Genomic DNA, 57,671 nt, shown 5'->3' on the forward strand with positions numbered 1-57,671 from the left:
GGTATTCCTTGCAGGTCCGGCAGGACGTGTTTTCTCCGTTGCGTCAGCAGGACTTCGAGCAACCGGATGCGATCACTCCAGGAAGAGCATTCCTGCAGGCGTTCACCTATTTCATCCGTCCTGAAAAAATCATTCGCGCCGACACGTAAATCAACGGTTTCAGTGCCCGGAATACCTGTAAGTCCGTACAGGCCCCACGGCTGGAAAACGACAATCAATAAACCGAGATTTCCGACGGCAGCCAGGTCGCTGTGGCGGGACGTCTGTCCGTATACAAACGAAGAGGCAGGTAAGGCGGCGCCCGTCAGCGGCTCAGCAAAGGAGAAGACAATACCCGGACTGCCATCCGGAAAAAACCGATACGTCCCCGGCCCGGTCAGCGAAGCATATTCGATGACCAGGTAATGCCGGATCAGGTCGGCCAGCGCCGGAGACGGAGGAAGTTGCATGAACGAAAATAGGTAAATCGCCGGCGGTTTGCCGCTCGCCGGCTTTGGTTTTCTGTCAACGCAGGAAGGAACATGCCAAATCGGGCCGGATTTGCTAATTTGAGCGACTATTTCTTCCGTACTATGAAGGTAAAAGTTATTTGGGGGGCGGCGGTGCTGCTGTTTCTCGGGCTGCTCGTTTTTTTCGTAACCCGTTTTACATCTCTTTTAAAACCCCGTACTGACACGATTAATCTGCTTGATACGGCCTTTCAGGAACGACTGGAGGGCTATTTCAATAGACGGGATACCTCGCTGACTCCGCCGCGTCTTCAATATCTGTCTGTCAGGTTGTACACCGGGACGTCTGAAAAGCAACTTGCCGCTGTTTTCAAGGGACTGAATCCCCGTGAAGGATTGCTGCTAACCCTGTTGACCGAAGAAGAAGGCACATTAAAAAATATGATTGAGGGTTCATTCGATAATGCATTGACAGAGCTTTGCCGCGCGCTGCCTTCCGGCATACCGGTGTATCTCCGCTGGAACCCTGACATGGAAGTGCCGGTGAAACGTTTTCCCTGGCAGTATCAGGCGCCGGCCGACTACATTGCAGCCTTCCGGCATATGGCCACGCGATGCCGGAAAGAACGCCCTTCTCTGAAAATCATCTGGTCTCCGGCGGGGTACCCGGGAACGGAGGAGTACTGGCCGGGCGGGGATGTTGTGGATGTGGTTAGTATCTCCATGAATGGGCAAAGCGAACGGGAATCCACTGCCTATCCGCCTGAACCGGACCGGCGCGGGGCACTCCGGCGGAAAATACTGCGTACCAGGTTCATGGATAAGCCGGTGTTTCTGCTGACTCCATCCGCCGACAGCACGTACAACTGGCGGAAAGACCTTGCTGCGGTCGCCCGGCAACTTCGAACAGATTCAGCACTGATTTTTCAATCGACTGCCCGAAACAAGGCCGCCTCGCGTACCGCAGGCACCCTGCCGGTATTGGGAGTGTATGACCCGAACCTCGGACTCACCGGCTCCGAAGCTGTCAAAACCGAACATTTGTTTATAGACCTGGGTACTATTCAGAGCGGCAAATTTGCCCGGGAGTTCGAGGCGGTGGTACGAAGAGGACATCAGGCTATTGTGACGGTTGAACCCTGGCGGGACAGCAAAATCCGGAAGGATTCTTCTGTTTTACAGAATACAGAAGACGGGGTATATGACGAAGAATTCCGGGAATTTTTCCGGATCGTCGCGGCCGCGCGCCAGCCCGTTTATGTCCGCTTTGCGCACGAGATGGAGATTCCGATCCACCGCTATTCCTGGCAGAGCAAAGACCCTGTGCTCTATATCAAAGCCTTCCGTCACTTTATGCAACTGGGAAAGGATGTTAAACAGGTACGAAAGATATGGGGCCCTGCGGGCGACCGGGGTTCGATGGAATGGTACCCCGGCGACGATGTTGTCGATTTTGTCAGTATTGCCATTTACGGTCTGCCGGACAAAAACATCACCGATCCTGCCAAACAGGAATCCTTAGAAACCATATTCAACCGGAAAGCCTGGCGCATGAAGCTGGCGGCCAAACCGATTTTTATTACCGAATTCGGTGTCAAGGGGCCCGATGATTTTCAGGCAACCTGGATGGAAAACGCCGCCCGCGTCATAGCCAGGCATCCGGAGGTAGTGGGCGCCTGCTATTTCAACCTGGCGGATAACCCCGGAGTATGGGGCAATATGCCGGCGCCCGACTGGGCGATCAGCCGGCAAACATTTGACCGTTTCGTTCAGGTACTCCGGGAAAACTAGAAAGAAGAAGCTGCTTCCGGTGTGAGCGGCGTATGAAGCGGCGATTCGACAATCTGCTCCACCCGCTGACCGCGAAGCACATACAGGTACAGCCGGTAAAGAGTGGGATGTCTGGGGATCGTCAGCGACAGCCGGGGACCTGTGCCGACGTCCGTCATTTCCACCGGATTTTCAAAACCGTCTGTGCGGACGAGCTTCCATTCGTAGCGGCTTCCGCGCTCCTGCGCCGTGGGAAACTTCCACGCATTATTCTCCCACCGGATCACGTAGTAGTCCAGCGTAATGCCTTCATAAGTAGCCAGCGCCGGCCGGAGTATCTTGCAGGGGACAACCGGACCGGGTACCGGCTGCCTGCCCCACATCGATCCGAGCAGGTCGAAAGCGTATTTGGAACGGCCTTCGTAGTCGCGAAGTCCGTCAAAACTCAGGTGTCCGAATATCTTCTCATCCTGCCAGTTGGAAGCAAACACACCGGCCATTTTGTTTCGTGTTTTGGAATAAGCTTCCGGGCCTATGTAGCTGAAAAAGAAGGGAGTGTGTATTTTCCGGAGGGCCTGATCCGCAGGTTGCCCGGTTTGATCACGCAGGACCAGCCCGATCGCGTCGATTGCCGGAGCCGTCCGTTTGATCAGGTGAGCAAGTGCGGGAGCGTCGTTTGTAAGCTCGATGTCTGCCGTGATCGGCCGCGCCGGGTCCGTTTTCCGAATGGATTCCGACACCTTCCGCAACCACAGGAGATAGGCCCGCTGTTCGGCCGTATTTTCTGACCGACGGCCTTCCTGAAGCGCCGGATTGCTGAAATTCCAGGAGACGATAGCCTGTTCGCTTTTGAATTGCTGAACGGTCCTGGTGATTTCGTCGGCGAGCTCGTCCGCTGCATCGGTATCTTTCCGGAAATCAAGGTTTTCCGGAATCCAGAAAGCATAGTGAACCTTCATTTGCTGCCGGCGCGTCGCTTGCAAGGTATTGTAGTCGTATATCCCCGGGCCGAAATGCCGGATGGCGGTGATGCCCGCGCGACGCATGAGGAGCAGGTCGTCCTCCAGTTCCTGTTTGGTGAATGCCGGCTTGCGGCGCGACCAGTTGTGCCCTTTCGTATAGTTGACGCCGTGAACGCCTCCGAAAAAGGATACAGACGTTTTCGGAAAGAAAGCGGTATCTGACAGCGGAATGCCCATGGCGCGGTACAGCGCTGGAACATCCGGCTGCTTCCGGGGCTTCCGTTTCGCCAGACTTTGGGCGTACAGCTGGTTTTCCCGGGCGGTCGCGAGCGTCTGCTCCAACCGCGGGCTGAAGCCCTTGAAATAAGTGATGACACTCACCAATAGTATGGTAATCAGAAAGGCAGAGGAGCGTACGCCGCTGTAAATACGTCGTCTCAACAACCAGAACCGCCCCTTCAGCTCCCGTATGGTTGCAAAGGCGGTTTTTAGTATGGGGAAGCGGATCGCAAGCTCACGGATCTGCTGCTGCCTGCTTGCCGCGATCGTAAAGCACATGAAAAAACAGTTAACGCCCGCGAAACCGGCCATGATCAGGTTGTAAGGATTCCAGTCCTGGTACAGGCCATATGCGATGGCCGCCAGCGATACCACCAGTACTACCAGGTTGGGGACATTCAGCGGCCAGTTGTTGGCTTCATTGCCGTCTTTGGGCGTCGGTACATAGGGTATTTTTTTGCCGGTAAACGTATACAGCACGCCCAGTATATAGACCCACCAGGTACCAATCATGAGCAGGCCGCCTACCACGTGAAAACCCCTTTCCTCGTCCTCCATCACCCAGGATTGTACAAAATGGCGTATCAGGATTATGCAGGAAGTCATTGGTAAGACGACGAGCGCAAAATCTTCAAGATCAAACCGCATCGGGCTGACGCCCAGTACCAGGGCGAGAACCGGTATCAGAAAATTGATCAGAAAGATAAAACCCGACAGGTAGTGCAGCGGAATGGTCCCGTACTGAATCCGCTGCCGCCAGGTAAACCCGCCGAATAGTTTGGGGTATACGTGGACGAAGAGATCAAATACTCCCCGCGACCACTTCAATTGTTGTTTGTAGTAGGCCGAAAGCGTCGAAGGAACAAGTCCGCGGGCCAGAACCGCCGGTACATACAGGGATTTCCATCCTTTGGCATGCAGTTGCATCGACGTGTGCATGTCTTCGGCCAGCCCGGCCGCGTGCCCGCCGATGGATTCCAGTGCCGTGCGCCGGAAGGTACAATTGGCCCCGATGGCCAGCACCGTCCCGTAGCGGTTCATGGTCATCATCATCGGGCCATAAAACTGGTAGGTCTGCTGGGCGGCGCCTTTGGCAATGAGGCCTTCGTCGTGGTTTTTATAGGCCTGAACGATCTGCACATAACCGATTCCGGGGTCGTCGAAATGCGGGACAATCGGATCGAGAAAATCAGGAAACGGTACGTGATCGGGATCGAGTACCACGCATAGCTCTCCGGACGAACTCCGCAGCGCATTGTTGATATTGCCTGCCTTCGCGTTCTTTTTGTCCGTCCGGGTGATGTGGTGTACGCCGAGGCGCGCGCATACGTCCCGGAGGTACGGGTCGTCGGCTTCGTCGCACAAATAAGTTTCATGCGGATACGTAATAGCCTGAATAGCCGTGAGCGTTTCGACGATCATCTCGTACGGCTCGCCGGCGCAGAACGTCGTAAAAATATCGACGGAGTAGTGACGAGTCAGGGGCGGTGTCGGCGGCACGCTGATGCAAAGGTAGTGGTACCATTCGTGCAGTACTTTCAGGCAGGCGAATACAAAACCGGTGACCAGCATCCAGTACAACGGCGCATATCCCCGTACCGGTTCAGACAATACCCGGGATAGGAAAAACCCCATAGCCAGAACGCCCAGGATGATCATCAGCCGGAGCATCACCAGCTGTCTGCCGGTCGGGGGTTTTACGGACAACGCTTGCTTCACGGCTGACGGATGACATAAAAAGGTGTATTACAGGAGGAAAAATGCCCTCCCTGATCATACACCGTAGCAAAGATACGGTAAGGACCCTCCTCGCGGGGAGCGGAAAAAGTCAGACGGAGGTTGTCGCCCGCGCCCGTGACAGTCATCAGCGGCGTCAGCTTTCGGGTACTGTTCCGGTGGTTTTCACGGTACCAGTCTTCCCGGAAAACCTGCCAGCGGATCGACCGGATCTGGTTATGCCGGTTGGAAAGCAGTACCTCGGCACCTGTTTCCGCGCCGGGAGTAAGCAGGACATTATCGCGCGCACCCCGCTGACTCAGAAGCATATACCGGATCTGTGGATAGGTGACGGGCGACGGCCTTCCGGTCCATAGCTCCCGCATGATGCCAACGGCCTCAGATGAGCGCCCGTCTTCGTCAAACATACTGAACCACGTCGGCGTCGTTTCCTGCTTGTTTCCCCAGAAAAATACGCAGGCGCCCAGGAAACGCGGATCTTCCACCGGCATATCCCGCCGGTAGCGCTGCCGGTACACTTCCGCCTTTTTCTGACTTGTATCTTCAATAAAAGCGCTCCAGGCTGTCTGTTCGGTTCCCTGCCAGGGGCCGCTGACTCCCCATTCAAGCAGCATATAAGGCCCCTTCCAGAACCAGGCCTGGTCTGCCAGATCCTGACGCAGGGTGGAAAGTCTGCCGAAAATATTGAACGAGATAATATCAATATCGCAGCGCAGCCGGAGATTGAAAATGTACTTGGAATTAAAGTTCAGGATTGTTGTCGTGACAGGATGATCCGGGTCTTCGGTGTGGATCATGTCCGTCAGATCGCTAAAGGCTTTATAGAAATCGGCATACTTCCATTTGTACGGAAAATCCAGTTCGTTTCCCAGGCACCACATGAGTACGGACGGGTGGCTTTTGTAACGTTTTACGAGAGACGTAAACGCCTGCAAGCGCTTTTGGTTACTCTCCGGCGACTCATAAAGTGCCAAATCGCTGCTATTCGGGAGCGGAAGGCCTACGATGACCGCGAGGTGATGCCGGCCGGCGCTGTCCAGTATGGCGGCGAGGCCGGTCGTATCCCAGGTTCGGAGTGTGTTCCCACCCGCTTCCTCCAATTCCTGAAAGTGAGAAAAACCACCGGCTCCCTTTACCGCGAAAGGCTTCCCATCCCGCATCAGAGTATACCTGCCTTCCTGCTGGTCGACGTACACGCGGGCTGCCTTGTTTGTGCGCCTCTCTCCGCGACATGCCATGAGCGCCGACAGGAGCGACAGAGTCACCAGAAAGAAAAGCAAATGCGTTCGGGTCAACAAGGGAGGAGCAGGTTTCCGACCGGGAGAGTCATGGCTGTTGAAACCCGAAGATAACGCAAAAACAGTTTTCGGTTTATAGTTTTCGGTTTACAGTTGCGAAGCGGCTGTAAACGGTAAAATGTAAACCTAAAACTGTTTCTGCTATTCCATAAGGCCGGAGGGAAGATCCTCCGCGTACCCGCCGACACGGCCCGTGTGCGTGGCACGTGCGAGCAGCGTACGCACTTTGCCGGGCGGGACCGAACGGATGCGTTCGGCCCGAAACCAGGTACGGCGCTCGTCGTCGGTCAGTCCGGCCGGCGGCTCCACGATATAAGGAAGCACGTATACCGGCATACCCGCCTCCATGCGCCAGCTGTCTGCCAGGGAGCCATTGTCGACGGCGTCGAACCCGATCCTGTCCAGAAAACTGAAAACACGGGCTTTGGCATAGGCGTCGTTGCTGCTGACGGGCAGCGCCCAGCGGTCTGCTGCACCCGCAGGCCGCGGACCATTGCCGAGGTGATGATGATCGAGGTTATTGAGAGCCTTGACCACCAGCGAGCCTTTCAGGAATCGCTGGATCAGCTCGCTGGACGTCGCCGACCGGTCCTCCAGTGCCGGGATGATACCGTTTGTGCACGGGAAGTAATTTGTCGTGTCGACGATCACCTTTCCAATAAAATCAGCCGGTGAAAGCCGGGTAAAATCGGGAAACGGAATGGATAGGACAATGAGATCGCTCTCGCGGGCGATTTTTTCCGGCGTCGCATCCGTCCCGGAATGCAGTTCGGCCGTCGCTGACGTACAGGGAAACGTACTGATCAGGACATGGTAGCCTGCTGAAACGGATAGCCGCGCCAATGTGCAATGGACCGGCCCCATACCGATAAATCCAATGGTTTGCGTCATAGGTTCTGATTGCGTTGGGGTATGTTTCCGGAAAACAGTGTCCGAACAGGCCGCGCTCCGCAAGGGCGGAGAAGCATGTGAAAAACGGTAAGTGCTATACGGTACCTGTTGGAAAGAAGCGTGCCGGTGACGGACGTTTGTTTATTCGGAAGACAAGACAAAGATACTTCCCCGCGTACCGGAGGAGGTAAATGATATCAAACAGAAAATTAATGATATCAAACAATCAGGCGCGGAATGACTTCGGGGGGAGGCCCGTCGCCCGTTTGAAGTAATTGTTGAAATGCGACGGATACTCAAACCCGAGGCTGTAGGCAACCTCCGCCACGCTCCAGTCGGTATGTTGCAGCAGGGCTTTCGCCTCGCCGACAATCCGCTCGGTGACGTGCGCGGAGGTGGTGCGGCCGGTTACCTCCCGGACGGCCCGGTTGAGGTGATTGACGTGAATCGACAGGTGGTCGGCGTATTCCTGGGCGGTCCGGAGCGCGAGCGGGCGACCGGGACTTTCCACCGGAAACTGCCGCTCCAGCAATTCGAGAAACAGGGAGGCTATACGTGTAGCGGCGCGTTGCTGACCCGGCAGGCTCTCCGCCGGGCGGATTTTATGCGCCTCGTGAATGACCAGCTGAAGGCAGGTACGGATCAGTTCGTCCTTAAAGGCATAGGTACTGTTTTGCTCGTCCAGCATCTTGATAAAAAGAGGCTGCAAAGCGGCTTCCTGAGCGGCATCAAGCAGCATAACCGGCACGCTGCCTATCCGGAACAGGGGTGATTCCTGGATGCTCTCGGAACGGCCGGCAGCCTTCAGAAATTCCTCGGTAAAGAGGCACGAATAACCTGACTGACGCTCTGACAGCAATTCGACGGAATAGGGCTTGCGCGGGTTCGAGAAAAACAAAAAGCAGCCGTTGATCTCGTACTTCCGGTCGGCATAGTGAATCCGGACGTGCCCGGTGGACAAGGCGATTTTATAATAATCCCGTCGACTGTAGGCAGGCGCCCCGCTCGCCGACTGCTCGATTTGAAAGACGTTGAATCCCCGTAGTTTGAGGTCACTTGCATTCAGGTGTACTGACTGGTCGCTCATCTGGCAAAGTTAAAGAAATCAAGCAGGAAACTGCGTTCGTTTTTGTTTTCGGGAGGGGGGGTGAGAGGAGAAAGTCCGTACCGTTTCATACCCCCTTGCAAACGTCTGCGCGCCAGCAGGTCAGCCCCTCGCGTTCGGGCGCATGTTTTTGCGGTCTTCCTGGTTTTGCCGGCGCGCGTACAGGGATCCGTTCGGTTTGCGGGGAAGTTGAACCTGCGGCGCTATTCAAATACGGTTGGGAATAGCTTCGGAGCTGCCGGTGTGCCCGCCGGGCAAAAACAGCCGCTCAGCCTCCTGCCATTCCGCTTATCGCGCAAATCCTGACAAAAGGATAATATTTATTGTTTATCAATAAAAATATATTCTATTTTGGCAAAATATTTAACCAGACACAATCATGAAAATTACGACAAAGCAGGTATTGACGTTGCTGCTGATCCTCACCTGGGTCATCTTTATCGGGGTCTGTATCGAAGCAGGGGGAGTCCTTTTCAGTGCCTTTTATACGCTGTTCATTAACTCGGTCAATGCGGAAAATTTCTGGGTTGGCAACAACCTGACAGAACTATATGCGCTTGACAGAGGCTACTTCGCGGTAGAGGCGCTGCTGATTGGTATTGCGTCCACCCTGAAAGCCGTGATGTTTTACCTTATTCTCAGTATGTTATATAGTAAGAAGCTACGGATCTCTCAGCCGTTCAGTCGGGAAATGCGTCGGTTTATTCTCCGGCTTTCGGGTCTGACGCTGGGTATCGGAGTATTCACCGGATGGGGCGTGCGATACACCGCCTGGCTGGCGGGAAAGGGAATTTCGATGCCTGATACCCAGCAATTGCACCTTGGAGGAGCCGATGTATGGGTGTTTATGGCGGTTATCCTCCTTATCATTGCGGAGATTTTCAAGCGCGGAATCGAAATGCAGGCCGAGAACGAATTAACCATTTAAGCCATGCCCATAATCGTAAACCTGGATGTCATGATGGCCAGGCGGAAAATATCCCTGAATACGTTGTCGGAGAAAGTGGGCCTGACGCTGTCCAACCTGTCGATCCTCAAAACCGGTAAAGCCAAAGCAATCCGGTTCAGTACCCTGGAAGCGATTTGTGAAGTATTGGAATGCCAGCCGGGGGATATATTGGAGTATAGAGAGGGGGAATAGAAAAAGGGGTTCGCGTTGAAGCGCGAACCCCTTTTTGGTAAGGTGATTCAGAAAAATCAATACCCCGGGTTCTGCACCAGATACCCCGGCAAATTCGAAGACCCGTCAATTGTCGTTTGCGGGATCGGGAAAATCCGCTTCTTCGGGTCGCTGTTGGTCTTTTCCGTCCAGGTACCTTCGTACTTGCCGAAACGAACCATGTCCGTCCGGCGGAGCATCTCCCAATAGAACTCAAATCCGCGTTCGCGGAAGAGCAGATCGAGCGTCATGGACGTCAGAGCCGGCGGCGGCGTAGTCTTGGTACGGGCTGCCCGCACGGCGTTGACATCGGCCAGCGCTGCGGCAGCGTCGTTGTTCTTGCGCAATTTGGCCTCCGCACGCATCAGGTAAATATCTGCAAGGCGAACGATGGAAATATCAGCCTCCCCGTTGTTCCGGCCCGTATTGGATGACGAACTGAATTCATATTTCTCTACCCGGTAGCCGGTGCTGTAGTTACTGCCGGCAGTGGTAAAGTCAATCGTCTCGGTGAAGTTTACCGGCAGGTCGGCGCGGTTGCGGGTAGCGTTGGTGAGCTTGCCTACTTTCAGGCGGCCGTCCGGGCAGCGCAGAAATACCCCGTTGACGCGGATCGCGCCATATTGCTGCCCCCGCAGAATACCCCGGTTGATTTTATAATCCTTGTCGGCCACGCAGGTATCGCCGGCATTGGAGTACACCGACATATTTTCCTGGTAGAAGCGGGGGTCCTTTTTCGGATCATCGGTACCATACGCCTGCGTCCAGGTTTTATAGAAATCAGATGTAATCGCCGGACCATCCGTACCATTGGCCGCCGGATATGCCGCCAGCGGGAACTGGTCCCCGGAAAGCGAAAAGTAAGCCAGGCGGTTATGACCGTTCAAGTTCGGGCGCTGATCCACTGCGAAAATAAGCTCGCTGTTGTCGTGGTTGTTATTCCCGAAAATCGAGAAATAGTCGGCTGACAACTGATACTGTCCCGAGGAAATGATCTTGTCACAGTACGAAATAACCTTGTCCATATCCTCTGCCGGGAAATTGACCGTCGTCGCATACCGGTCGCGGTATACCTGCGCATTCAGGTACAACCGCGCCAGCAATCCGTAGATCGCGCCTTTCGTTAACCGGCCAGAGCCGACTGCCGAGCGGACCTGCAGGTTGGGCTCTACCGCCAGAAATTCGCTTTCGATATACTTAACAGCGTCATTTCCACGCAGAATCGTCGACGTTTTACCGATATCGTCTTTCACAAATGCGACGCCAAACAGATCCAGTAGCAGCATGTTGTAAAAAGCGCGCATACCCCGGGCTTCCGCCAGGTAAGTCGGAACGTTTTCGCTTTTCAGCGTCGGCAGGGTATTGATCGCGGTAATCGAGCGCGACACCGACTGCACCAGGTTATCCCAGGTACTTTTCAGGTTGGGATCGGTGCTGGTATGCGTATGCTGGTGCATGGCGATGTAGATCCCGTTGTCACCCCAGTCCGTACCGCCGCGATAGGGCAGAATCGCTTCGTCTGTCGAAATTTCCTGAATCGCGAAGTAGTTGGTGTGCTTGTAGATTTCAGGAAGAAGGGCATATACCGGCGCAATGGTGCCGTCGGCCGCTTCCTGATCGCTTTGCTTCGTTTTGTGACTTTCGTCCAGGATCTCCTCGTTCAGCGTTGTACAGGCAGATCCGATAAATAGAAGGCTGGTAATGGCAGCCAGTAGTGTCTTGTTCATGATCGTTAGATTATAAGCCGATGGTCACGCCGAATACGAAGGTTCTCGCCTTGGGATAGCTCAGGTAGTCGATCCCGTAGGAGGATATTCCGGAGACAGACCGGTCGTTGTTCACTTCCGGATCATACCCGTTGTACTTCGTGATGACGAAGAGGTTCTGACCCGTTACCGATACGCGGAGTGTCGGTACCCACTTGGCGATGCCCATTGCCGTTGTGTTGAAGTTGTACCCCAGCACGGCGTTGTTCAGGCGGAGGAAGGAACCGTCTTTCAGGTAGCGGGTCGAAACCGGAGCGGCGTTGTTGACCGACTCCTGCGTCGAGGCAATCGCTTCCTGGGTGACGTTCACGCCCTTGGACAGTTTCAGCTTATAAAAATTGGAATTGGCGGTGTTGTCGTACAGCTTGTTGCCCGATACGCCGTTGAAGTTGACGGAGAGGTCAAAGCCTTTGTAGCCGACGCTTCCGTTGATGTTGAACATCTGCTTCGGAAGAGCGGTACCCGCCGCGACACGGTCTTTGTCCGTAATGATGCCATCGCCGTCTACATCCCGGAACTTGCTGTTTCCTTTGTCGTCAAAGCCGATGAAGTCTTTCAGGAAGAATGTTCCGATGGGTTGCCCGTTGACATACCCGTTGATCGTCGCCGACGTCAGACCTGATCCCTGCGCCGAGCCGGAAGTAATCACCGTGTAGGGCGAGTTCATCACTTTGTTTTTGATAAACGTGATGTTTCCGCCGAGGGAGAAGCGGAAGCCGCTCTTGAACGTTTTCCGGTAGGCGAGGTCGAGTTCGGCGCCGCGGTTGGTGATCGTCATGTTGTGGACGTTGGTCCAGAACGTACCGGCAGGCTGTACCGGGTCCGACGGAATGACTTCCAGGAGAATTTCGCTCGAAACCTTGCGGAACCAGTCGAATGAACCGCTCAGTGATCCGTCGAAGAAGGCGAAATCTACCCCGAGGTCGGTCTGGCTTGATACTTCCCACTGAATATTCGGGTTCGCCAGACGGGTGTAGATGGTGCCTGACGGATAGTTGCCGGTTGCGGTCAGCGGATAACTCGTCGTACCGGTGACGCTGTTGGTAAAGAGTGCCTGGGTGATTTTGGAAGGAATTTCCTGATTACCCGTCTGCCCCCAACCCGCGCGCAGTTTCAGTTCGGAAATCTGCTTGATGGATTTCAGGAAGGGTTCTTCTGATACCCGCCAGCCGACAGACGCCGAAGGGAATACGCCGTACTTGTTGTTCGAGCCGAATTTCGAGGAGCCGTCTACCCGTACCGTGGCTGTTACCAGGTACTTGTCTGCAAACTGGTAGTTCACGCGGGAGAAGAACGACTGGAGTTCGTTGACGGTCGCGTAGCCCGTTGGGCGGTTATTCACCAGCGTCAGGTCCTGGCCAAGGCCGGGATTGTAGATCGGCTCTACGTCTGTTACGTTAAACTTGTTGATGCTGTAGGAACGTCCCTGGAGGAAAATCCGCTGGTACGAATGCCCGGCCAGTGCGGAGAATACGTGTTTCCCGCGGTCAAACGAGTAGGTGACGTAGTTTTCGATCAGCCGGTTGGTGTTGTACGTATTGATCGTGGCGAGGCGCCCTTCCTGGAAAGGTACCGCATTCGGCAGCGATTGGAGGTCCTGCTGCGAAGTTGACTGGTCAATCCCGAAGTTCAACCGGTATACCAGGCCCTTGATGATCGTCACCGAGGGAGAGATATTCCCGATGATCCGGGTGGTACTCGTCAGGTCTTTCTCCAATGCGAGCGGAATGAGCGGGTTCGTTCCGTCGGTATACTGATACGGATCTCCTTTGTCATCATACGCCGGATAGGTCGGATTGGCCGTAATTGCACCGCCGATCAGGCTCTGAATCGGAGGACGCAGGTTGCGGGTATTACTGGCGTTGAGGTTGACATCCACGCTGACGCGGTCGTTGAGCAACTTCTGGTTGACGTTGATCCGGCCGGTATACCGCTTCAGGTCGTTCTTTTTCAGGATACCTTCCTGGCTTTGAATCCCGAATGATCCATAGTAGGTCAGCTTGTCCGACCCGCCGCTTAGCGCAATGTTATGTGTTTGTGTATAAGCCGTGCGGGAAATGACCTTCTGCCAGTCGGTATTGCCGCCTTTGTCGACCAGCGTACCACCGAGCTTCGGTACTTCCTGACGGAACTGATCGGCCGTCAGTACCTCAAGCGGACGGGCCATGGTCGAAATGCCGATCGAGCCGTTGTAGGTAACCGAGGAGTGTCCGGACTTGCCTTTCTTCGTCGTAATCAAGACGACACCGTTCGCACCGCGGGCACCGTAAATGGCTGTCGCTGAGGCGTCTTTGAGTACATCGATCGACTCGATATCCGAAGGGTTCAGAAACGTCAGCGGGTTCATATTGCCGCCGGTAGAGCTGTTGTCGAGCGGCAGCCCGTCGACCACAAACAGCGGCGTACTACCCGTCCGGATACCTCCCGGACCGCGTACTGTGATGTTCTGCTGGCCACCCGGCTCACCTGTAGCAGATACGACGTTCACCCCGGATACCTTCCCCTGAAGCAACTGCTCGGGAGAGTTGATAATACCCTGGTTGAATTCTCCGGCTTTGATCGACGATACCGAGCCGGTCATGTCCTTTTTGGTGGTACTGCCGTAGCCGATGACGACTACCTGCGAGAGCTGAGCGACGTCGCTTTTGAGTTCAACGTCTATTTCGGAACGGTTGCCCACGGGAAATTCCTGGGCGGTAAATCCCACAAACTGAAAAACCAGCACGGCATTGTTGTCCGGAACCCGGATGGAGTACTTACCGGCAGGTCCGGTCGTCGCACCGACCGTCGTTCCTTTGACAATGACGGTGCAACCGACAAGGGGCTCATGCGTTTCGGCATCCCGCACGGTCCCCGTGACGGTTCGCTCGGTTGGTGCGGCCAGGCCGAGAAAAGGCAGGAAAAACAAGAGGAGCAGCCACCGGACGGCGACTGAAGAGCAGTTAAAGTGCTTCATGATAGGAAGTAATTAGATTTAGGTATGGGACTGGGGTAGTTCCCACACGAAAGTCTATGGTATTCAACAAATAAAAAATAGAAGTTAACAAATAATTTACAGACGGAACCTTGAAAGACCAGCAAAGCTAGTCAGCCGGAGAGGCCGGGGTATTTATCAAATCGTTACGAAACAGTTAATAAACCGCCATCAGGTGCGGCAAGTGATCTTTTTCAAGGATATGAAATGCAACAGCCCCGTGTCTTCCGGAGAAAACACGGGGCTGTTGCCAGGGCCGAATGGGTTAATCTATTGTAAAACCATACTTGCGGTAGAGCTTCTTCGCCTCTGCGCCGGTGAGGAAATTCATAAAGTCCCGGGCGGCTTCCGGGTGCGGGGCGTTTTTCAACTGCCCGGCGATGTAGACGGCCTCGATGTTCTCCTTATCGGTAATTTCAACGAGCTCAATCGGATGATCGATCATTTGCTGGTAAAACGCCTCGGAATACCACACAGGTCCGGCTTCCGACTCTCCATAAAGGATACGCATCGGGGTTTGCCGGTGGTGAATCTGCGTCAGAAACGTAGTGCCGTCGGCTACCTTCTCCGACATGATTTTCTGTTTCAGCGCTTCTCCGCCTGCTTTTACATAGGCCTCTTCGATCCGTTTGCCGATGCCTTCCCATTCCGGATTGGGCATGGCGACGCGCAATCCCTTCCGTCCAAGGTCCGCCAGACCCCTGATATTTCCGGGATTCCCCTTCGGTACCATGAGGGCCAGTTTGTTCCTGGCGTACGTTTCGGTCCGGCTGAAGCGGTCAGAAAAAGCGGCTATCCGGGATTTTCCCGCAGTGTACACATCGGGCTGATGGCTGATCCGCATATTACCGATTGTGATGGACCCGGATTCAATCTGTTTTGCCAGAATACCGGGCGGTAGCGTTTCCGCAAAAACACGGGTGTATTGCGGATAGGCTTTCCGGAATGCCGCCAGTAGTTCGTCGATCACCATAAACTGGTTTCCGGCGAAGAAGACAACCAGCTGGGGATCGGTAATGTCTCCATACAGATCCGGGACGTTGTCGATGCCTTTGATGGTGAAGTTCAGGCCGTCGTTCATGGGCTTGTTCCAGGGAGGATCAAAGCGGTGCTGCTGAGCTGCTGCCATGTGCGCAAAAAAATAAAGGATACAAAAAGCGAGTCGTTTCATAAGCAGGGTCAGGGATGGATGATGCCCCATCCCTGTTGTTGTCGGATGATGATTTCCCCGTTACCGGACGGTACGTAGGAGATAAAATCGAACAACTCTTCTTTCCCGATTTTGCGCTCCCGCATGGTGTTTTCGCATTCGGCGAGGATGACGCCGCTGTCCTGCAGCTCCCGGAGCTGCGTTTCGTACGGATTGGTTTTCCGGAACAGCTCCACGCCGCCGCCGTGCGCCACGAGTTCCACTTCCAGTTTGTTTTTCAGCCGCGGGTCAGCCAGGGCATTTTTGATATTCCGGAGTGTGGCCGTGATGACCTTATCGTCGCTGCTGTTGAGCTGATAGACCACTTTATAAACTTTGGCATCGGCCAGCGCGCCGTGAAAAGCCGCGGGGTCCTGCTTTTTAACTTGTGCGAAGACGGGAGACGAGAGGAGAAAGACGAATGCGAGAACAGGAAGCGCTTTCATAAGCAGGAAATTAAGGTTGTTTGAGAGATTCGAGAATCGGCCGGTAAGGGCCGTATTTGTGTTGTTTTTCCGGGAATGAATCCGCGTAGGGTCCGAACGGGAAGTCAATCGGTTTTTGACGAAGGTCTTTCCAGTCGCCCGACTGATCCTTATGCGGGCGCGGTTGCGAGTTGACAAACGCCGCCAGGTCCCAGGCTTCCTCGTCGGTCAGCTGCGGAGCTTCCGGCGTGGCGCCAAACGGCATGTTGTTTTTCACGAAACCCGCAAAATTGGACAGCCGGTACAGTCCTGCGGCGTCGTTGTAGCTGTCAGGCCCCCACACGGGCGGGTAGACAAACGACTTGCCGGCTTTGATACCTTCCCCGTTTTTACCGTGGCATACCGCACATTTTGCCGTGTACAGGCGCCCGCCGGCGGCGGGATCGGCCGGCCGGTCCGGGTACCTGAGCTTTTCCACGCCTGTGCCTTTGGGCGTACGTCCCTTCGGAACGCCGCTTCCCAGCCATTTCATGTAGGCGATCATGGCGGTCATTTCGCGGCTGGTGCTGTCGGGCGCGCGGCCATTCAGGCTTCGCTCAAAACAGTCCGAAATGCGCTTGACGATGGTTTCCCGTGTGCCGGAGCGCGCCCGGAACTTCGGGTAGGTGGCATACACCGCGCCGTAGTTGTTTCCGAGGAAACGCGTGCCGGCATCCAGGTGACAATTCTGGCAATTCATGCCGTTGCTCAACGGGCGGACCTTCCCGGCAGGACCGAGGTAGTCGGACGTACGGGCAATCAGCTCCCGGCCATACCGGATCAGGTTGCCTTCCGGCGTTTGGGGAATCCGCCGGATGTCGGGGACTACCCAGCGCGGCCGGTCGGTAGAGTCGGCCGGAGCAGGCGGCGCTTTCTGTCCCGGATGCAGGCCTGTCAGCACCGGAAGCGAAACGGCTCCGATGGCGAGCCAAGCCGCCAGCGGCGGTAATCGGAACTCATTCATAAAGGATATTTTGTGTGTGATGCAAAACCGGCCCGATACCCGGACCGGACGTGACAAATATCCGGGGCGAACAGATCAACTGTTCATTCAAATAAGTTATCTGATATAACTATAGATTATATCAAAGGTTATAACGAGTTGAGCAGTATGCGCTGTTCGTTATTTTATTCTTCCTATTATTCCAATCAAAATTGTATCTATACTTTCAGCTGATGATGGATAAACTTCATGAACAGCTCGGATAATGCCGGCGCCTGTCCGTGGGGCAGCAGAAAGGAAAAATACCGGGTGATTTCCAATCCCTCAATATCCACGATCCGGCACTCGTTATTCCCCAGTTCCTTCATAACGGCATGAATGGACAAAAAGGCCATAGCATCGGAGCTGAGCATGTATTGCTTGATACTTTCGGTGCTGCTGAGTTCCATGTCGACCTGCAGGTCGTGCAGCCCTGTATGGTGGTTCCTGAGTGCGCGGGCGAGTACGTCCCGCGTGCCTGACCCCGGCTCGCGAAGCAGGAGAGGTATATGAGGTAAATCTGTCAAAGGTATCGGAGACGCCACGGGATGCTGTGTCCGGGCAACCAGCACAATTTCATCCTTCAGAAAAGGCACAAGCCGGAAAGCTGTTTCGCGGGCAGCGCTTTCGGTCATACCCAGGTCGATTTCCCCCGCCCCGAGCAGGCGGAAAATCTCGTCGGAATTACGGCTGACCATTGTCAGGCGGATATCGGGAAACTTCTGGCGAAAAGCCGGAAGCAAAGGAGGCAGGACATACTGCGCCACCGTGGTACTGGCGCCGAGACGAAGCGTTCCGCTCTGCCTTTCCATCAGGGCATTGATCTCGAACTCCAGCTCCCGGTATACCGCGAAAATCTGATCGCTGTGCGCCAGCAGGATCTTGCCGGCCTGCGACAGCTTCATTCCCGAACCGCTTCGTTCAAACAGCTTGATCTGAAGCATGCGTTCCAGCTCGTGGATATGCTTCGTTACAGCCGGCTGCGAAATACACAGCTCATCGGCTGCCTTGGTGAAGTTGAGCCTGCGGGCAGCCGTCCGGAATACATGCAGTCGAAAGTCAAAAATCATAGGGAGGGAAAGGTACGGAAAGAAAGGGTTTTCGGTTGACAGTTTTCTGTTTTCAGTTCCGAAGGGCAACTGAAAACTGTCAACCGAAAACCGAACCAGCGTCCTTACCGCTGCAACACCTGATCCAATTTCGCCTTATAAATCCGGCCGATGGGTAGTTCGGCGTCGTTGACGCGGATGTAGGTAGCGCTGATCGCCTGAATGTGACGGAGGGATACGATAAAGGACTTGTGGATGCGTACAAACCGGTCCGGCGGGAGCTTTTCTTCCAGGTAGCTGATCCGGAGATAGGAGACCAGCGGGCCGGATACGGTATGGATCCGGACGTAGTCTTTCAGGCTCTCAATCCAGAGGATATCTCCGAGGTTAAGCTTCACCATTTCCTTGTCCACCTTAAAATACTGGTAGTCGGTCGATGGCCGGGCAGGCTCTGCCTGCTCCGGAGCGGTTGCCGGGGCAGGTAAAAAGCGGTAAAGTTTACCCATCGCCTGCAAAAACCGCTCGAACGAGATCGGTTTTACGAGAAAATCGACGACATCAAATTCATAGCTGTCAAGAGCGTATTCGCGGAAGGCGGTCGTGAAGATGATCTTCGGGCGGTAGCAAAGGGGCCTGAGCAGGTCAAAGCCGGTCAGCCGCGGCATATGAATATCCAGAAAGAGCACATCTACCGGCGTTTGCTGCAACTGGCTCAGCGCCTGTGTAGGCGTATTGGAGACGCCGACCAGGTCGATGTCGGGCAACCGGCCAATGTATTCTTTGAGCAGATCAGTTGCCGGAGGTTCGTCGTCCAGCACAAAGCAGCGGATGGCCATCAGTTAGGGGTAAATTTCAGCACGGCCAGAAACTGGCTGTGTTCGGGGAGTGTCATCAGTTCGTAATTGCCGGGGTATAGAATATCCAGGCGCTGGCGGAGATTGGCCAGGCCCAGTCCGGTGGTGGGCCGTTCGGGCAGGTCTTCCGGCATTGAATTTTCGACGGAAAAAACCAGCTTATCTTCTGTCCGGGACAGGTTTAGCTGTATCCAGCAGTCGGCTTCGCTTTGCGCCGCGCCGTGTTTGAAGGCATTCTCGACGAAGGGCAGTAACAACAGCGGCGGGACGGAAAGATCCGCTCCCCGCTCCGGCCATTCGTCGAAATTGGTCTGAACGTCGAGCCGGGAGCCATACCGGATCTGCTCCAGCGCGATATAGTCCCGGAGGTATCCGAGCTCTTTGCGGATCGGTACCGCGGGGCGATGACTTTCGTGTAACTGATAGCTCAGCAGCCCGGCCAGCCGGTGCAGCAGGTGCGGCATTTCGGCCGGCTGATGGATGGAAACCGAAATCAGGTTATTCAGCGTATTAAAAAGAAAATGAGGCTGTACCTGCGATTGAAGCAACCGGTACTCGGCGGCCAGCTTCTCCCGCCGGTAGGTTTCGCTCACCTGCTGATGGCGGAGCGCATGCCGGACCAGGTCTACCGCAACAAACAATACGACTACCAGGTGCATCTGCATGGCTTCCGCGAGAATTTTCGGCCAATAGAGGAGAGGCTTATCCAGCCCGGAAGGCCAGTAAACAGGATATAGCCAGGTATAGTTGATGAATCTCCGGGTGATGCCGAAAACCACCAACCCGGCAATCAGGCTTATCCAGAATCCGGTCATCCGGCCGGTCAGCAGGTAGCGGCGGACGGTCACGAGCAGGTGCCAATACCCTGCAACGACAAGCAGCGGCAGGTTGAGCGCAATCTGAAAGAAGCTCTGACGAAAGTTTTCGAGGTATGCGCCGGTATTCAGCCATTCAAACAGAAAGTACCCGGCCCAAAAGAGGCTCTGTGCGCGGAAATGCCGGCGAAAAGCAGCGGAACTGGTCATCACGGTTGTATCAGGCATCTATCAAATGTACACACGCAGGGGCAGAAATAACACGTCGGTCTCCCCAACGACGCGGCGCTGTTTCCCAACACATCAATCGTTCGACAAACGACCGTTTTTCCCGACAAACTGCGCTCCGGAGGCAGGACAGGTCATGTGAAGCGCTGGCATAGCGGTTGGGCTAATTCCCGGAATCCGTATTCGCCGGCGTGTTTCCTTTGATCATCCGAAACAAAAACGCTTTCCTGTTCAAGGCCATGAAAACTACCCTGCCCGCTGCGTTCGCAGCCATCTTGTTGCTCCTTTCGCCGGGGAAAGCCCGGTCTCTCTCCGTTGAACCGTACAAGGTTCAGGCTTTCGTGACGCCCGAAGGCAAAATCCATGTTGTCGTTGAAAATCCGGGCCGGTTGCGGTACAAGGTAGAACTGAGAGACCAGCGGGACCGGTCTCTTTACGAAGAGTACACCAACCTAACGGAATACCGCCGGAAACTGGATATCGTCGGTATTCCGGGTCAGGGATGCGAAGTAAGCGTCCGGATCGGGGAGAAACACTACCGTTTTCGGGTATACCGGCGGGAAGCGGAAACGGCGTTTTCGATGGATGCGCCAACTGCACCGAAGCAGCGCCTGTCGCCCGAAAAAGACAGCGCGCTCTTTACACTGCATTCAACCGTAGAGGAAAACCGCGCAACGCATAACCGGTAGCATACCTGTAGGGTTATTGCCTGGGGCCGGGTACTGATACGATCTCGTATCGGTACCCGGCCCTTTTTCCGGTGAACCGGCAGGATGGCCGTTGATTTACCCTTTCCAGACCATTTATCCCTTTTTCGTCGCGTGACGGTATCCGGAAAACACATCTTTACGCACGCTTTGATCGTGTCACCACATCCGCAACGTGTTTTTTCGGCCGTCATCTTCCGGAATACAGCGATTGAAGAACGTTTAACAGATAGCTATTTTTACGCCGGTACTGGTACTTTATCCCTATATTTGGTCTGACCGGAGTATGATTATCTGGAAAAAAGAGAGAGACAGCAACGCAGTCGCAAATAAGCTCGTATAGAGCAACGGAAGCCCGTGCGGCACCTGGCCGGACGGGTTTCTCTGAAACCCCGACGCAGATCCCAGCCGATCTGCCCGGTTTAATGAACGAAATGAAAATAAACCCGTTTCCTGTTGGGAGACGGGTTTTTTGTGGCCGGTAGCTTCATACGCTATTCATGAAGTTCTTCGTCGCTTTTCCTGCACATTCGAAAAAGGGAAGATGTACGAGTATACAAAAAAGGCTACTGCCAATGACAGTAGCCTTTCTGAACTAATCCTTTCAACTATACGCGTTACGCGTGGGCTAAACGTATCCGAAACAAGGTCAGGTGGGATCGGATGATCGGTTTATGTTTTTCTAACGGGCTATTGGGTGATCAGTACCTTATGGGTGGACTGAGAGCCGTCGGTATTACTGACTTTGAGCAGGTAAAATCCTTTGCCGGCCTGGACCCTGATACCTTCTTCCGGGAACCGGGCAGATTTGTGTACGACCTGCCCCTGCGGGCTGATCAGTTCCACGGAATCAATCTTGGTCAGATCGGCCTGGCCGAGTTTGATCACGCCGGAGGTCGGATTGGGGTAGACAATCGGCCGGGGTGTGATTTCACCGAAAACAATGCTGGCCGTCTTGCTGTATTCGTAGGAACCGTCCAGATCGATCATCTTCAGCCGGTAGTAGTTGGTACCCGAGAGCGGTTGCGTATGGGTGAAGTTGTACGTTGTCAGCAATTTGCTGTTTCCGGCAGCTTTTACCTCACCGACTGCCCGCCAGTTGCGGGTATTGACGCTGTGTTGTACCTCAAAACGGTCCGTGTTTTTTTCTTCGGACGATACCCATTGCAGCAGGGACAGGCCGTTTTCCGGCTTCGCGGTAAAGGAAACGAGCGTTACCGGCAGGGGACCGTCGACAAATGTCTTGGTCGAGGTGCTGTCGTCGGTCGTGTCATTAGTACCTGGTCCGTTCGGCGCATTGCCGTTGCTTTCGAGGTTAACGGTAAACCCGTTGTTGGCGGTTCCGGACGCCGTGGCGACGGTCGCCTTGTAAGCAATGGTGATGTCACCTGCGTCGTCGGCCGGAAGCGGCGCAATCTGCGTAGCCGTGTAGGTTGCCGTTGCGGCGTCGTACGACCAGGAAAAGAGGTTTTTCCAGGATCCGCCTACGGCCTCTTCCGGCGTGGCGAAATGCGTGGCATCGAATGTTCCGCCTGCGAGGCTGATACGGATGGTGATCGGGTCGGCGTTTCCGTCGATATCCTGGTGGCTGATGGTCTGGCTCCCGGAGTTCCCGACGCTGAATGACAGGGTAGCATACGGGTTACCGCCTGAAATAGGCGCCGGAGAGATGGCCGCGTTGGTCACGAACGGATTCGTATCCGCGAAAGCACTCAAACAGGTGAGGCTGAAGGCTGAGAGAAAGAATATCAGTTTTTTCATACGTTTCGTCTGATTTTGACCTTTGGAAGAAAGCCGGCCAGTCTGCCAACCGGAGACTGGCCGGCGTAAATCACAGACCGGAATAGCTGACGATTTCGACGTCTGTGTTGTTTTTGTCGTTGCGCTCGCCGCCGCTCGGGAAGCGGATCTGAACGGTGATCGGCAAGGAGCCGCTCGCCGCACCGGAAGTAAACGTTCCGGTAAATCCGATGTACCGGGAGCTGCCTTTCAGCAGAACAGCGGTTGTCGTCCAGGTATGGTAAGCGCCGGCGCCGGAGTACGTCCAGATGGAGTTGTTGAGTGCACCGAGGCTGTTGGTCGTCGCCGCTCCGTCCCAGGTGAACGTCCAGAAATTGCTCTTCAGGATGCGTACGGTGATGACTTCGCCGGTAGTAGGCCCGCCGGAAGTTATCAGATTCAGCACCCGGATACGGGCCGTAAACGGCTTGGTACCCGCGATTTCACTTGGGCTGACAGCCAGGAACGGCGTCAGGTCGGGGCCGCAGACAAGGGGCGTACTTCCATCGCCCGGCTGGGGAGCCGATTCACGCGTGTCGACGTAAGCGCCGTATACTTTCAGGGTCTGGTCTACCGCTGACGCCGCGCCGCCGATACTGATCTGCACTTCGTCAAACGGCTTGGTGGTTTTGAAACCGGGATTGTAGAAATCCGTCGGCGTTCCAAACCACTGGGTAAGCAGGGAGAAGTCGGCCAGTGAGGCATCCGATTTTGTTTCCTGCTGCACTCCGTTCAGGTACGTCGTCACCGTCACACCTACAAAAAGACCGCCTGCAATGATGAAGGGTTCTTTTTTCACGGTAAAACCGGCATAGGTTCCGGCCGGGAATACCTTGCCTGGCGCGGCTACGGAGATCGAACCGGTGGAAAGACCGTTGGCTGCGCTGTGGATTGTAGCATAATCGGTCGTCGAAGCGCTCACCACATTCCAGACATTGTCGATGCCATAGCCGGCTGCTGCGCCACCGGAGTAGCCGGTATGTTCGAACTCGATAACCGCCGGAATCGCGCCGGTCGTTGTGCCGTCCGTCAGCGGGTACGTTTTATTACATTCTATTTCGACCGCGCAGGCCGCGGCGGTGACCGGGTTAAAGCCGCGGACCACGAAATTGTGAATCCGGATTTCGCCGATGCTCGCACCCGCTACCCGTTGTACGAGGAGGCGTGCTTCGTCGAACTCGACGCGGCCCACTGTTCCGATGACCATCCGTTTCCACCCGCCCGTTACCAGGTCGGAGCTGATCCCCGCGCCAAGCTGATCTCCGGTGCTGGTCTGAACCAGAACGCCGTTGTTATAAAGCTCGATTTTGGTCTGATACAGCCCGTTGGCTTCAAACCAGCTTTGGGTGCTGACGTCAAAGCCTACATAGGTTTCGGCAGGGTACGAGTCATATCCGTTCGCAACGCTGAAGCCAAGCTGAGAGCCTGCCGTCACGCCCAGTTGCAGGGACGCATAGCTGCTCGTGCTGGCATCGATCGCATCCTGCGAATTCTGGATCGAGCTGTTTCCGTCAAATACGGCGAATACGCCGGTGTTTTTGCCGTTGATGTAAACAGGATGTTCGGGGGAGGCCAGGGTATCCAGGTGGTCACAGGCAATTGCCGGCGACGGGCAGAACTTCTGAATGACCGCAGAATACACCCGGATCTCACCCCAGTTAACACTTGCCGCTTTGGAGGCGCTGAACTTGACACCGCTGAACGGCTGATCGGCCACAAAACCGATGATCTGGCGGTTGATGCCGCCGCTTGCGAGGGAAGACTGGATACTCACCAGGCTGCCGCTCAGGTTTTGCGTAGACAATACGGTACCGTCTGGTCCGAGCAGGCTTACTTCCACGTTGTTGAGGAATCCACCGCCGATGATGGTCGGGAAACTGACGTCGAAGCCCGCGAAGGTACCGGCCGGGTACAGTTCATAATTCGCGCCGGGAATACCCTTGCTTCCGTCCTGAATACCTACCGACACATTCGAAGTAGCCGAAACAGCGGTATGCAGCGTGGCATAGTTGGTCGGGTCGGTATCGATGATGTTATTCAGGTTCTCGAAGTAGTTGTTCAGCGTGCCGATGGAGTTGCCGTCCGTGCCGGTATTTTCTCCGTCAATGTAAACGGGGAAGATATTCCGGTCGAGTCGCGTCTGCTTGTTACACGCCGCTGCGACGGTAGCCTTACAGAACGGCTCGATTATCGCATTGTAAACCCGTGTGGTATAGACGCCTACCGAGCCGGCCGACTGAATGGATATCCGGATCTCGTCAAAATCCTGCGTGGTTCTCATCCCGACGAGGTAGCGTCCGCTGTTGGCCAGGAATTTGGCCGAAGCGAGGCTCCCGCCGTCGTCGTAGCTGTCGGCCGTCGCAACGCCGTCCTTATAAAACTTCACGATGTGCCGGATGGCCACCGAACCTGAACCGAGGTTAACGTCCTGAATTTCAAAGCCCGCAAATGTACCTGCCGGGTAGTTGCCCGTTTGCTGCGAAGTCACAGAGATACCATAGTCGGTGACAGCGGCCACCAGTTGCGAGATTTCAGCATAATTGTTGGGATCGTTGTCGATGACGTTATCAATATCCTTGATCGAACCGTTCAGGGTACCGATGCTCACCGGGAACGTCGGCTTGACCCATACCGGGTAGTTCGTCGGGCCGCCCTGTATGCCTTTCTTCAGCCAGATCGGCGTCGGCGGCACGACGCAGGTAATCGGCGTGTCGCAGAAGCGCTGTACCACAGGATAGTACACTTCCACTGCGTTGATACCCGGCGTGGGAGAGAGAAGGGTGGTTATCGAATACTTGATTTCGTCGAACTCCACAGGGGCAATCATACCGATTGTCGTGCTTCCGTCGGAGCTGAGGATGGCAGCGCCGGCGAGCCCAACGGTACTCGAACTGGCCACTTCCACCCCGTTCCGGAGGAGAGTCAGTACGCGTACGTCGGCTGCGTTGGTACCAAAACCGGCGCCGACGGTCAATTTAAACCCGGCGAACGTACCGGCCGGATAGACCACGGCTTCGTCCTTCACCGAGCCCTCGTAACGGGTACCAGCTGCGAAAAGCGTCGTAATCATCGGAAAAACGGCATGCGTAGACGGGTCCGTATCTTCCATGGCTTCAATCATATTGGGCAGCGCCGGAACGATGTACGGAGGAACGCCGATACCAACTGAAACGCCCTGAGCGGTAAGTGCACGGCCCGTTACCGGTACCTGCGCATTGCAGGTAGCCTGGTCGCCCGAAGTACCTCCCGCTCCCCGCGTATACCGTTGCAGGTAGATGTTTTTCAGGCGTTGCTCGCCCGCCGGGCTGATTCCGGCTACGGAGGATACGAGCGTTACACGTACTTCATCGAACGGTTTATGGGCGTAGAATCCAACGTCGGCGTCGACCGTATTGGAGGCTGATGTTCCCCAATCGAGGTCCGCCTGTTCTACCAGTGCGCCGCTTTTATAAGTCGAGACACGTATCTGGTTGGTACCCAGAAAATTCCAGGTGGCCAGCGTGTTTTTGGTCCGCGTGGCCACTATACCGATCCGGTAGCCCGTGAAGGCCGTGGTATTGTAGGTTTGTCCGTTGCTGACGGAAACGGTCGGCGTGGTCTGTGTACCGTTACCGCTATAGGCCACCAGGCCATAGTTAGCGGTATTGTTGTCTGTCACGTTTGCCAGGTTGGTCCAGCCGGAAGCAGTAGCTGTGACCGTACCGGTAAAAGCGCCGCCATTTACCCAGGCAACCTTGGTATTGTCATTGGCGGGAACAACCGCCGTATCCTGTGCCAGAACAGGAGAAGCTGCGGTCAGCAGCGAAAGCAGCATACTTGCCGCGATGCTGTTGAGGCGTTGCTTTTTGCCCGGAAACCGAGGTATTTTTTCTAACATAAGCTTTCATTTTAGTGCTTGAATAAGGCATATAAGTCCACCGGATCAGAGATAATAGTGCGGCTCTGACCGGAAATAATACGCATCCCGATTCAGTAATAAGTCAGATTCAGGAAGCAGGAGAATGAAGAAAAAGTAAATAAAAAGTGGCGGGAATGTTTCTCACGCATCCCGGCATTTGTTGGCTAGCAGGCAGATAGTCATCGTGTTTGCTTATTGGTTGAAAGAGTTGATTTAAATCAGGAAATGCGCAGGTCTGTTGATCCCTGTCAATCCTTCACAAAGAAAGGCTCACGCCGAAAAACCAACGGGCTGCTTTCTTGTCAATTAATAGCACGAAAACTGTCAATACCGTTGAAAAATACTCAGAGAGGCTTTTTTTGACGATCAGGCTGAATCGGGAAGACATTCGCCGGTGGGTATCCGGCCAAAAAGCAAAGGCGGCATTCCTGTAGTAAGTAAAGCAGGATGCCGCCTGAATAGATGGAAGGTAAACGAAGGTTGCTAATCCACGAGTTTCCGAAGCAAACGGTCCAGCAGGACGTCCTTCTGTATGATCTGCTGCCGCAGAAATTCAACTTCCTTCCGGAGGTCGAGGACGATGCGTTCGTAGTCGAACGAGGCTTGCAGCTCGTTGCTGTCCCTTTCTCCGGCAGATTCCGCCTGGCGGCCGGAGCCGCTGAGCAGCGCCGCTTCCGACACCGAAAGCAACTGGGCAATACGCCCCAGCAGGTATTCATCGATAATCTGCTTCCGCTTGAAAATATCGTAAACACCGCTGGGCGACATTTCCAGGTAGCGCGCCGCCGATGACACGGTAATACCTTTTGCTTTCATCATTTTTCGGACATTACTGCCTACATGTACAAAAACAGATTCCATAAAGAGTTCAGGATAATAGGTGAAAGTAAATACAGTATTTTAACGAATAATAAGCCGGCATTTATGCCTTCTTAATGACAGAAATGGTGATTTAGTGAAAACAGAATTGCTATTGGTATTGAAATTATTGTAATAGCCGGAGAGTGCCGGATGCGTTATGCAAACTTATTCAACAGCCTTCTGTAAGAGTGACATGTTTTTGCGCTAATTATGACACATATCTTGTCATTTCTTTGAAAAGACGTGTAAACGGCTGTTGGCTTGCCATCCAGGCTGTTAAATCTCCTTGATATGTTCCTGCTTTTCTCCTATATTCAAAGGTAGAATCCCTCCATAGGATGAATACCCCGTTGCTATTCTAAAGTAGTACGCTTTATCAGCCGGTGACCTGGCACCCCAAGGACCGGCTACGTTTCCCTTTCAACGCACCTTGAGAAGAATGAATAACAAAAGACACGTTCCCCGTCTGTCGAGATTTTTATGCAGCAATTCCGATAATCCTGCCTCCGTATGCGTGAGGTTTTTTCCCCGCGTGGCCTGTTTTAGTATTCTGCTTTTTTCCCTTTTCAGTGCACGGGTTACAACCGCTCAGGTATTCCTCAATTACCTGGACTACGACAACGCGCCTGTTTCCACCTCCATGGGCATCGCGCAGGATCACGAAGGTTTTATGTGGTTCGCCACCATCAATGGCCTTTATCGCTACGATACGCGAACGTTCCGGCTATACGCTCCCAAAGCTGCCGACGTGCACTCGATCGGGTCGAGCTATATCAACGACGTCCGGTGTGATTCACACGGTACGATATGGGCCGCGACATCGGGCGGTTTGAGCCGGTATGACCGGGAAACGGACTCTTTTACCACTTTTCGCCACGACGAAGCCGATCCGCATACCCTCAGCAGCAACAATATCCTGGCCATCGAGGAAGACCGCGAACGGAAAGGCTACTGGGTAGGCAGTTCGCGCGGCCTTGATTATGTGCAGTTTCGCGGTGGGAAGGCGATTGTACGGCGACTCCAGGTCAGCCATCTCGGTTTTTGGGCCGGAAGTATCCATTGCGTTGCGGAAACGGCAGACGGAACCATATGGGCAGGTACGTACGATGGTCTCCTTTCCGTGAACAGGGACGGGAAGAATATGCGGCTTTTCCGGATGCAGTCCGGTCCCGATTACCCATCCAGGAATGAATTCAATGCGATCTATGCCGACCAAAAGGGAAGCATCTGGCTGGGGTCCAACCGGGCAGGACTGATTCGTTTTGATATCACAGGTGGTACCTTTCATACCGTGCAGGAATTTGGTCCCGAGCGGAACGAATTGCCGAACGTCTCAAAAATACTTCCCGATAAAAACGGGAAGTTCTGGGTGGCGACCTGGTCGGGTCTTGCCCGGTTTGATCCGGTTTCGCACCAATCCGTCTGGTATACCCACCGGGAGGAGAACCCGCTCAGTCTTTCCGATAACTTGCTCTACTCGCTTTGTCAGGATCATCAGGGAGGAATCTGGACGGGGAATTATTATACCGGCATAAGTTACCTGTATCCAAATCAGTCGGCCATGAACGCTTCGAAGCCGTTCGGCGCGTTCAAAGCTATACAGCTCGGCAAGACCCCGGAAGGGAATATATGGGCAGTAAACGAAAGAAGAAACACTCTTTCTGTTTACAACGTCCGAACGAAAGCAATCACCGACTACCCCCTGCATCTTCCGTATCCTTTCACGTATAATGCTTTTCACCTGGACGACGGGCAGCAGTTGTGGTGCGGAGGAATGTCTGTTCTGACATGCTGCAATCTGAGGACCGGGGAAAGAAAAGACTATCCTATTGCCGGAAAATTGAAGCGACAGGGAGGTATCAAGGCCATTCTCTGCGATAGCCGCGGGAGAATGTGGATTGCCGATCCCTTGAGGTTGATGGTATTCGATCCAAAGACGGGCCAGTTTCATAATCCGGGAGGAATGCTGAGCGGGAGTAAGGGCTCTATTTCAAATATTTATTATGCCACCGAAGACTCCCGGGGAAATATCTGGCTTGGTGGCCGAGAAGAGGTGCTTCTGCTGAAGTCAGGTGCAACAACAATGGAACGGATTCCCGTTGACCGCCGGAACGAACCCGGCCTTCCCGTATTGCTGCTCTCCGTCTGCGAGGACGCCGCCGGGCGGATGTGGTTTGCCTTCGGTCAGCACGGCCTTCAGGTATATAATCCGGCACAAAAACGCCTGGAGCGCGATAGCGCCGTTCCGGAAATGGCAGAAGGCCTGCAAAGCGATCCGCGCGGGTATCTCTGGATCAGCAATTCATCGCGGCTTATCCGCTATCACCCTGAAAAGAAAACGAAGCAATTAGTTGATTACCGGGACGGGCTGCCGTTACACGGGATATTGCGTCCGGGAACCTGCCTGAAAGACAATGATAACCGGCTTTATTGGGCCACAACGAAAGGGGTATTCAGTCACTTGCCGGTCAGCAGAACATCCTGGAAAAACGCATCGTCCCTTATCTTCACCTCCCTCAAGCTTTTCAATACGGAAGTTCTTGCGGGCGACAGTACACAGCTGCTCGACAAGGCGATCGGAGAGAAGCAGGAGCTGACCTTCCGCCACGATCAGAATTCCTTTACGCTGTCGTTTGCACTGTTGAGTTATTTCCGGTCGGACCGGAATCAATATGCTTACAAACTGGACGGGTTCGGCACTCAGTGGAGCTATACCGATAACCCCTCTGTCACGTTTACCCATCTCCCTCCCGGTACGTATACCCTGCTTGTCAACGCGGCTGACGGCGAAGGACTCTGGAACAAAACTCCCAGGCGACTGCAGATCCGGATTTTGCCTCCCTGGTGGCAGACCTGGTACGCCTATGTGCTGTATTTCGCTTCCTTTTTCGGGCTGCTTTTCTGGGCCATCCGTTTTTTCTGGATGCGAAAGACGCTCCAGAAAGACCGGGAATTGTTCCTGGCCAAGCTGGATTTCTTCACCAATATTTCGCACGAAATACGGACGCACCTTACCCTGATCGCCGCGCCGCTGGAAAAAGCTTCGGCCGCAGACGATCTCCCTGTGGAAGTTCAAACCTATATCGGTTACGCCCGGACGAATTCGGATACGCTGATGAGTCTGGTCAACGAGCTGCTGGACTTCCGGAAAATCCAGAGCGGAAACCTCGCGCTGGAAGTCCGCCGGCAGGATCTTGCCGGACTGATACGACTGGTACTGCCGGCTTTCGAATACAAGGCCATCGAACGCGGTATCACGACACACGTTACCCTCGGAGAAGGTCCTCTTTTCCTGTGGTACGACAGTGCGCAATTGCAAAAGGTATTGTATAACCTGCTGAGTAACGCTTATAAATATACGCGAACCGGTGGAAACGTCTGGATAACCGTATCCGAAACTTCGGGCGAGGTCCGTATCGCGGTGAAAGACGACGGAAAAGGTATTCTGCCGGAGCACCTGAGGCACCTGTTTACCAATTTTTACCAGGTACGCGACAACGGCAGCGCCAACACAGGCTATGGCATCGGTCTGGCGCTCGCCTATGAAATTGCGATCCGGCACCGGGGAGATCTCACTGTAACCAGCGTACCGGCGAAGCCGGATCAATCCGGGGAAACCTGTTTTACGCTGATCCTCAGAAAGGGAAGCGCGCATTTTCTGCCGGGAGAACTGCGGGAACCGCTCGCCGGACAGAAAGCTGCTTCGGCAGGAGCGGAGCCGCAGCCGGAGCGCCGGGAAGGGGAGCATACCATTCTGCTCATCGAAGACAACGCGGACCTGCGCGCGTTTGAGCGGGAAGCGCTCCGGCAACGGTTCACCATCCTGGAAGCGGGCAACGGGGCCGAGGGCCTTGCCCTGGCGAAAGTTCATGTACCCGACCTGATTATCTGTGATATCATGCTGCCGGGAATGGATGGCCTGAGCGTCTGCCGGACGTTGAAGGCAGAGCTGGAAACCAACCACATTCCAGTCATTCTGCTCTCGGCCCGGGGTGCGGCAGCCCAGGTTCGGGAGGGCCTTGAAGCAGGGGCAGACGACTACCTGGTGAAGCCGTTTGACCTGCTGGCACTCGAACTGAAAATCGACAACCTGATTCACGTGCGCGAGATGCTGAAGCTGCGCTACAGCCGGTCGCTGCTGCTGGAGCCGGATGAAATCGTGGTCGACGACAAGGACGGCCGGTTTATCGAACAGCTCAAAGAGTTGGTAATGAAACACTTGCCGGAGCCGGACTTTGGCGTAAACGAAATGGCTCTGGAAGTAGGGACCAGCGTATCGGTACTATACCGCAAGCTGCGGGCGCTTACCGGCATGACGGTCAACGACTTCATGAAAAACCTCCGGATGAAGCGGGCGATGCAGCTGCTCGAATCCGGAGCCTATCACATCAACGAAGTATCGCTGATGGTCGGATACGAAAGCACGCGTCACTTCAGCCGGGAGTTTAAAAAAGCGTTTGGAAAGACGCCGAATGAAGTACGTAAAAAGGAATCGCCTGGCCGGAGCTGATCATGTACAGCCCTCCACCTAAAAACCACTTATTTTGCAGCTTGATGTGCAAAAACGTATGCCGCTCCTCGGCTGTTGTCAGGTAAAGATGAACGTGTAATATGGATCCTTTTCTGATCGCGGACCCGGCCCTTTTAGACATATCGGTTACAGATTCCCTTCGGCCGGTTTGAATGTCTTGGATGAAAGCAGAGGATAGCCCGGTAAGGTTGAAAGACACGCCATAATCTTGATGCAAGTGGTGAAACGACTATGTCTATTGAAGAATAATGCGCTGGCAATAGCGCTCCTGTTTATCTATGCCTCCTTTCCGGCAGTCGGGCAGCAGCGGCGGTTTGTCCACATCGATACCCGCCTGGGTCTTTCCCATTCGCATACCAAGGCCATATACCGTGACGACGCCGGGTTTCTATGGGTCGGTACGGAATCGGGACTTAACCGGTTTGACGGCTACACGATCAAGGTGTTCCGGAACGACGCGTCGGATGAGACCTCGCTCCCTGACGATGACATTGCCGGATTATTCAAAATGCCAGGCGGGAAAATGGGCGTCATGACCAGCCGGGGCCCCTGTGTTTATGACCCTGCAACAGAAACCTTCTCGCGCCCTTCACAAGGTTTTCAGGCATATTCCATTCCTAAACCGTCCGCACTGACGGCCATCGTAGCAGACGATAAGGGCAATTACTGGTTTATCCTCCACCACGAAGGACTGATTTGCTACAACGAGAAAAGCAAAAAGGCCTTTTCGATTAAACATACCGATCATGACCCCGCTTCTGTAGCCAGCAATGACATTACCTCCATCGCCCCGCACCCCGACGGCACCTACTGGCTGGCGCATTCGAATGGCCTGGTAGAAAACATCGTTCCGGGAGAGCAAGGCACGAAAGTGGTGAAACGGATCAACTTTTTCGGAGACCGGAAGGTCCGCAAAGAGGACGAGTTGCATTGCGAACTGGCGCTGGATGGCGACGGAGATATCTGGGTATATCCGTCCAATTTAGATATGGGGGTTGCATACTGGGACAGGCGGCTCGGCAAAGTACAGTATTTCGGAAAGACCTTCGGCACCCCGCGTCTTGGCTCCAGCATGATCACCGGCGTTGTCGCGGATGCGGATGGCACTATCTGGATATCCAATGGTCAGACAGGCATTGATGTATTCAATAAAAAAACCAGAACCATTGCCGGCATACATCATGCATCGGACGACGAGAACGGGCTGAGCCATAATTCCGTTACGAAATTGCTCAGAGATAGCGAAGGGGTCATGTGGGTAGGCACCTATAAAAACGGATTGGATTATTTTCACAAGGACAGCAAGCGATTTCCGCTCATTAGCCGGCATACAAAACCCTATGGTCTGCCTTTCGAAGATATCAATGCCTTTGTCGAGGACGCAAAAGGCAACCTGTGGCTTGGCACCAATGGGGGAGGACTAATCTATTTTGAAAGGAAGACTGGAAAATTCACGAGTTACCGGCACAATCCCCGGGATTCGCGGTCAGTAAGCAGCGATGTCATTGTGAGTTTGTGCCTGGATCATCAAAACCGATTATGGATCGGAACATTTCTGGGCGGCTTAACCTGCTTCGACGGCCGGCAATTTATCCGCTATCAGCATGATTTGGCCAGGCCCGGGAGCCTTCCCGGCAGGAGCGTTTGGGAGATATTCGAGGACTCGCAGAAACGCCTCTGGATCGGGACCCTGGATGCCGGCCTGTGTCTCTTTGACCGGACAAAAAATACCTTCAAACGGTATACGCATCCCAACCAGAAAGCACTTTACTCTCCCTATGTTCCAACCATTTTTGAAGATTCGGAGGGAAACATGTGGTTTGGAACGTCGACCGGGATCGATGTACTGAAAAAAGCATCGGGCGCGCTGGTTCATTTTGAAACAGAAAAAGGAAATCCGGCCTCCCTTGTCAGCAATGATATCTTTGGCATAGTACAGGATGTCAAAGGACGAATATGGATCGGATCCCGGGGAGGGCTCAGCTTATGGGTACCTGAAACCAATACATTCGTCAACTTCGGCGAAAAACACGGCCTTCCCCACAACGCCGTTGTATCGATGCTGGAAGATCGGGAGGGCCGCCTCTGGCTGGGAACGCCGAACGGACTGTCTTGCGCAACAATTTCAGACGGAAAAACAGCACCGCAGGTACGCTTCAGAAATTATTCGGAGGCAGACGGGTTGCAGGGCAGGCAGTTTACCGAAGACGCTGCGCTGAGAACACGTGACGGCGAGCTGATTTTTGGCGGAGTCAACGGATTCAACCTGTTCAAACCGCAGTACCTGGGGAGAAACACGATGGTACCCCGGCTGGCATTCACCGACTTTCAGCTGTTTAACCGAAGTATCCGTCCCGGATCTCTGGTGGGCGGAAGGCGCATCCTGACGTCCTCCATTACGACAAATCCTTCTCTTGTATTGCGGGCGAGCGACAACGTCTTTTCCATAGAATTTGCCGCGCTGAACTTCATTCAGGCCGGGAAGAGCCAATACAAGTATAAACTGGAAGGTTTTAACAAAGACTGGCTTCCTGCGGACGCCGGTAACCGGAAAGTGACGTTTACAAACCTCGACGCCGGCGACTACGTCTTCCGCGTTATTGCCTCCAATAACGACGGGCTATGGAATAGCGAAGGAATATCGCTTAACATCCGGGTGCTTCCGCCTTTCTGGCGCTCGCCGGTTGCCTATGTGTTGTACGCAGTAGCGCTGGTGCTGCTTGTTCTTGCAGCGATACGGCTTATTCAGGACCGGGAAAGGATGAAGTTCGCGATTATACAGACGCGCGAGGAAGTACGGCGTTCGCAGGAGCTGGATATGCTGAAAACAAAGTTTTTCACCAACGTAAGTCATGAATTACGCACGCCGCTTTCCCTGATTCTCGCCCCGGTTGAAACGCTTTCCGAAAAAACCACGGACGACCAGGACCGGAAACAGTTTGACCTCATTCAAAGAAACGCCCGCAGGCTATTGAACATGGTTAATCAGCTCCTGGATTTCAGAAAGCTGGAAGTGAATGCGATCCGGTTTCAACCTGCCGACGGCGATCTCATCTCCTTCGTTAAAAATGCCGTCCTGTCCTTTTCAGATCTTTCCGAAAAGAAGGAAATCCGGCTCTTTTTTCATTCAAACGTTGCAACGTTTACTACTCTTTTTGATCAGGACAAACTCGAAAAAATCTTGTTTAACCTGCTTTCAAACGCCATTAAGTTTACGCTCGGACCGGGCGAAGTAACCGTAACGGTCGACATTCGGGAAGACGGCGAAAGCAGTATCGCCGACATCAGCGTCAAAGACACAGGTATCGGGATACCGCCTGAAAAGCATGAGCTGATTTTTGAACGGTATTTCCAGAGCGATCTGCCAAACACGATTATCAACCAGGGAAGCGGAATAGGGCTTTCCATTACGAAAGAATTCGTCCGGATCCACGGCGGGGCCATTCGTGTCGAGAGCGAACCCGGAAAGGGGAGTTGTTTTGTCGTGGAACTGCCGTTGAAGAAACCGGCCGGTACGGTTGCGCACGAGGGGATAAGCGAGCCGGTTAAGCCTGTTGCATCAGGCCACACCGTCCGGCCGGAGCCACAACAGGCCGGCAAGCCGCTCATTTTGATCGTGGAGGACAATGAGGATTTCAGGTTTTACCTCAAGGATAACCTGAAGGTGTCCTATACCGTGATGGAAGCCGGCACAGGGGAAGAAGGCTGGGAAAAAGCGATCGCGCAACGTCCCGCGCTGATCGTGACAGACATCATGATGCCCGGTTTGAATGGTCTGGATTTTTGCAAAATGATAAAAAACGACCAGCGCGTGTGTCATACGCCGGTCATTTTACTCACGGCGCGGTCGGAAGACGAGCAGTTCCTGGAAGGCTTTCAGGCCGGGGCCGACGATTACATACCCAAGCCATTCAATTTTCAGATACTCGAATCAAGAATACGAAACCTGATTTCATCCCGGCAGACGCTCCGAAATCTGTTTTCCTCGCGTAACGGTATCAGCGCGAGCGAAATTGAAATAGCGCCTGCCGATCAGCAATTCCTTCAGCAAATGATCCAGGTGATTGAGCGGAATATATCCGACGCCGACTTTTCTGTGGTGGATCTTGCGCGTGAACTGGGTGTCGGCCGGTCGCAATTTTTCAAAAGAGTTCAGACGGTCACAGGCAGATCTCCCCTTGAAATAATCCGGGAGATCCGGCTGCAACATGCCGCGCAGCTACTCGAAAAAAGCAACCTCTCGGTATCGGAAATTGCCTACCGGGTTGGGTTCAACAATCCGAAATATTTCAGCCGCTATTTCAGGGAGCTATACCAGGTACTGCCTTCCGAGTATTCCGGCGGCAAGCGGCACGCCGGGTAAAAGATCCCTGGCAACAGGCAACGCTTCTTCTATCGACTTTTCACCGGATACTGCCGGCGGAGAGTCGTTTTTTTACTGTTTTTCTGCCGTTTAGTACCATTTTGGACTTTTCAGCCCCCTTATTCGGACTAATTCATACCCATCCATAGCCCAGGGGTATTCTACCTTTGGTGCAACAAATCCCTGTTATTGTTCTAGTATTTCGACGGCATGTGGCGCGCCTGCCCTGGGACTACTGTGATGGAAAGAATCCGATTCTGGTCGTACCATGTAACCTATTCAAGCAAAATCAATGATGGAAAAAATGTACAGAGGGTTCTGTATCTGGGCACTTGTTTTGTTTTCGTGTGGGATAGCCTGCGCGCAACGGCAGCAGGTGTCGGGGGTAGTGAAAAACGAAACCGGAAGCCCGATCCCCGGTGTGAATATTCTGTTGCAGGGAACGACACTGGGCGCCACAACAGATCTGGACGGGAAGTTTGTCATTCAGGCGAAGCCGGACGACGTCCTGAAGATTTCTTACGTCGGATACCTCTCCGAACAGGTTCCGGTGGGAAATAAGATCCGTTTCGAAATCACCCTGCAGCCCGATATCGCTACTCTTTCGGAAGTGGTTGTTATCGGATATGGTGAATCAAAAAGAAAAGATATTACCGGTTCGATATCCTCCGTGACAGGTGCAGAACTCCGCAAGACCAACCCCGTTACCCTCGACCAGGCCTTGCAGGGAAAAGTGGCAGGCATGGTGGTACAGCAGGTATCCGGGCAGCCCGGCGGAGGCGTTTCGGTACAAATCAGAGGAATATCTTCCTTCGGCTCGGGCGGGCCGCTCTATGTCATCGATGGTGTGATTATCGGCGGGTCAGCCAACACGACCGGTGGTATCAATCCGCTCGCTGCGATCAATCCGTCTGAAATTGAGTCTGTCGACGTTCTGAAAGACGCGTCAGCTACCGCCATCTACGGCTCTCAGGCGACGAACGGCGTAATCGTCGTAACAACAAAACGCGGCGCGGTGACGCCTCCGCGAATCTCCTACGACTTCTACACCGGTTTCCAGCAGCTGCCAAGGAGAATCCCGCTCATGAATTTGCGCGAATACGCAACGTTCATCAACGAACGGAATACCGGGCTGGGCTGGGGATTTGACACAAGGCCCGAATTTGCAAACGCCAGGTACCTGGGCACGGGGACGGACTGGCAAAAGGAGCTCTTCAGAAACGCACCGATGACGAACCACACGGTGACCATCAACGGTGGCGATGTAAAAACGCAATACCTGCTCTCCAGCTCCTATCTCAAACAGGAAGGGATTGCGCTGGGCTCTGATTTCAGAAGAATATCGGTCAGACTTAATCTGGATAACAAGACAACCAGCTGGTTGAAAATCGGAACCAGCCTGCAGCTTGCGAATATCCTGGAGAACGTTAACACGACGAGTTCAAACGTCATCAACTCGGCACTCAGTCAAACGCCGGACATTCCCCTGCGGAATTCAGACGGCAGCTGGGGCGGCGCGTATAACCCCAACGGTTGGGTAAACAGCACGATCAACCCGTATGCCGTGGCGACGATCAACAAAGACCGCATAAACCGGAATCAACTGTTTGGAAATGCCTATGCTGAAATTGCTTTCAGCAAATCGCTTACGCTGAGAAACGAGGTAACGGCAAGCGTCTCTCTCGCCACGGAAGACAAGTTTAACCCGAGCTATACGATGGGGCTTGTTGTCAACAACAGCAACAGTGCTTCCTACAATTACAGCCAGAGCGTCTACACAACCGTCAGAAACTACCTGACCTATTCGCGTCCGTTCGGCGATCAGCACAACGCCAACCTGATGGTGGGGCACGAGGCGCAGTTGAGCAAAGGCGAAAGTGTCGGGGCCGGCCGGACCAACTTCCCGTCCAACAATGTGCAGGTCATCAGCAGCGGCGACCCCACGTCAGCGACCAACTCCGGTTCGAAAACCCAGAATGCACAGGAGTCGTACTTTGGCCGGTTGAACCTCGGTCTGTTTGACAAATACCTCATAACCGGCAACATCCGCGCCGATGGTTCCTCCAGGTTCGCCGCGGGAAACCGCTGGGTAAGCACCTATTCGGCTGCCGTTGCCTGGAAAGCGCACAACGAATATTTTCTGAAAAATGTCAAAGATATCAACGAACTGAAGCTGCGGCTGGGCTATGGTTTGACCAATAATCAGAATGTAAGAGACTTCGCCTATACCTCGACGTTAGCTACCGTGGCGACGGGTTTGTCCGGTATCTCCCAACTAACTGAAAACATCGGCAACCCGTATGTGGAGTGGGAGAAAACGAAGTATGCCAATATCGGTCTGGACGCAGCCTTGTTCTCCTGGCGGGTTAACGTCTCCGTCGATTTTTACAACCGCAGAACGGACGGTCTCTTGATGCAGATTCCGTTGCCGTTTTACTCCGGTACAACCGTCGGCTGGTCTCCGGGTGCGTTGGACGCCCCCTATGTCAACATCGGAGTAATCAACAACAAGGGGTTTGACTTTAAGATCAGCACGACCAACATCCAGCGCAAGTCCTTTACCTGGAAGACCGATCTGACGGTATCACGCAATATCAACAATGTGCTGAAACTGAATACGGACGGCGCGTCGCTGGTGGGATGGCCGTATAGCCAGACCGTAGTAGGCAACTCTATCGGCCAGTTCTACGGATACAAGGCAGACGGCGTTTTTGCCAAAAAAGAGGATTTCGAAACGCATGCCCTCCCGACCAAGAATGGCGCACCCCTGCCCGTCGGCGCAGCTGCAGGAAGTATCTGGTACGGCGACCTTAAATTCAAGGACCTCAATGGCGACGGTGTGATCGATGAGCGTGACCAGACCTACCTCGGATCGCCCATTCCGAAGATTCAGTTCGGCCTGAACAATTCAATATCCTACAAAAAGTTTGATCTGAATGTATTCCTGACCGGGAACTACGGCAACAAGGTATTCAATCAAATGCGGATGACCGGCGAGTATCCGGGAACCAGCTTCGGATACCTGAAAGCGCTGAATAACTATGCGAAGCTCGCATTGATCGATCCCGATAAGCCGGCTACGGATATCAATAACGTGTACGTCGTCAATCCCGATACAAATATTCCCGGTATTCGAAATGACAACACAAACGGAAATAACCGGGCCTCTGATAAGTATGTGGAAGATGGGTCTTTTATCAGGGTTAAAACGATATCGCTTGGCTATACGCTTCCGGAAAGGCTGCTCGAAAAAGCACACATACATGCGCTGCGTGTTTACGTCAACGTCTCCAATGCGTTTCTGATTACCAACTACAAGGGTATGGACCCGGAAATCGGTTCATGGAACCCGTTGAATGCGGGATATGACAACGGTTTCTATCCCCAGCCACGGGTGTTCTCCGTTGGTGCAAGCCTGCAACTGACCAAATAGCCTCCGGGCCGCTGTTGCTTCTTATTCCTGTGAATCCAAAATACTGAGAAATGAAAATAAACAATAAACTGGCGATGGTCGTCGTCTTCGCCGGCGCGTTGATGGCCGGTTGCAGCAAAGGCTTTCTGGACCGTCCTCCTCTCTCCCAAATCAGCGCCGATAATTTTTACCAAACGACCAACGACCTCCGGCTGGCAACTGCCGCCCTTTACGGCGGCAAACCGTGGGCGGAATGGAACTACAACTGCTACCTGCCGATAGGTGAGGTTCTGAGCGGCAATATGGCCTTGAACTATTGGGGAGACGCGGTACAGTTGCATACCTTTTCCGTCAGCGGAAGCAATGAGATTATGATTGCCAACTGGAAGGCTATGTACAAGGTCATCGCGCATTGCAATGTCACCATTAAGGCCATTCAGGAAAAGGCGCCGGTCTCCATCCCGGAAAAAGACCGGAACGGAGCGATTGCCGAAGCGAAGTTCTTACGGGCCTTTTCATACTACAACCTGGCTTTGCTCTGGAAAGATGTTCCCATTATCGAAGACAATACAAAGCTGATCACCACGCCGCTGGTGTACCGCAATCCGGCCAATGACGTTTACCGGGTTGTTGTAAACGACCTGCTCTTTGCAGCGAAAAATCTTCCCGCCAGGGATGCCGCCGGAAGACTCACGACCTGGTCGGCGCAAGGGATGCTGGCCAAAGTGTACCTGACCTGGGCCGGGTTGGGGGCCAAGGGAAGCGGCCCCCGCAACCAGGCACTTCTTGACAGCGCGAAGTTGTATGCCGGCAACGTCTGCAAGCAAAGCGGACTATCGCTGCTGCCCAACTATGCGGATCTGTTCAAAACGCAGTTTAACGACAATCCCGAATCCCTCTTTGCCCTGCAATGGGCTGCAGGCGCCGGGTGGCTGGAAGGAAATATGCTGCAAATCTACTCGCCGGGAGGAGCCGAGATTTCGGCGGCCGGGCAGGCCGGGTGGTTCGCCATATCACCTACCTATGATTTGTATAAGCAATATGACAGGGGAGATTCGATCAGACGAAAGGCGACGTTCATGCTAAAAGGAGATTACTACCCGGAGCTGAATGCAGCCGGAGGAGGCTACCGGTTCACCGGAAACAACGGTCTGAAAAAGCACATCATTGGCACGAGAGTAGATAACAGTGCACCGACGATGACACTGACGTCTTCTACCGAACACAACGCATTGCTCAGGCTCGCCGAGGTGTACCTTATTTATGCGGAAGCGGTGATGGGGAACAATACGTCGACAACCCACGCGGATGCACTGCAATACTTCAATAAAGTCCGGACGAGAGCGGGCCTTGCGCCGGTGACGTCCCTCGATGCGGAGACTCTTTTCCGGGAAAGACGGCTTGAACTGGCAGCAGAAGGCCATTTTTGGGAAGACCTCGTCAGGCTTTCTTACTACGATGAAGCGAAGGCCATCAAGAAGCTGAATGAGCAGGAGCGTATTCTTTTTACGTACGATGACAAAGGCGTTGTGACAAAGGGAGAAGCGTTGGCCATCATCACACCTGCCAATACCACCACATTCAAATTTCCGATACCGTCGCCGGAAGTGACCGCCAATCCCAGACTACTCGACGCACCGGTGCCTTATCCGTTTTAAAAACCCTGAAAAATGAAAAAGATCAAACACACCCGCATGTGTTCGCTTCTGATTGGCTGCACGAGCGCTTTTTTGATCCTGCTGTCTGCATGTGAAAAAGAGAAAGTTGCCCCGCCTGTTATCTCGGAAATACGAAATTACGCGGCATCGCCGGCAGATACCGTGCTGCAAACCCTCGCAGTGGATCAATGGGTAGTCGTACTCGGACGGAACCTCGGAGACGTTTCACAGGTCTACTTCGGCACCAGGCCTGCTACCCTGAACCATACCTTGCTGACCGATCAAAGCATCGTGGTAAAAGTACCCGCTATCCCGTTCGATTCGGTAGCGACAAACAAGCTCAACACGGTTACAGTGGTGAACAGCAGCGGCTCGGCTTCCTACACCATCAACATCACCGGCCCGCCGATGATAACGCGTGTGAGAAACTACGCCGCACCGCCTGATGACACCGTTCTCAACACGATATCGCCGTCTCAGAAGATCAGTATCATCGGCTATAATCTCAAAAAAGCCACTGCAATAACATTCCAGGGAGTGGAGGCTGACCTGACCGGAGCGGTATATACCGATTCCAGTGTCGTTGTGAAGGTTCCGGACAGTTTTGCGGGCGCTGATCCGGCATTGGCTAACAAAATTACCTATACCACCTCCATCGGGACAGCCACTTTTTCGATACGGATTTTCTGATTTTTCTATCCACCCACGTAACCTGATTCGCTGCACACTGCGGTTCATCCGGATTGTTTTCTCATGCTCACTTAAACTACCCATGTAAAATGACCAGAACTTACCCACGGAATGCAGTTAACCGCGATGTGCTCACCCCAAACCAACCCTCGTCCGGGACATACCGGGAAATAAGCAAGCGGCATACGGACATGACTCAACCAAACAGCTCCGGCCGGAAAACCCAGTCCCTGGTGAGACTGGCCGTGTTGGTCAGCTGCTGGTTGACATGTCTGCTGCCGGTCAACGTATACGCACAAGCATATCAATGGAAAAATGTTCAGATCCACGGTGGGGGATTTGTGACCGGCATTATTTACAGTCCTACCGAGCAGAACCTGGTTTACGCCCGAACCGATATCGGCGGGGCTTATCGCTGGGATGCTGCCAACAAGGTCTGGATTCCTCTTTCGGATGGTTTTGCTTCGGGGGATGACTACGGCGTCGTGAGTATGGCGACGGATCCGTCCAACCCGAATCGGGTATACATGGCCACCGGTCTGTATACGCAATCCTGGGGAGGACCCGGGGCCCTTTATGCGTCCACAGACAAAGGAGCTACCTGGACCCGAAACAGCCTGTCCATCAAGCTGGGCGGCAACGAAAACGGACGCTCCGCCGGTGAGCGCCTGCAGGTAGACCCTAATCTGGGGAGTACGCTTTTCCTGGGTTCCAGTACGGACGGACTCTGGAAAAGTACCAACTATGGCGCTGCGTGGAGCAAAGTCAACAGTTTTCCGGTCAGCACCAGCCCGATTGGTTCCGGAGGCATTTCCTTTGTGCTTTTCGATAAAAGCAGCAGCACGTCCGGTACCGCTACGAAAACCATCTACGTCGGCGTACTGCAGACAGGTACCAATCTATACAAAAGCACGGACGGAGGAGCTACCTGGACAGCAGTATCCGGCCAGCCGACCAATCTGATGCCGCACCAGGCGGCGCTGGCTTCGAACGGTACGATTTACCTTTCCTACGCCGATGCCAGCGGTCCGAATAACGCCGGAGCCGGTGCCGTATGGAAACTCAACCCGGCCAATACTACCTGGACCAATGTATCCCCGTCTTCCGGACAGGGCGGCTATGGCGGAATTTCAGTAGATGCCCAGAACTCCAATCACCTGATCGTGAGTACGTTGGATCGTTGGTGGCCGCGGGATGAAGTATACCGCTCGGTCGACGGCGGCGCCAGCTGGACAGCTCTCCTGACGAATGCCGCCTGGGATCATTCCCTGGCTCCCTACGCGGCCGGTATGAATCCGCATTGGCTGGGAGACGTGGAAATCGATCCGTTTAACGCCGGTAATGCCTGGTTTGTAACCGGTTACGGCGTCTATAATTCCAATAACCTCGGCGCAAGCCCCACTACCTGGATTTTTCAGAACAAGGGTTTGGAAGAAACAGCGGCGCTTGAGCTGATCAGTCCCCCTTCCGGCGCCCCGCTTTTGAGCGCCCTGGGTGATATCGATGGTTTCAAGCACGACAACCTGGATGTGTCGCCGGCGGCAGGTCGCCTGTCTCCCCAATATGGCACGAGTATCAGTATCGATTTTGCACAAAGCGTACCGGGCTTTATGGCGCGTACCTATAATAATTCCGGCGGGAACTATGGCTCGTATTCTACAGATGGAGGCAGTACCTGGACCTCCTTTCCCAGCGTGCCCTCCGGCACAAGCGACGGCGGTAATATCGCTGTTTCGGCCGACGGTAACCGGATCGTATGGGCTCCCGAGGGCGCTTCAGCCTTGTATTATTCGACCAATCGCGGGACATCCTGGACTGCCTGTGGGAGCGTTCCAGCCAACCTGAAGCCCATATCCGATCGCGTGAATTCCCAGAAATTCTATGCCTATGACGCCGTGAACGGCAGGGTATGGGTCAGTACCAATGGCGGCGCTTCCTTTTCCATACAGGCAAGCGGGCTCCCGACTGTTCCGGATTACCTCGCCTGGCAAACCCGTATCCGCAGCGTTTTTGGCGTGGAAGGCGATATCTGGCTGGTCAACCCCAGCGGGGTGTATCGTTCCACCAACTCGGGGACCAGCTTTACCCAGTTAAGCAGCGCTGCGAATGCCACAGCAGTTTCATTCGGAAAAGCAGCTTCCGGAAAAACATACCCGGCCGTGTTCATAGCCGGCACGGTAAATGGTACGTATGGTATATACCGTTCGGATGACGCCGGCGCCGCCTGGACCCGGATCAACGACGCCCAGCACCAGTATGGCACGATTACGGTCATGACCGGTGATCCGCGCGTTTACGGTCGGGTATACTTTGGAGGAACCGGACGGGGCATTCTTTACGGAGATATCCCAAACGCTTCTTCGCTTGTTTCAGGAGCTACCTACCGGATTGTTGCCAGACACAGCAATCAACTGCTGGATGTGGTGAGTGCGTCAACAGCCGATGGCGCACAGGTGGATCAGTGGCCCGGCAACAGCGGCTCCAACCAGCAGTGGGTAGCTACCGGCGTTGGTAGCGGGTACTATACGTTCAAGGCGGTGCATAGCAGCAAAAACCTGGACATAAACGGCTTTTCTTCAGCTGATGGAGCCAAAGTGCAGCAATGGACTGCCGGCACGGGTACCAATCAGCAGTTTGAGCTGGTCGACAGGGGAGGGGGCTACTACCAGATTAAAGCACGTCACAGCGGTAAATGCCTCGACGTAGCAGACGCGTCGACGACCAATGGCGCGCTCGTTCAACAGGCAACCTGCAGCAATGGTACCAACCAGCAATTCCGGTTCGAACTGGTAAGCACGGCGGCGGCCAGTCTCGTATCCGGAAGATCGGCAGAGGAAGCCGGAAGTGTGATGGTCCATCCCAATCCTTCCTCACGGGTTTTCCAGGTCAAAGCCCCTTCTGACTTTACTTATGAAATCTATGACCTCGCCGGCCGCAGGCAGGAAAGCGGCAAAGGGGAAGACGGAAGCAATGTGGGCCGTACCCTCAAACCGGGGCTGTATGTACTGAAAGTTCAGACGGGAACGACAAGCAAAGTTGTCAGAGTAGTCAAGCAGTAAATGACCTCCGAAAGCGGCAGATTTGAAGCCTCCGGTGTCTCAACCGGAGGCTTTATTTTTACCGGCAACAGCAAGCCCTGATTCTCAGGCATTTCCACAGGCAATCTGTAGATTTCAATTAAGTTCAAAGTCATTCTGAATGGTGACGAAACCAGTAGGTTTCATCACAGACAGGCGTAGCCGTTTGTCGAACCCAGTAACCGGGATTTCTACCAGTTGGCTTTCCCCCGGGTTTAAGTCGGGCAATGCAATACTGGCATGATCTGTTTTCAAGGTATATCCTCTGAGCGTCCGGGTCGGGAAATCGCCGCGGCACGTTACTTTGATGATCAGCTTATGGATTCCTTCGTCGCCTGATTTGTAACTTACTTTTTCCAGAATAACGGGCGATAGCTCTTTCTGATAAACGGAATACGCCGGTCTGGGTGAACGGTCCGGATTCACAACACCCCAGGGGCGGAATCCGTTAACGTTGGTGCCGAAGAGTTTGCTCCGGAAGTCGTTAAAAGCCCACCACGACGCCCCGACCACATACGGACGTTTGCGGATTTCACTCATCACGTCACTGACATGCCGGGCCTGGCCGGCCTCGCCGCCTTTGCTATCCGCGCGCACGCCCCATTCGCTGACGAAGACAGGTTTGTCTGGATACAGCTTGTGAATGTGGTCGAGCGATTTGGCATGGCCGCCATACGTGTTGGTGGATATAAAATCAACATATTGACTGGCTTCGTCTTCGGGATTTGCAGGCATTGAATTCAGCAGCATGGTCGCGAACGTATACAGGCGGGTAGAATCGAGCGAACGCGCATAGGCTATCATATCCCTGGTCCAGCGCTGGCCGGAGGGCGTCGTCGAAAGGTATTCATTCCCGACACTGTAGGCAATCACGCTCGGATGGTTCCAGTCGCGCTCGGCCATCTCCCGAAATTGCGACCGGAATTTGACCCGCATCGAGTCATTATCCATTTGCCTGGGCGTCAGCTGCCAGTTGCCGGCTTCGGTGACGATCAGCATGCCGTAGCGGTCAGCCAGGTCGTAGAAATATTCGGAAGGCGTGTAATGCGTCAGGCGCTGAAACTCCATGCCCGCTTCCTTCATCAAACGGAAATCCTTTTCAACCAGCGAGTCGGGTTCGAGCGAACCCAGACCAGGGTAATCAATGACCCGGTTGCCACCGCCGGCTTTTATCGGTCTGCCATTCAGCAGGATCTGCCCGCCGCGGATCTCGATTTTCCGGATACCAAACGCCGAAACCAGCGTGTCCATACCGACTACCGTTTTGAGCTCGTACATAGCCGGCTGATCAATATCCCAGAGGTTCGTCTGTGCGGAAGTCAAAGAGGCTTCCGCTTCGATGACGCCCGTTTGGCCGGCGGGAATGCGTGCTGCTTTCGTCTTCCAGCGAAGACTTACCTGTTTTTTGTTTTGCCGGACAGTCAGCTCAATTTTGGGTGTTGCTGCTTCAGCTGATGCATTTCGAACCCTTATGCTGGCTCGTATGGCAGCGGTTCGTTTCACCAGATCAGGCTCCGTCTCGATCTTCACGTTTTCCGCGTAAACTTCCGGCTCCGCGGTCAGGTAAACCGGCCGGATAATTCCGCCATAGTTCATCCAGCCAACAAATGAATCGTTGATATTCCCGTTGTCTTTGATGCCCGGAATGGTATTCGTTTTCCAGGTATCATTATTAACCGCGACCACGAGCAGGTTGTTACCTTCCCGGAGGAGATCGGTTACATCGAAACGGAACGGGGTGTAGCCACCTTCGTGCTCGCCGGCTTTCAGGCCATTCAACCAGACGCTGGTTTTATAATAGGCACCATCGAAATGCAGGATTATCCGCTTACCTGGAGAAATTTTCCAGGGGAACGTTTTTCGGTACCAGGCCGTACCGGTATAAAATTCATAGCGCCGATCCGCTGAGAAACAATGCGGCACCGTCACTTTGTCCTGCCGCCCCTCCTGAGCAATACCATCGCGATACCATTGATTGGCGACGCCCAGCCCCGCCGGATCGAGAACGAACCACCATTCCCCGTGCAGCGGAATCGCATTCGGTTGACGGATACGATACTGCGCCGAAAGCGGCAAAATGATAAACAGGAGTACTATCGATACGACTAACCGGTATAAGCGCTTCATTACACGTTCTTGTTCTGTGTTGTATTCAACGAGATTTTCAAGCTGTCCGAGAACGCTCCTAATAAAGTGCGGTAATCGTCCGGCGTATCAGGCTTGCTTTTGTGAAAATGCGATGGGATACTGACACGTAAAGCTGTCTTCGCCGCAATAAATATAGGCAGCGAGGCCCCAGTCGCCGGTTACAGGTACTACCGGTAAGGCGTTGATTTTAAACAAAAAATACCGGTAACGATTGCGGAAACGTTACCGGTATATACTCGCATCGCCGAAAAGGAGACGGGTGTCAGAAAGGTCCCGGGCGAACCTCCGGAAATCATTGCCGAAAGACTTCGCAGGACTCGTTTTACTTTCATGCGCCGTTGCAGGCCTGTTGACGGGGTATTTTAGGGCAAACCGGCTCAGCAAGTATGGGTGCCGGGCAGCCATATCGGGCTGGGTATTCGTTGTGGCCGGGCTGGGCACAATCGGCATAACGCTGATAGCGATCAGCTATCAGACGCTTCGCGCAGCATCGGTAGCAATAGCAGATCCGTCGAAAGTCTGGAATCGGACCAGATGCCACTGATATCGTACTGCAGAAGAGTAGGAGCGGGTATAAATTGCGGGTCGATGAAACAGATACAGTCTTTTTGTTATTTAACATAACTTAAATTATGGAACATAGATGGATTATAATAATCATAGGTGGATTATAATAATCAGCGGAACGGCAAAAAACTAACCAGTTATCGATGTTGAAACGCCGGAAAAATCATATTTTCAGCATTTACGCGGTACTTGGAAGCCGCATCTGTCCGACGATATACACTATTACTTATTTCATCCCTATGTTTCGCCATCTACCGTTTTTTGTATTTCTGCTGATGCTCTCTACCGGATTCGCACAACAGCCCGATACGTTATGGACCCGATTGCTGAAAGAAAACACAACCACACTAAAACCCGGTCCCAACGGCTTTACGGGAAAAGGATGGGATCTGATTCAGAAAGGTATACAGCAAAATCAGTACGTATTAATTGGCGAAGACCATTTTATGACTGAGATCCCCTATTTCACTACGCAAGTACTGAAGGCTGCAAGCTTCAATACGTTTGCCCTTGAAGTAGACCCTTATGTTGCGCAGATACTCAACCAAAAACTGTCGCAACCCGATACGGCTTCACTCATGAAGTGGGCTCGTCAGACTGGAGCTGCTCTCTCGTTTTACGGGCTTCGGGAGGAATTTCAGATGTTACAGGCCGCCAATCGGACCGGTACTACGTTTATTGGTCTCGACCAAATTGCCATGATTTCTGATCCATTGTTGTACGAAGACCTTGCGGGAACTGCCACTCGTGCCATTTCCCGCAAACAATATGCTGCTATGGCAGAACGGGCCAAGGCCGCCGCTGACAAGTTCACGGCAGACATGAGTCAGCCAACATACATGCGAAGTGCTGCCTTCTCCCAGGACTTAGCGGAACTGGAAAAAGAGCCGCTCTCAGCCCGTGAAAAAGAAATTCTGGATGCCATAAAATTATCGGCGCGTATTTACAAAACCGAGAGTCATGCCCTGCGGGTACAACTCATGAAGCACCAGCTGATGATGGCCTATGAGTCGGCAATCAAAAACAAAAAAGTACTGGTTAAAATGGGCGCCATGCACTGCGCCCGGGGGGAGAGCTATTTACGCGGTTACGACTGTGGGAACCTGCTCAGCAATCTGGCTGACAGCGAATACAAAACGTCCTTTCACATCGCTATTTTTGGCAAGGATGGCGTGCAGGGAAGTCCCTTCAAAGGGCTGCCGGCTCAAAAACTCGATCCGTATAACGGCGACCTGAAGTTCATAAAGCCTTTTTTCGACGTCACTCCCGCAGAGGAATGGGCCGTATTCAACTTACTGCCGGTACGTAGGGCGCTCCAAAGTCAAAAGCTCAAAATTGATGATATTGACCTTAGACGGACCATTCTGGGGTACGATGTGCTGGTGATCTTTCCGAGGGCGCATCCATCGCATTCCATAAATTGAAGATCAACATTCACAAACGGATCATTGGCTCTTAACGCTAATGGTTGATACTTGAACCAACACGACCTTTCGAAGGCAATGAGTCCGGAGCGAAAGTCTTTGAAACAGGTTATCTTTGGCAATACTATCACAGATGCTCATGGCCAGTACTATTCCTGTGCGGCATATCTCTTCCAATGCGGTCGGTTCAGAGGCTTCGCCTCGTTTGGTGGTCAGAAGCCTGAGGGAACGGCTTGGCGGGCAGGATCTGGTTCAGCCGCTGCACAGGCATAGTTTCTATTTTATCCTGATTGTTGAAAAAGGATCCGGCGAGCATAACATCGATTTTATCCCGTATGCTGTTGTCGATGGCAGCGTGTTTATCGTGCGGCCAGGCCAGGTGCATACATTAACATTAGCCAAAGACACGGAAGGCTTTTTGGTTCGGCTCCCCGGCGACTTTTACACCCGATTGGATAGCCATACCAGACAAACAGTTAGAAAAGCCTGTAGAAACAATTGTTACAACCCCTCGATTGAAAGCCTTGCCAGGATTACTTCTTTCATGACGGCTGCCCGCAGGGAGATTGCCGATCAAAACTTCGGATACGAGCAGGCAATTCACCATTTTCTTCAGTTGGTTTTCATCGAATTGCTGCGCCAGAATAAGGATGCAATCACGGGCGGCACTATTACGTATAGTCAGGAGCGACTGGAAGCATTTCAGGATCTGATTGCCGATCATTTCACCGATCAGAAGCAGGCTGGCTGGTATGCCCGTCAATTAAATCTTTCCGCCTATCAATTGAATGCGATCACCAAAGCGTCACTCGAAATAACCAGCTCTGCAGTGATCAATGAATATATTGTACTGGAAGCCAAACGACAACTATTGGCCACATCCGATCAGGTCACTCAAATCTCCTGGCATCTGGGTTACCAGGACGTATCCTACTTTATCCGCTTCTTCAAAAAGCATACAGGATACGCTCCGGAAGCATTCAGGATAAAATACAGATAAGTACCGGAGTCCTTCATTTTTGTCCTATCCAACAGGAAGAGCGGTCTGTAGCTTTGCACCATCAAAAAGCGAAGCACATGAAAACAGCTGCAAGTATTGTTCCCGTAGACATCGGTGGGATATTGGCTACTGCTATCTGGTCGGGGATCCCGAAACCGGCGAATATCCTTTCACTTGGATTGCAGTTGGCGCGCTGCCGGATAATCAGCTATCCGGGTATTTCTTTGGCCTTTCTCCTCCTTTTCTTTCCGGAAGAACCCGGCCCGAAAGTCCAGCTATTTCCGGGGGTATTGCGTTGGGTCTGACAGTTTACGAATCCGTGTTTTCCTTATTCAGTCTATGCCGGCTTCGCATTCCCCGGCAATACTACCCCGTGACATCCCTGTCTCAAAGGCGGTACTCTTCATCTGATCCATCGTGCCGGGATTTATGGCACAGTATCCGCCGTGTATGTTTTCCTGAAAATGGTTTTGTTATGAAAAAAGAAAAAGCAGGGATACAGCTTGTTGTTTCCCTTTGTGTATTACTCGCCTCTTTAGGAACAAGCATCGCCAATATTGCCCTCCCCGTTTTTGAAGGCGCCTTTTCGGCAACGTTTCAGTCGGTTCAGTGGGTTACTATTTCCTATTTGCTGGCAACGACCGTTTCGGTAATGATTGCAGGTAAGCTGGCCGATCAATCCGGGCATACCCGGATATTGCGGATCGGTATATTACTGTTTACGACAGCCTCACTTTTGTGCGCGGTGGCTTCTACTATTCCGGTATTGATCCTGTTTCGGGCTGTTCAGGGTATAGGTGCTGCTGTTTTGATGACAGTTGGTATTACAATCAGTAAGAAGCATAGTGAAGCGCTCAAAATCGGTAGCGCAATGGGCCTGATCGGTACCATGTCTGCAATAGGTACAGCGTTGGGACCCTCAGTCGGGGGGCAATTGCTCAGCGTCTGGGACTGGCCATCCATTTTTCTGTTGTTATTCTTCTTGGGTATTCTGGCTTTCGGACTGAGTTTACGTTATCTCCCTGAAGACAAGCCAACTACCCAAAAGACCGGGCGGATTCATTTACCCTCCGTCCTGGCGCTTGTCCTGTCAATTGCTGCTTACGCACTTTCGTTGACGCTGGGGAGGAAGTATGCCGGCCCGGGAACCGGCTTCCTCATTCTTGTGTGTCTGCTGTCGGGAGGCATGTTCTTCTATCTTCAAAAACGGAGCAGCAGTCCGTTGATCGATATCGGTATCCTGAAGAACGGGATGCTGAGAAACGCATTGCTGGCAAATTTTTTGGTTTCCAATCTCATGATGACCACGCTTATCGTCGGACCGTTTTTTCTGACGATCGGTCTGAAGCTCGACAAAGCCACTGTGGGTTGGGTGATGTCCATCGGGCCGTTGATTTCTATCCTGACAGGGATACCTGCCGGAAAATTTGTGGATAAGAAAGGGTCGGGCTCTATCATCAAAACAGGCTTACTGTGCCTCCTGGCAGGAGCGATTAACCTGGCCATTCTCCCGACGGTTTGGGGGGTGACGGGTTATCTGATCGGAATTGCCATAGTAACACCTGGGTACCAATTGTTTCAGGCAGGTAACAACACCGCTGTCATGGCTAACACCGGTAACAGGCAGGACGGTGTTATTTCCGGTATGCTGAACCTCTCCCGAAATTTGGGTCTCATTACGGGCGCTTCCATCATGGGAGCGTTGTTTTCAGCCGCGGTCGCGACTGAGCCGGTCCGCTTGGCCAAACCCGAAAATATCCTGTTCGGCGCTTCGGTTACATTTGGAGCCGCGGCCGTTTTGGTCGGGTTGGCAGGTATAAAATCTTATAGGAAAGGCGGTTCAGGCGAATAATCGCCTGATATTATCCGGGTTTCCCTCTTTGACTGATTCCTTCGCCTGTCCGGGGCGCACGTCCTTGGAATAATTCATTAACGCCGGAATAATTTTGGAAGAGTAGTTGATTGCCGTCGGCAAAGAAAAACGGGCTGTCTATACTTGAAGCTTTCTATCTTGTATTCCTGGTAAACAAAACGCATGAAACAACACCTCGCTTACATTTCCCTCCTTGTGCAGGACTACGACGAAGCCCTCCGATTTTATACAGAAAAGCTCCTCTTTCGTCTGGTTGAAGACACAACGCTGTCAGAAGAGAAACGATGGGTACTCGTTGCACCACCCGGATCCGACGGATGTTGCCTGCTATTGGCAAAAGCGGCAAACGAAGAGCAAAGGAAGTTTGTAGGAAACCAGAGCGGTGGACGGGTGTTTCTGTTCCTGTTTACGGACGACTTTCAGCGGGATTTTGACCGGATGACAACGGTCGGCATCCGGTTTGTCAGAGCCCCGAAACAGGAGCCATACGGTACAGTCGCTGTCTTCGAGGACCTTTACGGAAACCTGTGGGATTTGATCGAGCCCAGGCATTGAAAATACACCCGCTGACAATGATCCTTCCAGCGACATAGTAACCCTTCCCGGTAACCCGACGGGCGGCTTCCCCTGCCGGTGGTCCTTCGTTGCCCATCTTTTGTGCAATAGCCTGATACAGAAGCACAGTATGGTCTTGTCAGGTACGATCCGAAGCCTGCTTTTTCTGATTCTTTTTTTGTCGTCCGTAAAATTTCAATTTATCTTTGTTAATAAGATATTTATTTATCTAAATAATTAACTCTTCAATAAAGATGTCTATATCAAACAAGAAGGTACTGATCGTCGGCGGAGGTATCGCCGGTCCGGCGCTGGCAATTCAGCTGATCGGACAAGGAGCTGAGGTAAAAATCATCGAAGCCCGCACCGAAGCGGAGATGCAGGAAGGGCTGTTTTTCGGGATATCACCTAACGGGCTGAATATCCTGTCCGGCCTCGTTGATATCTCCGGTCTCTACAAAGAGTACGTCCCCGGAACACTCCGCTTTTATAATTCAAAAGGGCGGCAGATCGCCGAACTCGATGCCTCCTATCAAAAGGCCGCCTATGGCACCAGCAGTATCCAGGTCAAGCGCTCGGCGATCACCAACCTGCTGCAGGAAAAACTGAACGGACTGGGTGTGCCTATCGAATACGGTTGCCGACTACAATCCATTGAACACCAGGGACCTAAAATCAACATAGACACCAACAAAGGTCTCCTCGCCGGCTATGACCTCCTGATCGGCGCCGACGGCATCCATTCCCGTTGCAGAAAACTTGTTTTTCCGCAAGCCCCTAGTCCCACCTATACCAAAATGCTCTCGACCGGAGCCGTCGTAAAGATTCCAGGCTGGTCGGACGCTTCCGAAGCCGTGGAGATGACGTTTGGCGAAAAGGCATTCTTTGGTTTTTCCACGACCAATACCGGAACCGTCTGGTGGTTCAATAACTACGACTGGGAGCAGGAACCTGACCGCAAGGCATTTCAAGATCCTTCGTTTCAGCAGAATATCAAAAAAGAACTGCTCGAACTTCATAAAAACGACTACGGCAAAATCAGGGAGATTATTTTCGCCGGCAGTGATCTGTTTGCCTACCCCATCTACGATATGCCGCCTCTGGAGAAATGGCATACCGAAAACGTTTGCCTGATCGGAGATGCTGCCCATGCCATCTCTCCCCATACCGGGCAGGGTGCTTCGCTGGCGTTGGAAGACAGTGCCGTTCTGGCAAAGTGCCTGGCCTGCAATCCGAATCCCGGACTCGCCTTTTCCCGCTTTCAGCAATTGAGGTCGGACCGTGTAGCCCGTGTCATTGCACAGGCGAGAAAAGTAGGCCGGGCGAAATCAAAACCGAACCCGATCGCCAACTTTTTCCGCGATCTCGTGCTGAAGTTTTTTATCCATACAGAGAAGAAAAAAATGGACTGGATATATGGATATGACGTCAATAAGCTGGACTATGGTTCAAGCGGGACATCCTGATAAAATACTCTGTTAATCCCGGCGTCTCCCCTTCCGCCGCAAACGGCTCCGCTCTTCGGGATGTTCCGAAGGACATCTCGAAGCCAGATAAAAAAGATATGATATCTTTTCACTAGATGTCAGGAAACAGTCTTTCAGATTTAAATCAGAGTTATCTGAACTTCGAGATGTCCGTCGGAACATCTCGAAGAACGAAGCGAAATGACCAAAATTCTCATGCCTCTTGTGCTTATAGTGGTTTTTTGTCCATCGTCGTTACTTCACTACCTGAATCGTGTAGCCGCCAGGTTGATTGATATAGCCGTCTATGTCAAATTCTTGCTTCGAAACACCATCATCCAGTTGCACGTGAGGAGATGCCGGTCCCATGGATCCTTCGTTAATGGCTACCACACCGATCCAGTTTTCGCCATCTGCCAATTGTACTTCCAGGCATTTTTTTTCCTCAATCAATTCGTAATTGGAGAGAATTTTTTTACCGTTAACATAGAGATCGATAATGTCTCCGTCGATAACACTGTAATCCCAGATACATATTTTTAGCTTATTGTTTTTGACGGAAATGGTCCCCTGATTCTCATAGTTGGCCGGGAGCGACCCACCGACAGGTACCATTTCTTCTTTTTTCTTGCAGGACGCTACGACTAGAAGACTAAGTAGCAAAACGCGGAGATGTGTTTTCATGATGCAGAAGGTTTGGTATGCTTGCTACAAAGTAAACCTTGGCCTGAACGTCGCGAAATCATAGGAATGGTGGATAGAGGTGGTCTGACTTCGCCACAAGGAGGTTGTCACAGTTGTCGTCCGAATAACCTTAAGCTCATTAGGAAATCATTATAAATGATCCTGTGCTCGGCGAGACCAGTACCCGGTAACTTCATACCTGAACTGCTTTGATTTCCCTGTTTCCAGATAGGACGTTCAGAAATCTCCTTCAGGAGTTTACCGATCTTTCTCAAAAGCGGCCTATTTCCTGATCATGCATGCGCCTCCCGTACGCGTAAATTCAAGCCGGCACTTGCTGAACTGGTCCGCTCAGCAACACAACCATGAGCTTTCCACCTATATGTCCGAAACCGAAACACCTGAGCTTTGCAACCCGTACCACCAACTAAAACCGAACAAAATGAGTAAGACCATTTTAATCACCGGAGCGGCCAGCGGATTTGGGAAAATAGTAGCGTTCGACCTGGCAAAAAAAGGTTATAAGGTCATCGCTACCGCGCAGGTATACCCGCAGGTCAGCGATTTGATCAGGGAAGCCGGGGAGCTGGGAATTGATCTCATCGTCGACAAGCTGGACGTCACCAGTTCCCGGGACCTGGCGTATATCCATCAGAAATACGACATCGATATTCTCGTCAGCAATGCCGGGATTATGGAAGGCGGGCCCATTGCCGAGCAACCGGTTGAGCTGATCCGTTCGATGTTCGACGTCAACGTATTTGGCGGACTGGAACTGGCCCAGGGATTCATCAAAAAATTCATCGAACAGAAGAAACCCGGCAAAATCGTCTTCACAACGTCCATGGGCGAATTATGGACGGTACCGTATGTGGCGGCGTACTGCGCATCGAAACATGCCATGGGCTCGATTGCCGAAGGCCTGAAAACGGAACTTGCTCCTTTCAACATCCAAATCGCCACGTGTAATCCCGGCGTATTCGGAACGGGGTTCAATGACCGCGGCGTTGACTCGATCTTCCGCTGGTACAATCCCGACGTGAATTTCACACCGCTGTCGGCGTTTGACGGCGCAGCCGAATCCCTGGCACACCAGCTGGACCCCCAGGCGATGGCCGAATGCATCGTGAACGTGGTACTCGACGAGAATCCCAACTTCCGGAACGTTTTCCCCAAAGAGACGGAAGATTTTGTCAAACAGCTTCAGGCTGAAGCCTGGACGGCCAAAAGCTAGTTGATTTTCCACCGGGAAGGTGCGGGCGTAACTGTACCTTCCCAACTAACACCCGATATAGATGAATATCTCCTACCAGCAGGCAGCGAATGTGTTGAACGCTGCCTCGGAAAAAGCCCGTGCTCTTTCGATTCCGGTGACCATTGCGGTTGTCGACACCGGCGGCCATCTGATGGCATTGGCGCGGCTCGACAGCGTTTCCGGCGTCGTAGATTTTGCTGTCAGAAAAGCAAAAACAGCGGTTGCATTTGGTGTCGACAGCGACACAATGGGATCCATTATCGCCGGCGCTGGTATTAACGCTGCCGGAATGATTGATTCGAACGGCGGACTGCTTACTATTGCAGGCGGTGTCGTAATCCGGAACCAGTCCGGCGATACCGTAGGTGCCATCGCTTCATCAGGCGGTACGCCCGAACAAGACAAGGAAATCGCAGCGGCAGGTGCAGCCGTATTCGCCTGAAAATTCGTATGGAGGCAGTGAAAGAACTAATTTTCGACAGGCTGGTCTATTCCTGTGCTTTTGAAAAAGTCAGGGGTATGGAAGAGTTTATTCCGGAACACTTTCTGGGATTTCAGCTCGCCGGTGAAACACATGCCTTCTACGCAGGAACCAGTACGATCATTCCTGAAAATTCGATCGTATTGGTCCGGAAAAATCAACTCATACGGACGACCAAATACCCTTCGAAATCAGGCAGTTACAAGTTCGTTTCCATTACGCTCGACAAGGAAGTCCTGCAAAAATACGCCCTGGAAAACAGGATCAGGGCAGCAGCCCGGTACGAAGGAAGCCAAAAGTTGATTTTTGAACCGGACGATTTCCTGCGGAGCTACTTTCTTTCACTGGCTCCTTACATCAATAAAACGAAAGAAGCCACACCGCGGCTGGCCGAATTGAAAATCAGGGAGGCGGTAGAATTATTGTTACAATGCAACCCTGATTTTCATACTATTCTCTTTGATTTTTCCGACCCCTTCAAAGTGGATCTGGCGGAATTCATGAACGAGCATTACATGTTCAATATTCCTGTTGAATCCCTCGCAAAACTCACCGGACGCAGTCTTTCAGCCTTCAAGCGTGATTTTACGCGGGTCTTCAACGCCCCTCCGAAACAATGGCTGCTCAACCGGCGACTGGACGAAGCGCATTATCTGATCAAATACAAAAGACAAAAGCCGGTTGATTTTTACCTGGACCTTGGCTTTGAGAACCTGTCTCATTTCTACTACGCATTCAAGCACCGGTTCGGACAGACGTCTTCCGAAGTCCGGGCATACGGGCCTGCCACTGATCAGCGGCATCCATAGCGCGTCAGCTACGCTAAAATCATGAGCGTCATCCGGGAACCTGCCTGAAAGCGATTTCCCGTAGTAATGCCGGCCATTGACCCGGAGCCTGCCGTATTCTACTATTTTCCTTCAACTGACGGGTGCGGATCTACGTGCCCGCTACTTCTTTATCCATATATCCGCCGACGGAGGATGCCGGTTAAAACAATATCACTAATTTTATAAAATTTATAAGCCATATAATGTTATCCGCGCTTGATTAACGAACGGCAATCTGACGAACAGCTTTGGAACGCCCTCCGGGAGGGTGATCAGGATGCCTTTTCGGCATTGTATCAGCGCTTTTATGCTACTTTATACAGCTATGGCTATAAGGTAGCCGACAATGTCACGCTGGTAGAAGACGCCATTCAGGACCTGTTCGTGGATCTCTGGCGGATGCGCCGCTCGGTCTCCGGCGCCGAGTCCGTCAAATTCTAC

At 53.2% G+C, this 57,671-nt stretch carries 38 protein-coding genes (2 of these 38 cut by a window edge); 20 read left to right on the forward strand and 18 right to left on the reverse strand.

Annotation, left to right across the window (positions count from 1 at the left end):
• Positions 1–449, reverse strand: the 5' portion of a protein-coding gene (locus BLR09_RS01555) for a helix-turn-helix transcriptional regulator (RefSeq protein ID WP_093196815.1). It extends 331 nt beyond the left edge of the window; 449 of the gene's 780 nt are visible here — the first part of the coding sequence; the start codon lies at positions 447–449; its stop codon lies off the left edge, out of view.
• Positions 450–572: 123 nt separating this feature from the next.
• On the opposite strand from BLR09_RS01555, the gene BLR09_RS01560 reads away from it, so the two are divergent.
• Complete coding sequence (locus BLR09_RS01560) at positions 573–2,240, forward strand: glycosyl hydrolase (RefSeq protein ID WP_093196817.1); 1,668 nt, start codon at positions 573–575, stop codon at positions 2,238–2,240.
• On the opposite strand, the gene BLR09_RS01565 is transcribed toward BLR09_RS01560, so the two are convergent.
• The 4 genes from BLR09_RS01565 to BLR09_RS01580 all read right to left on the reverse strand — a co-directional run bounded on the left by BLR09_RS01565 (position 2,237) and on the right by BLR09_RS01580 (position 8,473).
• Positions 2,237–5,179, reverse strand: a complete 2,943-nt coding sequence (locus BLR09_RS01565; protein WP_093196819.1) for a glycosyltransferase family 2 protein — start codon at positions 5,177–5,179, stop codon at positions 2,237–2,239. The two genes, BLR09_RS01560 and BLR09_RS01565, sit on opposite strands and share 4 nt — an antisense overlap.
• On the reverse strand, positions 5,176–6,495 hold the full coding sequence (locus BLR09_RS01570) for a glycoside hydrolase family 2 TIM barrel-domain containing protein (RefSeq protein WP_245689851.1): 1,320 nt from the start codon (positions 6,493–6,495) through the stop codon (positions 5,176–5,178). Before BLR09_RS01570 ends, BLR09_RS01565 begins: the two co-directional genes overlap by 4 nt.
• A 141-nt stretch (positions 6,496–6,636) precedes the next feature.
• Positions 6,637–7,386 carry an NADPH-dependent F420 reductase gene (locus BLR09_RS01575; protein ID WP_093196823.1) on the reverse strand — a complete coding sequence of 250 codons (750 nt, stop codon included), beginning with the start codon at positions 7,384–7,386 and terminating at the stop codon, positions 6,637–6,639.
• 226 nt (positions 7,387–7,612) lie between these two features.
• Positions 7,613–8,473, reverse strand: a complete 861-nt coding sequence (locus BLR09_RS01580) for a helix-turn-helix domain-containing protein (protein ID WP_093196825.1) — start codon at positions 8,471–8,473, stop codon at positions 7,613–7,615.
• A 397-nt stretch (positions 8,474–8,870) separates the two neighbouring features.
• On the opposite strand from BLR09_RS01580, the gene BLR09_RS01585 reads away from it, so the two are divergent.
• Both BLR09_RS01585 and BLR09_RS01590 read left to right on the forward strand, forming a co-directional pair.
• Entirely contained in the window at positions 8,871–9,419 is a 549-nt protein-coding gene (locus BLR09_RS01585) for a DUF2975 domain-containing protein (protein ID WP_093196827.1), read from the forward strand.
• Positions 9,420–9,422: 3 nt separating this feature from the next.
• Positions 9,423–9,632 (forward strand): helix-turn-helix domain-containing protein, encoded by a 210-nt coding sequence (locus tag BLR09_RS01590; protein ID WP_093196830.1) that lies wholly within the window; start codon positions 9,423–9,425, stop codon positions 9,630–9,632.
• Positions 9,633–9,688: 56 nt separating this feature from the next.
• Here the strand turns inward: BLR09_RS01590 and BLR09_RS01595 are convergent, their stop codons facing one another.
• From BLR09_RS01595 to BLR09_RS01630, 8 genes are all read right to left on the reverse strand, one after another.
• Positions 9,689–11,377 (reverse strand): RagB/SusD family nutrient uptake outer membrane protein, encoded by a 1,689-nt coding sequence (locus tag BLR09_RS01595; protein ID WP_093196833.1) that lies wholly within the window; start codon positions 11,375–11,377, stop codon positions 9,689–9,691.
• A gap of 10 nt (positions 11,378–11,387) precedes the next feature.
• On the reverse strand, positions 11,388–14,372 hold the full coding sequence (locus BLR09_RS01600) for a SusC/RagA family TonB-linked outer membrane protein (protein ID WP_093196835.1): 2,985 nt from the start codon (positions 14,370–14,372) through the stop codon (positions 11,388–11,390).
• Positions 14,373–14,655: 283 nt separating this feature from the next.
• Complete coding sequence (locus BLR09_RS01605; RefSeq protein WP_093196837.1) at positions 14,656–15,561, reverse strand: molybdate ABC transporter substrate-binding protein; 906 nt, start codon at positions 15,559–15,561, stop codon at positions 14,656–14,658.
• 8 nt (positions 15,562–15,569) lie between these two features.
• The gene (locus tag BLR09_RS01610) at positions 15,570–16,025 is read right to left on the reverse strand and encodes a DsrE family protein (protein ID WP_093196839.1); all 456 of its coding nucleotides are present in this window, start codon (positions 16,023–16,025) and stop codon (positions 15,570–15,572) included.
• A gap of 10 nt (positions 16,026–16,035) precedes the next feature.
• On the reverse strand, positions 16,036–17,007 hold the full coding sequence (locus BLR09_RS01615) for a c-type cytochrome (RefSeq protein ID WP_093196841.1): 972 nt from the start codon (positions 17,005–17,007) through the stop codon (positions 16,036–16,038).
• A 197-nt stretch (positions 17,008–17,204) separates the two neighbouring features.
• On the reverse strand, positions 17,205–18,095 hold the full coding sequence (locus BLR09_RS01620; protein ID WP_093197802.1) for a LysR substrate-binding domain-containing protein: 891 nt from the start codon (positions 18,093–18,095) through the stop codon (positions 17,205–17,207).
• A 104-nt stretch (positions 18,096–18,199) separates the two neighbouring features.
• Positions 18,200–18,910 carry a LytR/AlgR family response regulator transcription factor gene (locus BLR09_RS01625; protein ID WP_093196843.1) on the reverse strand — a complete coding sequence of 237 codons (711 nt, stop codon included), beginning with the start codon at positions 18,908–18,910 and terminating at the stop codon, positions 18,200–18,202.
• Positions 18,910–19,971 (reverse strand): sensor histidine kinase, encoded by a 1,062-nt coding sequence (locus BLR09_RS01630; RefSeq protein WP_093196845.1) that lies wholly within the window; start codon positions 19,969–19,971, stop codon positions 18,910–18,912. Before BLR09_RS01630 ends, BLR09_RS01625 begins: the two co-directional genes overlap by 1 nt.
• A gap of 239 nt (positions 19,972–20,210) precedes the next feature.
• On the opposite strand from BLR09_RS01630, the gene BLR09_RS01635 reads away from it, so the two are divergent.
• Positions 20,211–20,660, forward strand: a complete 450-nt coding sequence (locus BLR09_RS01635) for a hypothetical protein (RefSeq protein ID WP_143010986.1) — start codon at positions 20,211–20,213, stop codon at positions 20,658–20,660.
• Positions 20,661–21,368: 708 nt separating this feature from the next.
• On the opposite strand, the gene BLR09_RS01640 is transcribed toward BLR09_RS01635, so the two are convergent.
• The 3 genes from BLR09_RS01640 to BLR09_RS01650 form a co-directional block, all read right to left on the reverse strand.
• Positions 21,369–22,439, reverse strand: coding sequence for a T9SS type A sorting domain-containing protein (locus BLR09_RS01640; RefSeq protein ID WP_093196849.1), 1,071 nt, complete (start codon positions 22,437–22,439; stop codon positions 21,369–21,371).
• Positions 22,440–22,509: 70 nt separating this feature from the next.
• Positions 22,510–26,334, reverse strand: a complete 3,825-nt coding sequence (locus BLR09_RS01645; RefSeq protein WP_093196851.1) for a hypothetical protein — start codon at positions 26,332–26,334, stop codon at positions 22,510–22,512.
• A 504-nt stretch (positions 26,335–26,838) separates the two neighbouring features.
• On the reverse strand, positions 26,839–27,216 hold the full coding sequence (locus BLR09_RS01650; RefSeq protein ID WP_093196853.1) for a helix-turn-helix domain-containing protein: 378 nt from the start codon (positions 27,214–27,216) through the stop codon (positions 26,839–26,841).
• 514 nt (positions 27,217–27,730) lie between these two features.
• On the opposite strand from BLR09_RS01650, the gene BLR09_RS01655 reads away from it, so the two are divergent.
• From BLR09_RS01655 to BLR09_RS01680, 6 genes are all read left to right on the forward strand, one after another.
• The gene (locus tag BLR09_RS01655; protein WP_176785403.1) at positions 27,731–31,726 is read left to right on the forward strand and encodes a hybrid sensor histidine kinase/response regulator transcription factor; all 3,996 of its coding nucleotides are present in this window, start codon (positions 27,731–27,733) and stop codon (positions 31,724–31,726) included.
• A gap of 241 nt (positions 31,727–31,967) precedes the next feature.
• Positions 31,968–36,110, forward strand: coding sequence for a hybrid sensor histidine kinase/response regulator transcription factor (locus tag BLR09_RS01660; RefSeq protein ID WP_176785404.1), 4,143 nt, complete (start codon positions 31,968–31,970; stop codon positions 36,108–36,110).
• 295 nt (positions 36,111–36,405) lie between these two features.
• Positions 36,406–39,543, forward strand: coding sequence for a SusC/RagA family TonB-linked outer membrane protein (locus BLR09_RS01665; protein ID WP_245689852.1), 3,138 nt, complete (start codon positions 36,406–36,408; stop codon positions 39,541–39,543).
• 50 nt (positions 39,544–39,593) lie between these two features.
• Positions 39,594–41,180: a RagB/SusD family nutrient uptake outer membrane protein gene (locus BLR09_RS01670; protein WP_093196860.1), complete on the forward strand. Its 1,587-nt coding sequence runs from the start codon at positions 39,594–39,596 to the stop codon at positions 41,178–41,180.
• A 12-nt stretch (positions 41,181–41,192) separates the two neighbouring features.
• Positions 41,193–41,870, forward strand: a complete 678-nt coding sequence (locus BLR09_RS01675; RefSeq protein WP_093196862.1) for a hypothetical protein — start codon at positions 41,193–41,195, stop codon at positions 41,868–41,870.
• 191 nt (positions 41,871–42,061) lie between these two features.
• Positions 42,062–44,929, forward strand: a complete 2,868-nt coding sequence (locus BLR09_RS01680) for an RICIN domain-containing protein (RefSeq protein ID WP_176785405.1) — start codon at positions 42,062–42,064, stop codon at positions 44,927–44,929.
• Between the two features lie 114 nt (positions 44,930–45,043).
• On the opposite strand, the gene BLR09_RS01685 is transcribed toward BLR09_RS01680, so the two are convergent.
• Entirely contained in the window at positions 45,044–47,074 is a 2,031-nt protein-coding gene (locus tag BLR09_RS01685) for a glycoside hydrolase family 2 protein (protein WP_093196866.1), read from the reverse strand.
• 731 nt (positions 47,075–47,805) lie between these two features.
• Here BLR09_RS01685 and BLR09_RS01690 point away from each other — a divergent pair.
• From BLR09_RS01690 to BLR09_RS01715, 6 genes are all read left to right on the forward strand, one after another.
• Positions 47,806–49,086: a hypothetical protein gene (locus BLR09_RS01690; protein ID WP_143010987.1), complete on the forward strand. Its 1,281-nt coding sequence runs from the start codon at positions 47,806–47,808 to the stop codon at positions 49,084–49,086.
• Positions 49,087–49,225: 139 nt separating this feature from the next.
• Positions 49,226–50,086, forward strand: coding sequence for an AraC family transcriptional regulator (locus tag BLR09_RS01695; RefSeq protein ID WP_176785406.1), 861 nt, complete (start codon positions 49,226–49,228; stop codon positions 50,084–50,086).
• 77 nt (positions 50,087–50,163) lie between these two features.
• Positions 50,164–50,391: a hypothetical protein gene (locus BLR09_RS25640; RefSeq protein ID WP_093196872.1), complete on the forward strand. Its 228-nt coding sequence runs from the start codon at positions 50,164–50,166 to the stop codon at positions 50,389–50,391.
• Between the two features lie 68 nt (positions 50,392–50,459).
• Entirely contained in the window at positions 50,460–51,938 is a 1,479-nt protein-coding gene (locus tag BLR09_RS01705) for an MFS transporter (RefSeq protein WP_218126567.1), read from the forward strand.
• Between the two features lie 183 nt (positions 51,939–52,121).
• A complete protein-coding gene (locus BLR09_RS01710) occupies positions 52,122–52,514 on the forward strand; it encodes a VOC family protein (protein WP_093196876.1) in 393 nt (130 codons plus the stop codon).
• A gap of 254 nt (positions 52,515–52,768) precedes the next feature.
• Positions 52,769–53,980: an FAD-dependent monooxygenase gene (locus BLR09_RS01715; protein WP_093196878.1), complete on the forward strand. Its 1,212-nt coding sequence runs from the start codon at positions 52,769–52,771 to the stop codon at positions 53,978–53,980.
• Between the two features lie 255 nt (positions 53,981–54,235).
• On the opposite strand, the gene BLR09_RS01720 is transcribed toward BLR09_RS01715, so the two are convergent.
• Positions 54,236–54,664, reverse strand: coding sequence for a hypothetical protein (locus BLR09_RS01720; RefSeq protein ID WP_143010989.1), 429 nt, complete (start codon positions 54,662–54,664; stop codon positions 54,236–54,238).
• A 442-nt stretch (positions 54,665–55,106) separates the two neighbouring features.
• On the opposite strand from BLR09_RS01720, the gene BLR09_RS01725 reads away from it, so the two are divergent.
• The 4 genes from BLR09_RS01725 to BLR09_RS01740 form a co-directional block, all read left to right on the forward strand.
• Complete coding sequence (locus tag BLR09_RS01725) at positions 55,107–55,898, forward strand: SDR family oxidoreductase (RefSeq protein ID WP_093197807.1); 792 nt, start codon at positions 55,107–55,109, stop codon at positions 55,896–55,898.
• 61 nt (positions 55,899–55,959) lie between these two features.
• The gene (locus tag BLR09_RS01730) at positions 55,960–56,361 is read left to right on the forward strand and encodes a GlcG/HbpS family heme-binding protein (protein ID WP_093196882.1); all 402 of its coding nucleotides are present in this window, start codon (positions 55,960–55,962) and stop codon (positions 56,359–56,361) included.
• Positions 56,362–56,378: 17 nt separating this feature from the next.
• Positions 56,379–57,209, forward strand: a complete 831-nt coding sequence (locus BLR09_RS01735) for an AraC family transcriptional regulator (protein ID WP_218126568.1) — start codon at positions 56,379–56,381, stop codon at positions 57,207–57,209.
• Positions 57,210–57,446: 237 nt separating this feature from the next.
• Positions 57,447–57,671: the 5' end (the start) of an RNA polymerase sigma factor gene (locus BLR09_RS01740; protein ID WP_093196886.1), read on the forward strand. Its footprint extends 366 nt past the window's final position; only the first 225 of its 591 coding nucleotides appear in the window; it begins with the start codon at positions 57,447–57,449; its stop codon lies off the right edge, out of view.

Origin of the sequence: Siphonobacter aquaeclarae (genome assembly GCF_900103285.1) — a bacterium.
GTDB classification, from domain to species: domain Bacteria; phylum Bacteroidota; class Bacteroidia; order Cytophagales; family Spirosomataceae; genus Siphonobacter; species Siphonobacter aquaeclarae.

Coding starts and splice junctions, on each gene's coding strand:
- BLR09_RS01560 (WP_093196817.1), top strand. CDS start 573: ATGAAGGTAAAAGTTATTTGGGGGGCGGCGGTGCTGCTGTTTCTCGGG.
- BLR09_RS01670 (WP_093196860.1), top strand. CDS start 39,594: ATGAAAATAAACAATAAACTGGCGATGGTCGTCGTCTTCGCCGGCGCG.
- BLR09_RS01585 (WP_093196827.1), top strand. CDS start 8,871: ATGAAAATTACGACAAAGCAGGTATTGACGTTGCTGCTGATCCTCACC.
- BLR09_RS01665 (WP_245689852.1), top strand. CDS start 36,406: ATGGAAAAAATGTACAGAGGGTTCTGTATCTGGGCACTTGTTTTGTTT.
- BLR09_RS25640 (WP_093196872.1), top strand. CDS start 50,164: ATGAAAACAGCTGCAAGTATTGTTCCCGTAGACATCGGTGGGATATTG.
- BLR09_RS01730 (WP_093196882.1), top strand. CDS start 55,960: ATGAATATCTCCTACCAGCAGGCAGCGAATGTGTTGAACGCTGCCTCG.
- BLR09_RS01600 (WP_093196835.1), bottom strand. CDS start 14,372: ATGAAGCACTTTAACTGCTCTTCAGTCGCCGTCCGGTGGCTGCTCCTC.
- BLR09_RS01590 (WP_093196830.1), top strand. CDS start 9,423: ATGCCCATAATCGTAAACCTGGATGTCATGATGGCCAGGCGGAAAATA.
- BLR09_RS01625 (WP_093196843.1), bottom strand. CDS start 18,910: ATGGCCATCCGCTGCTTTGTGCTGGACGACGAACCTCCGGCAACTGAT.
- BLR09_RS01685 (WP_093196866.1), bottom strand. CDS start 47,074: ATGAAGCGCTTATACCGGTTAGTCGTATCGATAGTACTCCTGTTTATC.
- BLR09_RS01720 (WP_143010989.1), bottom strand. CDS start 54,664: ATGAAAACACATCTCCGCGTTTTGCTACTTAGTCTTCTAGTCGTAGCG.
- BLR09_RS01675 (WP_093196862.1), top strand. CDS start 41,193: ATGAAAAAGATCAAACACACCCGCATGTGTTCGCTTCTGATTGGCTGC.
- BLR09_RS01640 (WP_093196849.1), bottom strand. CDS start 22,439: ATGAAAAAACTGATATTCTTTCTCTCAGCCTTCAGCCTCACCTGTTTG.
- BLR09_RS01595 (WP_093196833.1), bottom strand. CDS start 11,377: ATGAACAAGACACTACTGGCTGCCATTACCAGCCTTCTATTTATCGGA.
- BLR09_RS01575 (WP_093196823.1), bottom strand. CDS start 7,386: ATGACGCAAACCATTGGATTTATCGGTATGGGGCCGGTCCATTGCACA.
- BLR09_RS01710 (WP_093196876.1), top strand. CDS start 52,122: ATGAAACAACACCTCGCTTACATTTCCCTCCTTGTGCAGGACTACGAC.
- BLR09_RS01635 (WP_143010986.1), top strand. CDS start 20,211: ATGAAAACTACCCTGCCCGCTGCGTTCGCAGCCATCTTGTTGCTCCTT.
- BLR09_RS01690 (WP_143010987.1), top strand. CDS start 47,806: ATGTTGAAACGCCGGAAAAATCATATTTTCAGCATTTACGCGGTACTT.
- BLR09_RS01605 (WP_093196837.1), bottom strand. CDS start 15,561: ATGAAACGACTCGCTTTTTGTATCCTTTATTTTTTTGCGCACATGGCA.
- BLR09_RS01650 (WP_093196853.1), bottom strand. CDS start 27,216: ATGGAATCTGTTTTTGTACATGTAGGCAGTAATGTCCGAAAAATGATG.
- BLR09_RS01615 (WP_093196841.1), bottom strand. CDS start 17,007: ATGAATGAGTTCCGATTACCGCCGCTGGCGGCTTGGCTCGCCATCGGA.
- BLR09_RS01725 (WP_093197807.1), top strand. CDS start 55,107: ATGAGTAAGACCATTTTAATCACCGGAGCGGCCAGCGGATTTGGGAAA.
- BLR09_RS01620 (WP_093197802.1), bottom strand. CDS start 18,095: ATGATTTTTGACTTTCGACTGCATGTATTCCGGACGGCTGCCCGCAGG.
- BLR09_RS01580 (WP_093196825.1), bottom strand. CDS start 8,473: ATGAGCGACCAGTCAGTACACCTGAATGCAAGTGACCTCAAACTACGG.
- BLR09_RS01630 (WP_093196845.1), bottom strand. CDS start 19,971: ATGCCTGATACAACCGTGATGACCAGTTCCGCTGCTTTTCGCCGGCAT.
- BLR09_RS01610 (WP_093196839.1), bottom strand. CDS start 16,025: ATGAAAGCGCTTCCTGTTCTCGCATTCGTCTTTCTCCTCTCGTCTCCC.
- BLR09_RS01695 (WP_176785406.1), top strand. CDS start 49,226: ATGGCCAGTACTATTCCTGTGCGGCATATCTCTTCCAATGCGGTCGGT.
- BLR09_RS01645 (WP_093196851.1), bottom strand. CDS start 26,334: ATGTTAGAAAAAATACCTCGGTTTCCGGGCAAAAAGCAACGCCTCAAC.
- BLR09_RS01715 (WP_093196878.1), top strand. CDS start 52,769: ATGTCTATATCAAACAAGAAGGTACTGATCGTCGGCGGAGGTATCGCC.
- BLR09_RS01680 (WP_176785405.1), top strand. CDS start 42,062: ATGACTCAACCAAACAGCTCCGGCCGGAAAACCCAGTCCCTGGTGAGA.